General features: G+C 73.5%; 62 protein-coding genes (2 of these 62 running past the window's edge). 27 read left to right on the top strand and 35 right to left on the bottom strand.

Annotation, left to right across the window (positions count from 1 at the left end; translation table 11 throughout):
- From K1Y72_RS03615 to K1Y72_RS03600, 4 genes are all read right to left on the bottom strand, one after another.
- On the bottom strand, positions 1 to 161 hold the 5' end (the start) of the coding sequence (locus K1Y72_RS03615) for a hypothetical protein (protein WP_220163199.1). Its footprint begins 517 nt before the window's first position; the window shows 161 of its 678 coding nt (coding positions 1-161); it begins with the start codon at positions 159 to 161; the stop codon falls past the left edge of the window.
- A 59-nt stretch (positions 162 to 220) separates the two neighbouring features.
- Positions 221 to 2,050: an endonuclease/exonuclease/phosphatase family protein gene (locus K1Y72_RS03610; RefSeq protein WP_220163197.1), complete on the bottom strand. Its 1,830-nt coding sequence runs from the start codon at positions 2,048 to 2,050 to the stop codon at positions 221 to 223.
- 137 nt (positions 2,051 to 2,187) lie between these two features.
- Positions 2,188 to 2,373, bottom strand: coding sequence for a DUF397 domain-containing protein (locus tag K1Y72_RS03605; protein WP_220163195.1), 186 nt, complete (start codon positions 2,371 to 2,373; stop codon positions 2,188 to 2,190).
- Positions 2,358 to 3,164: a helix-turn-helix domain-containing protein gene (locus tag K1Y72_RS03600; RefSeq protein ID WP_220163194.1), complete on the bottom strand. Its 807-nt coding sequence runs from the start codon at positions 3,162 to 3,164 to the stop codon at positions 2,358 to 2,360. Before K1Y72_RS03600 ends, K1Y72_RS03605 begins: the two co-directional genes overlap by 16 nt.
- Positions 3,165 to 3,326: 162 nt before the next feature.
- Between K1Y72_RS03600 and K1Y72_RS03595 the strand changes: the two genes are divergently transcribed.
- A complete protein-coding gene (locus tag K1Y72_RS03595; RefSeq protein WP_220163192.1) occupies positions 3,327 to 3,692 on the top strand; it encodes an ATP-binding protein in 366 nt (121 codons plus the stop codon).
- 747 nt (positions 3,693 to 4,439) lie between these two features.
- Here K1Y72_RS03595 and K1Y72_RS03590 read toward each other — a convergent pair.
- From K1Y72_RS03590 to K1Y72_RS03575, 4 genes are all read right to left on the bottom strand, one after another.
- On the bottom strand, positions 4,440 to 5,165 hold the full coding sequence (locus tag K1Y72_RS03590; protein ID WP_220163190.1) for a hypothetical protein: 726 nt from the start codon (positions 5,163 to 5,165) through the stop codon (positions 4,440 to 4,442).
- 23 nt (positions 5,166 to 5,188) lie between these two features.
- Complete coding sequence (locus K1Y72_RS03585; RefSeq protein ID WP_220163188.1) at positions 5,189 to 5,932, bottom strand: hypothetical protein; 744 nt, start codon at positions 5,930 to 5,932, stop codon at positions 5,189 to 5,191.
- Positions 5,933 to 5,990: 58 nt separating this feature from the next.
- Positions 5,991 to 6,650 (bottom strand): hypothetical protein, encoded by a 660-nt coding sequence (locus K1Y72_RS03580; protein ID WP_220163186.1) that lies wholly within the window; start codon positions 6,648 to 6,650, stop codon positions 5,991 to 5,993.
- Between the two features lie 150 nt (positions 6,651 to 6,800).
- A complete protein-coding gene (locus K1Y72_RS03575; protein WP_220163184.1) occupies positions 6,801 to 7,133 on the bottom strand; it encodes a YnfA family protein in 333 nt (110 codons plus the stop codon).
- Positions 7,134 to 7,213: 80 nt separating this feature from the next.
- Between K1Y72_RS03575 and K1Y72_RS03570 the strand changes: the two genes are divergently transcribed.
- Positions 7,214 to 8,155 (top strand): zinc-binding dehydrogenase, encoded by a 942-nt coding sequence (locus K1Y72_RS03570; RefSeq protein WP_220163182.1) that lies wholly within the window; start codon positions 7,214 to 7,216, stop codon positions 8,153 to 8,155.
- Here K1Y72_RS03570 and K1Y72_RS03565 read toward each other — a convergent pair.
- On the bottom strand, positions 8,152 to 9,261 hold the full coding sequence (locus K1Y72_RS03565) for an alpha/beta hydrolase family protein (protein ID WP_220163180.1): 1,110 nt from the start codon (positions 9,259 to 9,261) through the stop codon (positions 8,152 to 8,154). The genes K1Y72_RS03570 and K1Y72_RS03565 overlap by 4 nt on opposite strands.
- 101 nt (positions 9,262 to 9,362) lie before the next feature.
- On the opposite strand from K1Y72_RS03565, the gene K1Y72_RS03560 reads away from it, so the two are divergent.
- Positions 9,363 to 11,240: a TNT domain-containing protein gene (locus K1Y72_RS03560; RefSeq protein ID WP_308286868.1), complete on the top strand. Its 1,878-nt coding sequence runs from the start codon at positions 9,363 to 9,365 to the stop codon at positions 11,238 to 11,240.
- A gap of 9 nt (positions 11,241 to 11,249) precedes the next feature.
- Here K1Y72_RS03560 and K1Y72_RS03555 read toward each other — a convergent pair whose 3' ends face one another.
- From K1Y72_RS03555 to K1Y72_RS03540, 4 genes are all read right to left on the bottom strand, one after another.
- Positions 11,250 to 11,957 (bottom strand): hypothetical protein, encoded by a 708-nt coding sequence (locus K1Y72_RS03555; RefSeq protein WP_220163178.1) that lies wholly within the window; start codon positions 11,955 to 11,957, stop codon positions 11,250 to 11,252.
- Positions 11,951 to 12,481 carry a hypothetical protein gene (locus tag K1Y72_RS03550; RefSeq protein WP_220163176.1) on the bottom strand — a complete coding sequence of 177 codons (531 nt, stop codon included), beginning with the start codon at positions 12,479 to 12,481 and terminating at the stop codon, positions 11,951 to 11,953. Before K1Y72_RS03550 ends, K1Y72_RS03555 begins: the two co-directional genes overlap by 7 nt.
- A gap of 85 nt (positions 12,482 to 12,566) precedes the next feature.
- The gene (locus K1Y72_RS03545) at positions 12,567 to 13,253 is read right to left on the bottom strand and encodes a hypothetical protein (RefSeq protein ID WP_220163174.1); all 687 of its coding nucleotides are present in this window, start codon (positions 13,251 to 13,253) and stop codon (positions 12,567 to 12,569) included.
- A gap of 125 nt (positions 13,254 to 13,378) precedes the next feature.
- On the bottom strand, positions 13,379 to 14,155 hold the full coding sequence (locus K1Y72_RS03540) for a class I SAM-dependent methyltransferase (protein ID WP_220163172.1): 777 nt from the start codon (positions 14,153 to 14,155) through the stop codon (positions 13,379 to 13,381).
- A gap of 119 nt (positions 14,156 to 14,274) precedes the next feature.
- On the opposite strand from K1Y72_RS03540, the gene K1Y72_RS03535 reads away from it, so the two are divergent.
- The 3 genes from K1Y72_RS03535 (at position 14,275) to K1Y72_RS03525 (ending at position 16,493) form a co-directional block, all read left to right on the top strand.
- Positions 14,275 to 14,631 (top strand): hypothetical protein, encoded by a 357-nt coding sequence (locus K1Y72_RS03535; protein WP_220163170.1) that lies wholly within the window; start codon positions 14,275 to 14,277, stop codon positions 14,629 to 14,631.
- Positions 14,632 to 14,689: 58 nt separating this feature from the next.
- Positions 14,690 to 15,562: a crotonase/enoyl-CoA hydratase family protein gene (locus tag K1Y72_RS03530; protein ID WP_220163168.1), complete on the top strand. Its 873-nt coding sequence runs from the start codon at positions 14,690 to 14,692 to the stop codon at positions 15,560 to 15,562.
- A gap of 223 nt (positions 15,563 to 15,785) precedes the next feature.
- Positions 15,786 to 16,493 (top strand): polysaccharide deacetylase family protein, encoded by a 708-nt coding sequence (locus tag K1Y72_RS03525; RefSeq protein ID WP_308286867.1) that lies wholly within the window; start codon positions 15,786 to 15,788, stop codon positions 16,491 to 16,493.
- Positions 16,494 to 16,509: 16 nt separating this feature from the next.
- Here the strand turns inward: K1Y72_RS03525 and K1Y72_RS03520 are convergent, their stop codons facing one another.
- The 3 genes from K1Y72_RS03520 to K1Y72_RS37710 all read right to left on the bottom strand — a co-directional run bounded on the left by K1Y72_RS03520 (position 16,510) and on the right by K1Y72_RS37710 (position 20,463).
- Positions 16,510 to 19,398 carry a YhgE/Pip domain-containing protein gene (locus K1Y72_RS03520; RefSeq protein ID WP_220163166.1) on the bottom strand — a complete coding sequence of 963 codons (2,889 nt, stop codon included), beginning with the start codon at positions 19,396 to 19,398 and terminating at the stop codon, positions 16,510 to 16,512.
- Positions 19,395 to 20,096, bottom strand: coding sequence for an ATP-binding cassette domain-containing protein (locus K1Y72_RS03515; RefSeq protein ID WP_220163164.1), 702 nt, complete (start codon positions 20,094 to 20,096; stop codon positions 19,395 to 19,397). Before K1Y72_RS03515 ends, K1Y72_RS03520 begins: the two co-directional genes overlap by 4 nt.
- A 118-nt stretch (positions 20,097 to 20,214) precedes the next feature.
- A complete protein-coding gene (locus K1Y72_RS37710) occupies positions 20,215 to 20,463 on the bottom strand; it encodes a putative acetyltransferase (protein ID WP_220163161.1) in 249 nt (82 codons plus the stop codon).
- Between the two features lie 89 nt (positions 20,464 to 20,552).
- On the opposite strand from K1Y72_RS37710, the gene fdxA reads away from it, so the two are divergent.
- The 3 genes from fdxA to K1Y72_RS03495 all read left to right on the top strand — a co-directional run bounded on the left by fdxA (position 20,553) and on the right by K1Y72_RS03495 (position 22,787).
- A complete protein-coding gene (fdxA, locus tag K1Y72_RS03505; protein ID WP_018655720.1) occupies positions 20,553 to 20,876 on the top strand; it encodes a ferredoxin in 324 nt (107 codons plus the stop codon).
- Positions 20,877 to 20,974: 98 nt separating this feature from the next.
- The gene (gene dapC / locus K1Y72_RS03500; RefSeq protein ID WP_220163159.1) at positions 20,975 to 22,063 is read left to right on the top strand and encodes a succinyldiaminopimelate transaminase; all 1,089 of its coding nucleotides are present in this window, start codon (positions 20,975 to 20,977) and stop codon (positions 22,061 to 22,063) included.
- Between the two features lie 7 nt (positions 22,064 to 22,070).
- Positions 22,071 to 22,787 (top strand): 3-keto-5-aminohexanoate cleavage protein, encoded by a 717-nt coding sequence (locus K1Y72_RS03495; RefSeq protein ID WP_220163157.1) that lies wholly within the window; start codon positions 22,071 to 22,073, stop codon positions 22,785 to 22,787.
- On the opposite strand, the gene K1Y72_RS03490 is transcribed toward K1Y72_RS03495, so the two are convergent.
- Positions 22,774 to 23,508, bottom strand: a complete 735-nt coding sequence (locus tag K1Y72_RS03490) for a MerR family transcriptional regulator (RefSeq protein ID WP_220163155.1) — start codon at positions 23,506 to 23,508, stop codon at positions 22,774 to 22,776. The genes K1Y72_RS03495 and K1Y72_RS03490 overlap by 14 nt on opposite strands.
- Positions 23,509 to 23,599: 91 nt before the next feature.
- On the opposite strand from K1Y72_RS03490, the gene K1Y72_RS03485 reads away from it, so the two are divergent.
- Positions 23,600 to 24,742, top strand: a complete 1,143-nt coding sequence (locus K1Y72_RS03485; RefSeq protein ID WP_220163153.1) for an acyl-CoA dehydrogenase family protein — start codon at positions 23,600 to 23,602, stop codon at positions 24,740 to 24,742.
- Positions 24,743 to 24,800: 58 nt separating this feature from the next.
- Here K1Y72_RS03485 and K1Y72_RS03480 read toward each other — a convergent pair whose 3' ends face one another.
- Positions 24,801 to 25,271, bottom strand: a complete 471-nt coding sequence (locus K1Y72_RS03480) for an ATP-binding protein (RefSeq protein ID WP_220163151.1) — start codon at positions 25,269 to 25,271, stop codon at positions 24,801 to 24,803.
- On the opposite strand from K1Y72_RS03480, the gene K1Y72_RS03475 reads away from it, so the two are divergent.
- The 3 genes from K1Y72_RS03475 to K1Y72_RS03465 all read left to right on the top strand — a co-directional run bounded on the left by K1Y72_RS03475 (position 25,251) and on the right by K1Y72_RS03465 (position 28,030).
- Entirely contained in the window at positions 25,251 to 25,619 is a 369-nt protein-coding gene (locus tag K1Y72_RS03475) for a hypothetical protein (RefSeq protein ID WP_220163149.1), read from the top strand. The two genes, K1Y72_RS03480 and K1Y72_RS03475, sit on opposite strands and share 21 nt — an antisense overlap.
- A gap of 555 nt (positions 25,620 to 26,174) precedes the next feature.
- The gene (locus K1Y72_RS03470; protein WP_220163147.1) at positions 26,175 to 27,044 is read left to right on the top strand and encodes an MBL fold metallo-hydrolase; all 870 of its coding nucleotides are present in this window, start codon (positions 26,175 to 26,177) and stop codon (positions 27,042 to 27,044) included.
- A gap of 131 nt (positions 27,045 to 27,175) precedes the next feature.
- On the top strand, positions 27,176 to 28,030 hold the full coding sequence (locus K1Y72_RS03465; RefSeq protein WP_220163145.1) for a GNAT family N-acetyltransferase: 855 nt from the start codon (positions 27,176 to 27,178) through the stop codon (positions 28,028 to 28,030).
- A gap of 134 nt (positions 28,031 to 28,164) precedes the next feature.
- Here K1Y72_RS03465 and K1Y72_RS03460 read toward each other — a convergent pair whose 3' ends face one another.
- Positions 28,165 to 28,683, bottom strand: coding sequence for a cupin domain-containing protein (locus tag K1Y72_RS03460; protein WP_220163143.1), 519 nt, complete (start codon positions 28,681 to 28,683; stop codon positions 28,165 to 28,167).
- An 18-nt stretch (positions 28,684 to 28,701) separates the two neighbouring features.
- Positions 28,702 to 29,646: an NADP-dependent oxidoreductase gene (locus K1Y72_RS03455; RefSeq protein WP_220163141.1), complete on the bottom strand. Its 945-nt coding sequence runs from the start codon at positions 29,644 to 29,646 to the stop codon at positions 28,702 to 28,704.
- Positions 29,647 to 29,783: 137 nt separating this feature from the next.
- Between K1Y72_RS03455 and K1Y72_RS03450 the strand changes: the two genes are divergently transcribed.
- Complete coding sequence (locus K1Y72_RS03450; protein WP_220163139.1) at positions 29,784 to 30,767, top strand: helix-turn-helix domain-containing protein; 984 nt, start codon at positions 29,784 to 29,786, stop codon at positions 30,765 to 30,767.
- Between the two features lie 20 nt (positions 30,768 to 30,787).
- Here the strand turns inward: K1Y72_RS03450 and K1Y72_RS03445 are convergent, their stop codons facing one another.
- The 5 genes from K1Y72_RS03445 to K1Y72_RS35895 are packed head-to-tail and all read right to left on the bottom strand — an operon-like array spanning position 30,788 to position 33,424.
- Positions 30,788 to 31,351, bottom strand: coding sequence for a PadR family transcriptional regulator (locus K1Y72_RS03445; RefSeq protein WP_220163137.1), 564 nt, complete (start codon positions 31,349 to 31,351; stop codon positions 30,788 to 30,790).
- 19 nt (positions 31,352 to 31,370) lie between these two features.
- Positions 31,371 to 32,537 carry a hypothetical protein gene (locus tag K1Y72_RS03440; RefSeq protein WP_220163135.1) on the bottom strand — a complete coding sequence of 389 codons (1,167 nt, stop codon included), beginning with the start codon at positions 32,535 to 32,537 and terminating at the stop codon, positions 31,371 to 31,373.
- Between the two features lie 49 nt (positions 32,538 to 32,586).
- On the bottom strand, positions 32,587 to 33,099 hold the full coding sequence (locus tag K1Y72_RS03435; protein WP_308286865.1) for a zinc-binding dehydrogenase: 513 nt from the start codon (positions 33,097 to 33,099) through the stop codon (positions 32,587 to 32,589).
- Complete coding sequence (locus tag K1Y72_RS37525) at positions 32,994 to 33,287, bottom strand: SpoIIE family protein phosphatase (RefSeq protein ID WP_372452833.1); 294 nt, start codon at positions 33,285 to 33,287, stop codon at positions 32,994 to 32,996. The genes K1Y72_RS03435 and K1Y72_RS37525 overlap by 106 nt, the downstream gene beginning before the upstream one ends.
- Complete coding sequence (locus K1Y72_RS35895; protein WP_258571867.1) at positions 33,182 to 33,424, bottom strand: hypothetical protein; 243 nt, start codon at positions 33,422 to 33,424, stop codon at positions 33,182 to 33,184. The genes K1Y72_RS37525 and K1Y72_RS35895 overlap by 106 nt, the downstream gene beginning before the upstream one ends.
- A 234-nt stretch (positions 33,425 to 33,658) precedes the next feature.
- Here K1Y72_RS35895 and trxA point away from each other — a divergent pair, with 234 nt between their 5' ends.
- Positions 33,659 to 34,024 carry a thioredoxin gene (trxA, locus tag K1Y72_RS03425; protein WP_220163129.1) on the top strand — a complete coding sequence of 122 codons (366 nt, stop codon included), beginning with the start codon at positions 33,659 to 33,661 and terminating at the stop codon, positions 34,022 to 34,024.
- A 9-nt stretch (positions 34,025 to 34,033) separates the two neighbouring features.
- Here the strand turns inward: trxA and K1Y72_RS03420 are convergent, their stop codons facing one another.
- The gene (locus K1Y72_RS03420) at positions 34,034 to 34,936 is read right to left on the bottom strand and encodes a hypothetical protein (protein WP_308286864.1); all 903 of its coding nucleotides are present in this window, start codon (positions 34,934 to 34,936) and stop codon (positions 34,034 to 34,036) included.
- Positions 34,937 to 34,980: 44 nt separating this feature from the next.
- On the opposite strand from K1Y72_RS03420, the gene K1Y72_RS03415 reads away from it, so the two are divergent.
- A complete protein-coding gene (locus K1Y72_RS03415) occupies positions 34,981 to 35,811 on the top strand; it encodes a 2,3,4,5-tetrahydropyridine-2,6-dicarboxylate N-succinyltransferase (protein ID WP_220163127.1) in 831 nt (276 codons plus the stop codon).
- 10 nt (positions 35,812 to 35,821) lie between these two features.
- On the top strand, positions 35,822 to 36,877 hold the full coding sequence (gene dapE, locus K1Y72_RS03410; protein WP_220163125.1) for a succinyl-diaminopimelate desuccinylase: 1,056 nt from the start codon (positions 35,822 to 35,824) through the stop codon (positions 36,875 to 36,877).
- Here the strand turns inward: dapE and K1Y72_RS03405 are convergent.
- The 3 genes from K1Y72_RS03405 to K1Y72_RS03395 all read right to left on the bottom strand — a co-directional run bounded on the left by K1Y72_RS03405 (position 36,837) and on the right by K1Y72_RS03395 (position 38,977).
- On the bottom strand, positions 36,837 to 37,697 hold the full coding sequence (locus K1Y72_RS03405; protein WP_220163124.1) for an alpha/beta fold hydrolase: 861 nt from the start codon (positions 37,695 to 37,697) through the stop codon (positions 36,837 to 36,839). The genes dapE and K1Y72_RS03405 overlap by 41 nt on opposite strands.
- Before the next feature lie 12 nt (positions 37,698 to 37,709).
- Entirely contained in the window at positions 37,710 to 38,735 is a 1,026-nt protein-coding gene (locus K1Y72_RS03400) for an aldose epimerase family protein (protein ID WP_220163122.1), read from the bottom strand.
- 92 nt (positions 38,736 to 38,827) lie between these two features.
- Positions 38,828 to 38,977: a hypothetical protein gene (locus K1Y72_RS03395; RefSeq protein ID WP_220163120.1), complete on the bottom strand. Its 150-nt coding sequence runs from the start codon at positions 38,975 to 38,977 to the stop codon at positions 38,828 to 38,830.
- Positions 38,978 to 39,152: 175 nt separating this feature from the next.
- Between K1Y72_RS03395 and K1Y72_RS03390 the strand changes: the two genes are divergently transcribed.
- Positions 39,153 to 40,478 carry a helix-turn-helix transcriptional regulator gene (locus K1Y72_RS03390; RefSeq protein WP_220163118.1) on the top strand — a complete coding sequence of 442 codons (1,326 nt, stop codon included), beginning with the start codon at positions 39,153 to 39,155 and terminating at the stop codon, positions 40,476 to 40,478.
- 17 nt (positions 40,479 to 40,495) lie between these two features.
- Here the strand turns inward: K1Y72_RS03390 and K1Y72_RS03385 are convergent, their stop codons facing one another.
- A complete protein-coding gene (locus tag K1Y72_RS03385) occupies positions 40,496 to 40,921 on the bottom strand; it encodes an ATP-binding protein (protein ID WP_220163115.1) in 426 nt (141 codons plus the stop codon).
- A 64-nt stretch (positions 40,922 to 40,985) separates the two neighbouring features.
- Here K1Y72_RS03385 and K1Y72_RS03380 point away from each other — a divergent pair, with 64 nt between their 5' ends.
- Both K1Y72_RS03380 and K1Y72_RS03375 read left to right on the top strand, forming a co-directional pair.
- Entirely contained in the window at positions 40,986 to 41,846 is an 861-nt protein-coding gene (locus K1Y72_RS03380) for a helix-turn-helix domain-containing protein (RefSeq protein ID WP_220163113.1), read from the top strand.
- A complete protein-coding gene (locus K1Y72_RS03375) occupies positions 41,830 to 42,018 on the top strand; it encodes a DUF397 domain-containing protein (RefSeq protein WP_220163111.1) in 189 nt (62 codons plus the stop codon). Before K1Y72_RS03380 ends, K1Y72_RS03375 begins: the two co-directional genes overlap by 17 nt.
- A gap of 192 nt (positions 42,019 to 42,210) precedes the next feature.
- On the opposite strand, the gene K1Y72_RS03370 is transcribed toward K1Y72_RS03375, so the two are convergent.
- Complete coding sequence (locus K1Y72_RS03370) at positions 42,211 to 43,446, bottom strand: epoxide hydrolase family protein (RefSeq protein WP_220163109.1); 1,236 nt, start codon at positions 43,444 to 43,446, stop codon at positions 42,211 to 42,213.
- Positions 43,447 to 43,668: 222 nt separating this feature from the next.
- On the opposite strand from K1Y72_RS03370, the gene K1Y72_RS03365 reads away from it, so the two are divergent.
- Complete coding sequence (locus K1Y72_RS03365; RefSeq protein ID WP_308286863.1) at positions 43,669 to 45,117, top strand: basic amino acid/polyamine antiporter; 1,449 nt, start codon at positions 43,669 to 43,671, stop codon at positions 45,115 to 45,117.
- Here K1Y72_RS03365 and K1Y72_RS03360 read toward each other — a convergent pair.
- Entirely contained in the window at positions 45,107 to 45,658 is a 552-nt protein-coding gene (locus K1Y72_RS03360; protein ID WP_220163108.1) for an RBBP9/YdeN family alpha/beta hydrolase, read from the bottom strand. The two genes, K1Y72_RS03365 and K1Y72_RS03360, sit on opposite strands and share 11 nt — an antisense overlap.
- A 122-nt stretch (positions 45,659 to 45,780) precedes the next feature.
- Here K1Y72_RS03360 and K1Y72_RS03355 point away from each other — a divergent pair, with 122 nt between their 5' ends.
- Together K1Y72_RS03355 and K1Y72_RS03350 are read left to right on the top strand one after the other, a co-directional pair.
- Entirely contained in the window at positions 45,781 to 46,236 is a 456-nt protein-coding gene (locus K1Y72_RS03355) for an Lrp/AsnC family transcriptional regulator (protein ID WP_220163107.1), read from the top strand.
- 59 nt (positions 46,237 to 46,295) lie between these two features.
- Positions 46,296 to 46,883, top strand: a complete 588-nt coding sequence (locus tag K1Y72_RS03350; RefSeq protein WP_220163106.1) for a MerR family transcriptional regulator — start codon at positions 46,296 to 46,298, stop codon at positions 46,881 to 46,883.
- A gap of 7 nt (positions 46,884 to 46,890) precedes the next feature.
- Here K1Y72_RS03350 and K1Y72_RS03345 read toward each other — a convergent pair whose 3' ends face one another.
- Positions 46,891 to 47,229, bottom strand: a complete 339-nt coding sequence (locus K1Y72_RS03345; RefSeq protein WP_220163105.1) for a VOC family protein — start codon at positions 47,227 to 47,229, stop codon at positions 46,891 to 46,893.
- A gap of 193 nt (positions 47,230 to 47,422) precedes the next feature.
- On the opposite strand from K1Y72_RS03345, the gene K1Y72_RS03340 reads away from it, so the two are divergent.
- On the top strand, positions 47,423 to 48,232 hold the full coding sequence (locus K1Y72_RS03340; protein WP_220163104.1) for an LOG family protein: 810 nt from the start codon (positions 47,423 to 47,425) through the stop codon (positions 48,230 to 48,232).
- 13 nt (positions 48,233 to 48,245) lie between these two features.
- On the opposite strand, the gene K1Y72_RS03335 is transcribed toward K1Y72_RS03340, so the two are convergent.
- Both K1Y72_RS03335 and K1Y72_RS03330 read right to left on the bottom strand, forming a co-directional pair.
- Positions 48,246 to 49,064 carry an SAM-dependent methyltransferase gene (locus tag K1Y72_RS03335; protein ID WP_308286862.1) on the bottom strand — a complete coding sequence of 273 codons (819 nt, stop codon included), beginning with the start codon at positions 49,062 to 49,064 and terminating at the stop codon, positions 48,246 to 48,248.
- A 95-nt stretch (positions 49,065 to 49,159) separates the two neighbouring features.
- Entirely contained in the window at positions 49,160 to 50,353 is a 1,194-nt protein-coding gene (locus K1Y72_RS03330) for a cytochrome P450 (RefSeq protein WP_220163103.1), read from the bottom strand.
- 159 nt (positions 50,354 to 50,512) lie between these two features.
- On the opposite strand from K1Y72_RS03330, the gene K1Y72_RS03325 reads away from it, so the two are divergent.
- The 3 genes from K1Y72_RS03325 to K1Y72_RS03315 all read left to right on the top strand — a co-directional run.
- Positions 50,513 to 51,331, top strand: coding sequence for an SAM-dependent methyltransferase (locus K1Y72_RS03325; protein WP_308286861.1), 819 nt, complete (start codon positions 50,513 to 50,515; stop codon positions 51,329 to 51,331).
- A gap of 73 nt (positions 51,332 to 51,404) precedes the next feature.
- The gene (locus tag K1Y72_RS03320) at positions 51,405 to 52,880 is read left to right on the top strand and encodes a glycosyltransferase family 39 protein (RefSeq protein ID WP_220163100.1); all 1,476 of its coding nucleotides are present in this window, start codon (positions 51,405 to 51,407) and stop codon (positions 52,878 to 52,880) included.
- Positions 52,881 to 52,924: 44 nt separating this feature from the next.
- Positions 52,925 to 53,263: the 5' portion of a TetR/AcrR family transcriptional regulator gene (locus tag K1Y72_RS03315; RefSeq protein WP_220163098.1), read on the top strand. Its footprint extends 288 nt past the window's final position; only the first 339 of its 627 coding nucleotides appear in the window; its start codon is at positions 52,925 to 52,927; its stop codon lies beyond the right edge, outside the window.

Below are 53,263 nucleotides of genomic sequence, written 5' to 3'. Positions count from 1 at the left end.
GTCCGCCGGCCCGCCTCCTCGGCCGTGACGGCCGCGGAGTCGTAGACGATGTGCGCGACGAGCGCGGCGCGGTCGGCCGCCCGGTCCGCCGCCCGCCCCTCGGGGGAGGCGCAGCCCGCGGCGGCGAGGACGGCGGCGACGATGACGGTCTTCCGGTGCATGGCGGCCATCCTGCGCGGCGCGCCGGGCCGCCGGCATCCGCTCGGATACTCAGATCGGCTCAGGGGCGCGGTACCAGCGTCACCGCGACCGGCCGGTGGTCGGACGCCCGCACGTCCGGGGCGACCGCGTCCCGCCCCGCCAGGCCGGGCGTGACGAGGACGTGGTCGATCTGCTGGACGGGCCGCGCCACCGCCGGGGAGGTGAACAGCGGCCGGGCCGGGGCGAGCGCGTCGGTGAGCCCGGCGCCGAGCAGCACCGTCCACGGCGGCTCGCCCGGCTGCAGGTTGAGGTCCCCGGCCAGCACCACCTGGCGGCCTCCCGCCGCGGCCTCCCGCACGATCCCGGCGAGCTGCCGGGCCTGCCCGAGATCGGACCAGCCATCCGGCGGCTGCGTGTGCGTGGCGACGACCGTGAGGATCCGGCCCTGCCAGACCAGGTCGACCGACAGCGCCTGCGCGCCCGTCGGGCCGCCCTTCACCAGCGGCGCGTTCCGCGACCGCACGACCGGCAGGTCCGTCAGCAGCGCGTCGCCCCACACCTCGTCCCCGGCGGGCGCCCACACCGCCCGCCGGAACCCGAGCCGCTCGCGGAGCAGCTCCAGGTTGTCGCGGGCGCCGTTCAGCAGCCACGCCCGGTCCACCTCGCTGAGCACGACGACGTGCGGGCGCAGGGCGCGCAGCGCGTCCGCCTGCGCCGCCACCGACATCGTCCCGTTCATGCCGTAGCCCATGCGGACGTTGTAGGCGGCGACGCGGAGACCGCCCGGCGCGGGCGTCCACCCCGGCGCGTCCCCGCGCCAGAGCGGCACCGCCGCGACCGCCGCGACCGTGACGAGCGCGGCCCCGGCCACGGCGGCGCCCGCCTTCACCTCCCGCGCACCGCGCCGCACGGGGACCAGCACCAGCAGCGCGGCGACGACCGGCACCCACCGGTTGGGGACGCCCAGGTCGTAGGCGGAGTAGTAGGCGAAGACCAGCAGCACGAACAGCAGCCATCCGCCCGCCATCGCCAGTCCGCGCCGACCCGGGCGGCCGTCGCCGGGCGCGCCCGCCGCCCAGCCGAGGCAGCCCGCGAGCGCGAGTTGCCCGACGACCTGCGCGGCGACCGTCCACGCGGGGGAGACCCCGTGGATCCCGTCCTCGGTCGCCCGCCCGAACGCGAACCCGAGCGCCGACAGCACCAGCAGCACGGCGGGCACCGCCGGATGCCGCGTCCAGAACCGGGGCCGCGCCGCGACCGCGACCGACAGGACCGCCGCCACCGCGACCCACCCCGCCCACACGCCGCTCGCCTGCGCGTGCGCGGCGTTCCCGGCGTACAGGCCCCACAGCAGCACGGCGGGACCGGCCGCCAGCCACATGCCCGGCCTCCCCGGTCCGGCGTCGGGCCGCGCCCGCACCGCCGCCACCAGGAACAGCGCCGCGTACGCCACGACCGGCACCCACGGCAGCCATCCGCCCCGCCACACCAGATCGACGCCCTCCAGCGCCGCGTGCACGGCCGTGGACGCCGCCAGCCCGCCGACGAACCCGACCATCGCGGGCGCCGCGGCGCCGTCCATGGCCGTCCCGACCAGCCACACGAGCCCGCCGAGCAGCCCGACACTCGCCGCGTAGAGCTGCAGATCGCCGCCGTCCGCCCCTTGCAGAACGAGCCGCGCCGCAACCAGCACCCCCGCACCCGCGAGCGCCGCCCACCGGGCCGGAACGGCGCGGGCGAGCGGCACCACCAGCAGCGGCACGACGAACCAGACCAGCGCGTAGGCGCCCATCTGCTCGGCGGGCGTCTCGCCGGCGCGGCCGAACAGGGTGATGAGCGAGGGCAGGAAGACGCGCAGCACGTCCGCCAGCACCACGACCCCGGCGAGCACATCGAACCGCAGCCGCATCCCGCATCCTCCCCGCACGCCGACGTGAAGGATTCTCACGTGTGTGAGCGGCGTCACGCAAGCCCCGGCCGGGCGGCGCCCACCCCGACGCGAACGGCCCGGCATCCCCACGGGAGCCGGGCCGTTCGCGCGAGACCTCAGGACGCCTTCACGGCCCTCACCAGGGACGCCAGCGACACCCGGTCCACCACCAGGTGACCGGCCTCGGGGGCCTTGCTGTCGCGGACCCCCACGGACACCCCGAGGTCCGCCAGCTCGACGCAGTCCGCACCGTCGTGGCCGGAGTGGCTCGACTTGCGCCACCCGATCAGCCGATCTTCCATCGTTCCTCCGCCGTCTGCCGGATGAGCGCCCCCGACATGTCCGCAGGAAGCGCGTACGTCGCCAACTCCGTGAACCGCTCGTTGAGCATCTCAAGATCAGACCGGCCGTCCAGGATCTGCCCGTGCGGTTCGGCCTCAGCGTACGCGACCTCCTCCCCGCCGGGAAGGCGCGCCAGGACGAAGGCGCCCAAGTGGCCAGGGTGGGGCGAACCGTCCGGAAGAACCTGGATCGCCACTCGGGAGGAGATGGAATCCGCGAGGTGCAGAAGCTGCGCGTACATGATCTCCGGCGAGCCGACCCGGTGCCACAGGATGTGCTCGGGAACCAGGTACACGATCCGAGGCGGTGTCTCCCGGGTCAGGACATCCCGCCGCCGCATACGGGCTTCGACCTTGCCCACGTCCCCGTACAACTGGGTTTCCGCATACTCGCGGATCTGGAACAGGCCCCAGACGGCGAGGGGCTGAAAGGCGCGAAGCAGCTCCGCTCGGCCTTCCCGCTGCGGCCACTGGACGAAGTGATCGGGGAAGGCGGGCGCCCGCCCGTCGAACAGCCCGACATGCAACCGGGTCAGCGCCCCACCCGTGCTGAGGGCGCCGTCCGTCAGTTCGGCGAACACCAGGTCGCAGCCCACGAGACCGCGCTCGATCTCGGAGATCGTGGACGCGCCGAACGGGATCATGTCGGCCAGACCTCGCAGGCTCAGCTCCGCGGCCTCCCGGTGGAACCTCACCTCGGATCCGAACAGGTGGCGGGGACCGGCGTTGGGAGTGAGCTTGTGCGGGAGCATCGGCGCCTCCGGGGGTGTGCGGGCCGTGTTCGGGATGTCTCTGCGCGCTGTCTGAACGATTCCGGGAGGAACTACAAAACGTTCCCGGACGACGACTCTGTGTCGTCAATCATCCCTCGAAAGCGCACTCTCGGCCAGAGGAGCAGCCGAAACGGAGGGGCCATGCACGCCGAGGTGATCGTGTCCAAGGTGGAAGAGCTGGCCGGGGCCCGCGCGGCGGCGGCCGTCTGGGCCGAGAAGGTCGGGGCCGACGCCGACCAGGTGAAGGTGATCGTCTCGGAGCTAGCCGGCAACGCTTTGATCCACACCAACAGCACGGCCGTCACCGTCCGCGCCTACGTCGCGGACCGGGGGCCGGTCCTGGAGGTGTGGGACGAGTCCGAGACACTCCCCGTGATCCACCGCTTCGACGACCCCGACGCCACGAGCGGCCGCGGCCTGGCCATGGTGCAGATCATCGCCCGCACCCTGAGCTGGCGCCCGGTATCAACCGGCGGCAAATGCGTCACCGCCGTCCTCCGCGCCTAACAGCACCGCCCAGCGACAACAACCAACGAACGAGCCCCACCCCTGAACAGGCGAGGCACGCGCGGCACGCCCCCACCCCGCTCGCCAACGACCTGCCCGCAGCGCCGCAGCCCCCTCGACAGCCTCCACGAAGGCCCACAACACCGCCACGGGCGGCCCCGCGTTTAACCGGTAAGGCACCACGCCCCACGCCCGCCTAGTCCACCTGAGCGGCCCGGCCAAACCGGCCTACGCCCGCGCCCTGCCGTCCCTCACACCCCTGATCGCCGACGCCTGCCCCTGAACGCCACCCTCGGCCTGCCCAACACCCTCCTGACGGACATCGCCAAAGGCCACCACGACCTCCCCGTCCCCACCGTCCGCGCCGGACACCTCTGCGAAAAGGAGCTCGCCCTCGTCGCGTCCCCAGCCTGAACCAGCACCGACCCGCAGCAGGCACTCCTGATCGCCTACGCCGACGACCTGCCGACCGTCCGCCGCCACTGGCCCCCGTCGGCACCCGCCTGCCCCGCCGCCGTCATCCCCGACCCACAGGGCATCCACATCGCCGTCCTACCCCGCTATCTCCGCGCCGGGAGCCTCACTGCGCGCCGACCCCGAACACCCACCCCTCAACACGCTCTACCTGGCCCTCCGCCCAGACCCCAGCCCGAGGCAGCCATTATCGTCTACACCCGCCTACTAACAGCAGCCCAAAACCTAGTGATCCACCCGATCAGTTTGATCACGGTCGGCGCGTTGTATTGTTTATCCAATTTTCTGAAGTTGCTTCTCCAAAAGTTCACCAGCTTTCTTTTCGATATCGCTTCCAGATTCCTTCGCAGGTCTTCGGGCCGCGTATACGCTATGGATGATGAGATTTCCATTGATGACGTAATCGTACGCTAGGTGGTAGACGTTGAACTTGGTGGATGAAGGTGGCAGGGTTTGTTTTTCCGTTCCGCTGATGTGCCGCCACCCGTGAATCGTGTTACTGCTTGATGTCCATGTATCGTCATGCGGGAGGAGTGAATACTTCTCCTTGTATTTCTTGGCCGGGATATGCTTCTTCGGGGGGCATTTTTCGACTTTTTCTTGGATGCTGGAAAACGCCTTCGTTGCCGATTCGGCGTCTTTGAAGCGTGCAATGAGTTGTATGTACTGAACCTGACCGCTCCCCTTGTCCGGGTTAACGAACTGGCGGGTCAATATATCCGGCGACCCTGGCAACTTCAGGCCGGAAAGCGAGCACAGGGCAACCTGCTGCTCTTTGAAGGGATCGAGAGCGACGCCGATTTCCTTGACGTCCGACTTTATCTCTTTCGCTTTTATTAGGCCAGTTTTTATTTGCTGTACTGTGTAGGCGGGGGGAGGGGGTGGTGGGGACTGGGGCACGGACGGAGAAGGTGAAGGGCTTGAGGTGGTTTTCTTGTCGGCGCCACAGCCGGCGAGGGAGATGGTAATAATCAGGCAGGCTGCGAATGGCTTCTTCAATTCTCTGACCCCGTGTCTCGTTTTTAATTTCCGTTGTTGGTCTGGATCTCGCTCACCACCAGAGGGGTCTGTGCGGATATCGCGGTGAGATCGTCCAGTACTCCTCCAGCCGCATCACAGTCGGCCCCCTGGCATGTCCAAGACACCGCCCAGGTGATGGACGCGGTGATCTTGTACGTACCGCTCGGTTCCTTTGCAGACGAGCGTTTATAAACGTATGAGCAGCCTCCGGACTTACTGCCGCCACTGTTGCAGGTGATGCTGGTCTCTCCAAGTTGCCAGAGAACCGATTTTGGCGTCGCCACTGCTTGGACCGTTTGTGCGCCGACTGTTATGGGCGGTGTTTCGACTTGGACAAAGCCATCAACCCATAGCGAGGTCCTGAGGCGCACGTAGGTCTTTCCTTGTGGAGACGTATGCACCTGAGGGAGGGGAAGCTGAGCCGATGAGCGGGCTTGCATGGCTAGGTCGATCGTTGCCGGCGCCGCCGGAGCAGGGGGAGGATCGTCCTGGTTGAGAATGGGAAGAAGCGCACCATTTGAACCGTCCAGAGTTCCGGTGCCACCACCGCCGCCGCCGGATCCGCCACCTGTGCCGCCGCCTCCGCCGGAAGTCGAACCGCCGCCACTTTCCACGGAGCAGTTCAGGGCGGCACATGGAGCCGCGTTCGCAGAAAATGTAAAGAGGGCTGGAATCAGCACGATCGAAGCTACGGCAGCGGATCGCCTGACAATGGAAGGCATGGTGCGGCGGAGCGTGGAATGCATAGGGACGGTTCCTTTTCTGTGTACCGTCGATAAGGTGGCGCGGGGTGTTGAATAGGGCTCAACATTTTTTGTCTCTGATGGCATCGGAGACTTTCCAAACACCCGCTGTGTAACGGACGGCCGCCCTATAGGCGAAGGAAGTTCCAGGACCGCCGCCGGTGCGTTTGCCTGTTTTCGCCGAGTAGCGGTAACTGGCAAGTGTGCGTAGGCAATCGGAGATGAAAACCGAGTCTCCGGTCTTGTTGCGGGCGTAGACACGGGGGTTGGAGACGTTCGTGAAGCGCCAGATCTCGCCCTTGGTCTTGGTGCGCTGGACGTCCTTGGTGACCTTGGTCAGCAGGGGGTCCATGGCGACGGCGTCGAGGCCCGTGGGGTCGTTGCGTTCGTAGACCTTCTGGTACATCGACTGGTAGGCGCGGTAGGCGTCCAGGACGGCCTTGTTGACCTGGGCGACGGGGGCCGTCGGGGGGACGGCGGCGGTCGTTCGGGTCGGGGCGTTGGTCATGGCACTGTCGGGGGAGGGGGCCGGGGCGGCGGAGGCGTCCTGGTTCACGGTGCCGCTCGGGCTGAAGGCGCCGCCGGAGGGGTGCTGGGAGCCGCAGGCGGCCGCGGTGAGGGCGGCGGGGGCCAGGACCAGGACGGTGCAGAGCAGGGCCGTTCGCGGGCTCGTGCGTCCTCCGTCAGTGCGGGGACGTACCGGCCGGACGCGCATCGCCATCCCTGATTCGTTCAGTCGACAACGGGGCTGAGCACGCGCGAAAGCTTACAGAGAGGGGTGTTGTGAGAAAAGACATTCGTTGCGGAAAGGTTTCCACCGGTACGGCCCGGTGATCGCTGGCGGTTTGCGGGGTTCTGGGAGCAGCGCAGGTCAGCCGCGGGGTGCGTACATGATGACGGCGACGCCGGCGAGGCAGACGGCGGCGCCCGCGAGGTCGAAACGGTCGGGCCGGTAGCCGTCGGCGACCATGGCCCAGACGAGGGAGCCGGCGACGAACACGCCGCCGTAGGCCGCCAGGATGCGGCCGAAGTGGGCGTCGGGCTGGAGGGTCGCGACGAAGCCGTACAGGCCGAGCGCGACGACGCCGGCGCCCGCCCAGGCGGCGCCGCGGTGCTCGCGGACGCCCTGCCAGACGAGCCAGGCGCCGCCGATCTCGGCGACGGCGGCGAGGGCGAACAGCAGCAGGGAGCGGGCGACGGTCATGGCGTGCGACGTTAGCGGACGGGTTGACCTCCAGCGGGCTTGAGGTTGCAGGCTCGTCCGCAGGTGAAGGGAGGCGCGGCGTGCGTGCTGTGTGGTTGAGGGAGTTCGGCGGCCCCGAGGTGCTGCGCGTCGGGGACGCGCCCGATCCGGTGCCCGGGGACGGGCAGGTGCTGGTGGAGGTCGCTTACGCGAACATCACGTTCGTGGAGACGCAGTTCCGGTCGGGCAGGCCGGGCCCGTTCAAGGCCGAGCTGCCCATCATCCCCGGCAACGGCGTCGGCGGGACGGTGGTGCAGGGGGACGCCGCGCTGTTGGGCAGGCGCGTCATCAGCGCGACGGGCGGTTCCGGCGGTTACGCCGAGCTCGCCGCCGTGGACGCCGCCGGTCTGTTCGAGGTGCCGGACGGGATGGCGCTGGACGACGCCGTGGCGCTGCTCGCCGACGGGCGGACCGCGACGATGATGCTGCGGGCCGCCGAGGTCGCCGCGGGGGAGCGGGTGCTCGTCGAGGCGGCGGCGGGCGGGGTCGGGTCGCTGCTCGTGCAGCTCGCCAAGGGGCGCGGCGCGCACGTCGTGGCGGCGGCCGGAGGCGGCCGCAAGCTGGACGTGGCGCGCGGTCTCGGCGCGGACGAGGTGGTCGACTACCGCGAGGACGGGTGGGCGGAGAAGGTCGGGCTCGTGGACGTGGTGTTCGACGGTGTCGGCGGCGAGGTGGGCCGGGCCGCCTTCGGGCGGCTGCGCGGCGGCGGCCGGATGGTCTCCTACGGCCTCGCGTCCGGTCAGTGGGCGGGCATTGACGAGGCGGAGGCCGAGGGACGCGGCGTCCGGCTGGTGTCCGCGCGGCCGACGTCGCAGCTCGTCAGGGACGCGACCGAGAGCGTGCTCGCCGAAGCCGCCGCCGGGCGCGTCCGGCCCGTCATCGGCCAGCGTTTCCCTCTGGAGCGCGCCGCCGACGCGCATGCCGCGATCGAGCGGCGCGCCACCATCGGCAAGACGCTGCTGGAGGTAAGGCCCGAGGGTTAGGCGGGCGCGACGCGGCTGAGGAAGGACGCGAGGGCCCGCTCGTATACGGCCGGGTCCACGTTCCACGCCTCGGTGTGGTCGGCGCGTGCCGCGAGGTGCGTGACGAGGCCGGCGGGCGCGCGCCGCGCGAATTCCAGGGCGGGCCGGTTGTCGACCGTTCCGTCCTCGGTGGCGGTGTACAGCAGCACCGGCACCTTCAGCGAGGACGCGTAGCGCGTCTGGTCCCACTCGCGCAGCGAGATGCCGATGCGCCATTCCAGCGTCCGTTCGGCGACCGCGGTGACGAAGGACGGCAGGCCGCGCGCGGCGGCCTGCTTGTCCAGCGTCGCGTCCCAGTCCATGACCGGCGAGTCCAGGACGACGCCGCGCACCAGGGACGGTTCGGCGCGCAGCGTCCGCAGCGCCATCGCCCCGCCCATCGACCACCCGTACAGGACGACGCCGGTCGCCCCGTGCGCACGCGCGTACGCGACGGCCGCGCGGACGTCGTGCCATTCGGTGTCGCCGAGGTGGTTCTTGCCATCGGGGGAGGCGGGCGCGCCCTCGTCGTTGCGGTAGGCGATCGACAGCATCGGCAGGCCCGCCGCGTGCACGGTCCGCATGGCCCGCATCGTCTCGGCCTTGTCGGCGTTGTGGCCGTGGACGGCGACGACCCAGGTGCGTCCGGCGGCGGGCAGGTACCAGGCGGGCATGGCCCCGTTCTCGGTCGGATACGTCACGGCCGTGTACGAGAGCCCGAGCGCGTCCGGCCCGGAGCCGGACCACACCCAGTGGTCGATGGTCGCCCGCGTGCCCGGGGCCGGCGGCGTCCCCGACGCGACGGCGCGGGTGACGGAATCGCGCGCGGTCGCGGTGACGGCGCCGAGCACCGCGTGCCCGCCCGGCCACGACAGGCCCCAGGTGCCCGGACGCGCGGTGGTCGCGGTCCGCGGGAGGGTGACGGTGCCCGGCGCGGACGCCCGCACGGTGAGGTCGTAGTCGGAGGTGTGCGACACCTCGGTGGCGACGCCGGAGAAGTACCAGCCGATCCCCGCCGTCGCCGAGACCGCCAGGAGCACGGCGGCGAGGGCGCTGAAAAGGGCGAGACGCCGGGTCCGGGTGCTCATGCACCGACGCTAGAGGACGGCGCGGCGTGGTGGGGACGCGCGGCGGGCCGGAGCGCGGCGCGTCCCGGATACGCTGCGAAGCGGCGCGAGGGGAGGCGTGCGTGGCGGGACAGGACCGGATCGCCGAGCTGGAGGAGCGGATCGTCGGGCTGGTGCGGGAGAACGGCCCGCCCGGCTGGCGGCGCCTCGCGCTGCGCTGCCTGGCGACGGTCGCCGAGTCCAGGCTCGCGCTGACCGCGCTCACCGACGACGACCGCATCATCACCGCCGACACGCCGCCCGGCGGCCTCGCCGAGCTGCTCGGCGACCTGCGGCGCGCCCAGTACATCTCCGAGCAGGGCACCTGGTTCTCGGCGACGTTCCTGGTCGAGCACGGCACCGCGCAGCCCTACTACAACTACGACGTCGACCCGCTCTGGGATCCGCCGCCGTCGCCCGACGTGTGGACGCGCGACCAGATCGTGCTGCCCCGCGACGGCGCGCACGTCCCCGAGTGGCTGCGCGAGCGCCAGGCGGGCCGCGAGCCGTCCTACCCCGGGGAGGGCGTGGACGAGGGCGCCGAGCCCCTCGACGCCGCGCAGCAGATGGAGGTGCTGACGCACCGGCTGCCGCTGCTGGCCGCCGACCAGGCGCCGCCGCTCTGGCGCAAGATCGTCGGCTTCTACCAGGCGTGCGGCGGCCACGTGGAGTTCCCGCCGCCGCTCGCCTACCTCGCCGACGGCGGCACCGTCGACTGGACGCCGCCGCCCGCCTTCGGGCTGCTGCTGGACCGGCTGCGCGCCGCGCAGGGCGGCGCCTGGTCGCGGATGGACTTCGAGATCCTCTACGACGAGGGCGCGGTGCGCTGCCGCGCGTCCTACACCCGCGACGCCGGGCCGCCCTGGAACCGGCCGCCGGTCGCCGCCGACGTGCGGCGCGAGCTGGAGCGCTTCCCGCGCCCGGACCCGCCGGAGTGGATGGCGGCGATCCTGCGCCGCGCCGACGGCACCGCCGAGGGTCCCGCGCCCGCCGGGCCCGCGCCGCGCGCCGAGGGCGTCCGGCGGGCGCGCGTGTTCGACCACGTCGGCCCGGACGGCGACGACCCGTCGGTGACGCGGCCCGCCGTCCCCGACGAGGAGGTCCGCAAAGTCCTGGACTACCTGTGGAGCGCGCCGGTCGTCCTCGTCGCCCGCTCCACCGGCCCCGACCAGATGGACCCGGGGCGCGGCGACCTGGTGCCGCTCACCGTCCGCACGGACGGCCGCTGGACGTGGACGGGCGCGGTCGCCTACTACCTCGCCGAGCACGGCGTGCCGCCCGAACCCGACCTGGTGGAGCACATCCGCGCGAACGGCCACACCGTCCCGGAGGTGTCCGAGGAGGCGATGGCCGCCGCGATCGCCGCCGCCACCGGCCGTGCCGAGCCGCCGCGCCTCCGCACCGACTGGCCGGCCCGCGCCGTGCAGCGCCTCGCCGACCTCGGCGTGGACGAGGCCGCCTACAGCGTCGGCGCGACCGCGGACGGCGCCTGGTGCCTGGTCGCCGAGGACGGCCGCTGGGCGGTGTTCAAGCAGGCGGGCGGGGAGCGGTTCAAGGAGGTCGTCTTCGACGCCCCCGACGACGCCGCCGCGCACCTCGTCGGCCGCTGCCTGCTGACGCCCGCGCGGCGCCGCCTCATCGCGCCGCTGGCGGGCGAGCCGCCCGCGACGCTGTTCCGGGGCGCCCGCGAGGTGGAGGTGCCCGTCGGGACGGTCGTGGACCGCCACGGCGAGCCCGACGGGAACGTCGCCTACGCCGAGCACACGCCGTTCGAGCGGAGGTCGCTGCCGCCCGAGTGGAAGGACCGGCCCCGCCGGGCGTACCGGCTGCGGCGGCCCGTCCGCGCGGTCACCGGGACGGCCGTGCCGTGGTTCGGGCAGCCGGGCGGCGGCGTCGCCTACATTTTCGCCCGCTCGTTCAACGAGCTGCTGCACGACGGGTCGGTCGTCGAGACGGGCTGACGGCGCGCCTCAGCCGCCGTCGGCGGTGGTCTGTATCTCGGCGACCGACAGCGGCACCCGTCCGGTGGCTCCGAGCGGGCCGAGGTCGCCGCCGGGGGAGTCACACGCGCCCGTGCACGTCCAGCGCACCGAGTAGTAGACGGTCGCCGTGACGGTGTAGGGCCGCGCCGAGGCGCGCTGGTACGCGTGCGCGCACGAGGACACCACCCCGCGCGCGTAGGGCGTCCCGGGACCGTCGCAGGTGAGGGTGGTCTCGCCCAGGTCCCACTGGACGCGCTGCGGGCGGCCGGTCATCGTGACCCGCTGCCCGTCCACCGCCACGGACGCGCGCCGCTCTCCCCAGGCCGCCCCCTCGATCCACAGGTAGGTGGGCAGCCGCACGAAAGTGCGCCGGGCCGGGCTCGTGCGCGGGCGCGGGGGAGGCAGGTAGAAGGCGTCCCGGGCCATCTGGACGACGTCGGCGGTCGGCGTGCGCGGCGCCTCCGGCAGCGTGATGCAGTGGTCGGCGCCGCCGGTCGGCCCGCACATCGGCACGACCTCGATCTGCGGCACCGCGTCCGCGCGCGCTTGGCCGCCGCTGCCGGGGGCGGGCGCGGCCGCCTGATGGTGGCCGGGCGACGACGCGCCGACGCTGCACAGCCAGCCGTTCGTCCGCGTGCATCCGGCGTCGACCGGGACGGCGAGCGCGGCGGCGGCGGTGAGCAGGACGGTCAGCATCGCGGGTCCTCCGGGTAGGTGACGAGCGCGACCTTCCAAGCGCCCTTCGCCCGCACCAGCCGCGCGTACAGCAGGTAGCGGCCCGCCTTCGGCGCGCGTCCCACGCGGGCGCCGGTGGCGGCGCGGTACGTCCACAGCCCCGACGTCGTCACGCAGTCCACCACGTCGGCGGACGCGGCCCGCGCTGCGCGAAGCTGCGGGTGCGGCACCGAGTGCCCGCGCTGCACCACGCCCGCGCGGCGGTTGGCCCGCAGCGCCGTCAGCAGCCGCGCGGCCGCCGCGCCCGTCGCGGCCTGCCGGACCCGCCCGGCGTCGCCGGTCGCCAGGCTGTACTCGAACACCTCGTGGAAGCGGCGGTAGGCGTCCAGGACGGGCGTGCCGTCCGCCGCCGCACTACCGCGGACGGTGGCGGCGGCCCCGTTCGTCCCGGACGGCTGCAGCGCGCCCGAGGCCGGGGGCGGCAGCGAGCAGCCCGCCGCGAACAAGAGCGCCGCTGCGGGCGGCGCGGTCCTGCGCAACGCCATCGGTCCTCCTGGGGGGTCGCCAGGCACGGTAGCGACGGCGCGGCGGCCCGCAGGCCAGGACGGCGGAACGTCCCGATCCGCCCGCTCAGGCGCGGCCGATGGCGGCGACCAGGTCGAGGCCGAGCAGCAGGTCGACGTGCACGACCGTCTCCAGCTTGGCGCCCGGCGGCACCTCCGGGTCGGCGGCGAGCCGGTCCAGCACCGCCAGCACGCCCGGGGTGTCGAGGTCGTCGGCGAACGCCGCCTCGGCCTCGTCCACATAGCCGCGGTCCAGGGGACGGCCCGGCTGCGTCGCCCACTCCGCGACGGACCCGCGCAGCCGCTCCAAGCGCTCCACCGCCGCGATGAGACCGGCGGAGGTCAGCGTGAACGGCGTCCCGTAGGGGACCTCCAGCAGCGCGAGCCGCACGCCGAGCGGATCGAGGCTGGCGTTCGCCATGAGCGCGTACCAGCCGGCCTCCTCGGCCACCGGCGCGACCTCGACCGCGCGCCCGTCCCCGCCGCCTCCCGTCACCACCGCCAGGTCGCCGGCCGGCGCGTCCTCCACCGCGAACGGGCGGATGCCGTAGTCGCTCCAGTCCTGGTCGTGCACGGCGAACTCCGGCGCCGCGGTCACCCGGACCTGGCGCCTGCCGCGCCCGGCGACCCGCGCGAGCACGTCGGCGACGACCAGCGCCCGCAACGTCACCGGCCCGGGCAGCCCGACCCGCAGCACCCGCCCCGCGGGCAGTTCGGCGGCCTGTCCAGAGCGAGAATCGACCAGTCGCAGCATGCCCGCCACCCTAATTCCCCACCCCATGACCACCTGGTCGCTCCGCGTTGACTTGCGGCGTGTTGCGCTTTTGGAGCGCTCCAGAAGCGCAACACGCCGCAAGTCGACGAGTGGTGACCGGGCGGTCAGTAGACGCTGCTGCTGCCGTCGGCCTTGCGGACGGCGGCGAAGCGGAGGCGGACGTAGTCGGCGACCCAGCCCGACTCGCGGCGCAGGGCCGGGGCGGCGAGGTCGTTGACGCGTTGCAGCAGCGGCTCGACCAGTTCGGGCGGGACCTCGGCGAGCGCGCCGGGGGCGTAGACGCGGATCCAGTCGGCGGCGCCGTTCGGGCCCTCCACCATCCGCGACGGCCGCTCGGCGTGCTCCAGGAGGCGGACGGTGAAGCCGCCCTCCTCCAGCCGGCCCGCGTACTCGGCGGGGCTCGGGAAGTACCAGGGCAGCTCGGGTTCGGACAGGCCGAACACCCGCCAGGCCGTCTGCATCGCCACGATGAGCTCGGCGCAGTTGCCCTCGCCGCCGAGCTCGCCGACGAACCGGCCGCCGGGGCGCAGCGACTCGTGGACGCGCGCGATCACGGCGTCGGGGTCGCGGGTCATCCAGTGCAGCGCCGCGTTGGAGGCGACCGCGTCGAAGGACTCGCTGGTGGTGAAGCAGTGCGCGTCGTCGATGGCGAACGACAGCTCCGGATGCAGCGCCTTCGCCTGCGCGATCATCTCCGGCGATCCGTCGATGCCGAGCACCGCCGCGCCGCGCTCGGCGATCTCCGCGGCGAACGCGCCGGTGCCGCAGCCCAGATCGATGATCTTCTCGCCGGGCTGCGGGTCGAGCAGGTCGACCAGCGGCGCGCCGTGCGCGGAGACGTACCCGAACGCGGTGTCGTACGTCGTCACGGCCCAATGCACGGTCGTAATTTATCTGGATAACCCCGGTGATGGTGTGCGGAGGGGTCCATCCGCCGTCCGGGGCCCGCCGCGGCCCCGCCCGGCGAGGGCCGGCGCGCGGTCCCGGTACGGTCGTGGCCATGAGCGAGGGTGGCGGCGCGCGCGCCGAGGTCAGGATCGTCGGAACCGAGCGGCCGGACGGCCTGGAGCTGCGCACTCTCGGCCTCGCCGCCCGCGGCCTGCCCGAGCTGCGCACCACCGGCCTGCCGCCCTATCTCGGCCAGGGCTGGGCGCGGGTGCTTGGCCTCGTCGCGCAGCGGATGGCCGCGTCCGGCCTGGCGGGCCCCGCCGAGGTCGAGGTGGGCGAGGGGGTGGCGGTGCTGCTCGCCGCCGACCGCGGCGGCCTCGCCGTGCTGCCGCCCGCCGGGCGGGCCCGCGACGTCCAGCGCTGGCGCCGCGACCTGGTGGAGCGGCTGTTCCCCGAGGCCCGCGCCTGACCGGTCCCGGCCGCTGCCTAGAATCCCGTTCTACGCCATCTGCCGCGGAGGGACGCCCATGTCGTACACCGAGATCGAGTACGCGGTCCGGGACGGGATCGCCACGATCACGCTGAACCGGCCGCAGCGCATGAACGCCTACACCTGGGTGATGCGCGGGGAGATGCTGGACGCGTTCGAGCGGGTGGACGCCGACGACGACGTGCGCGCCGTCGTGGTGACCGGCGCCGGCCGGGCGTTCTGCGCGGGCGCCGACCTGGAGGGCGGCGGCGACACCTTCAACAAGGACAAGTCGCAGGACATGTTCGCGGGCGAGGGCGACGTCCTGGAGGACGGCACCCCGCGCGACGGCGGCGGCACCGTCGCGCTCCGCATCGCGCGCTGCCTGAAGCCGGTCATCGGCGCGTTCAACGGCGCCGCCGTCGGCGTCGGCGCGACCGTGACGCTGCCGATGGACATCCGCATCGCCAGCGAGAAGGCCCGCTTCGGGTTCGTGTTCGCGCGCCGCGGCATCGTCACCGAGGCCGCCTCGTCGTGGTTCCTGCCGCGCATCGTCGGGATCTCGCAGGCGATGGAGTGGGCCGCGACGGGCCGCGTCTTCGACGCCGCCGAGGCGCTCCGCGGCGGCCTGGTGTCGCGCGTCGTCGCGCCGGGCGAGCTGCTGCCCGCCGCCTACGCGATCGGCCGCGAGATCGCCGACAACACCTCGGCGGTGTCGGTCGCCGCGATCCGCCGCCTCATGTGGTCGGGCCTGTCGTCGACGACGCCGTGGGACGCGCACGCCGCCGACTCGCGCCTCATGGCCGCCTTCGGCGCCGCGCCCGACGCCGCCGAGGGCATCGCCTCCTTCCTGGAGAAGCGGGCCGCCGCCTTCCCGATGAAGGTGAGCTCGGACCTGCCGGAGCAGGTACCGGACTGGCCGCTGCGCTGACGCGCGCGCCACGCGCCGCTTGCCCCCGGAAGACCCTGGTTTTCCGGGGGTTTTGCGCTTCCCGGGACGCCGCCGCCCGATCGCAGGGAATTGATCATTTAGGGCGTGTGGCACCGACCGCGCCGGGTACGAGCCCTCTTAGCGACACTTTCGGGGGTAAGTGGTGCGAAGCGCATACATGGTGGCGCTCGGTGCGGTTGTCCTGGCAGCCGGATGCGGGCAGGTGACGGCCGAGCGGGCGGGGCAGGCGCAGCAGGCGGCGGTGGCGAAGCGGCGGGCGGACACGCCGACGCCCACACCGACGCCGAGCCCGCCGCCGCCGCGCGACATCGACTGCGCGAAGGTGAAGTGCCTCGCGCTCACCTTCGACGACGGTCCCGGCGAGTACACCGAGCGGCTGCTGAAGACGCTCCAGGACGAGGGCGTGCGCGCCACGTTCTTCATGCTCGGCGAGAACGTCCACCACTACCGCGACCTCGTGCGGCGCATGGCGCTGGACGGGCAGGAGCTCGCCAACCACAGCTGGTCGCACCCGCAGCTCACCGGGCTGACCAGCAGCGCGGTCCGCTCCCAGGTGCGGCGCACCCAGAACGCGATCAAGGAGGCGGCGGGCGTCACGCCGGCGCTGTTCCGGCCGCCCTACGGCGCCACCGACAAGCGCGTCGGCAAGGCCGTCGGGATGCCCGAGATCGTGTGGAGCGTCGACACCCTGGACTGGCGCTACCGCAGCGTCTCGCGCGCCCGGCGCGTCGGGGTGAAGGAGCCCAAGCGCAACGGCGTGGTGCTGTTCCACGACATCCACGAGTCGACCGTGGACGCGATGCCCGCCGTGGTGGACGGCCTCAAGCGGCGCGGGTTCACCCTGGTCACGGTGTCGGAGCTGTACCGGGGCACGCCGCTGAAGGCCGGCCGCCTCTACCCGAAGTGGTGAGCGGCCGGCCCGCGCCCTACAGCTCCAGCTCGGGCTTCAGCCGGCTCATCGTCCAGCGCCGCTGCAGCCGGACGACGAGGACCAGCAGGGCGAGCGCGACCGCCAGGTAGCCGGCGAGGACGGTGAGGTCGCGGAGGACGATCGACCGCTCGCCGCCCGAGATGACCGCGCGCATCGGCTCCACGAAGTAGGTCATCGGGACGACGTCGTGGATCGCCCGGAACGGCATCGGCAGCGTCTGCACCGGGTAGAGGCCGCCGCACGAGACGAGCTGCAGGATCAGCAGGAACAGCGCGAGGGAGTCGCCGACCGCGCCGAACGCCAGGCGCAGGACGTGCACGATCGCGCTGAAGGTGGCGAGGCCGAGCGCCATGACGCCGAGCGTCCCGGCCGTCGTGACCGGATCCAGGCCGAGCCCGAACTGCAGGGCCAGGAACAGCACCAGCGCGGCGACCAGGCCCATGAACAGCACCGGCAGCCACGCCGCGAACGCGACCGTCGCCGCGCCCGCCGGGCCGGCGAGGAGGCGCCCCGACACCGGCCGCAGCAGCAGGAACGCGACGATCCCGAACACCCACAGCGCGATCGCGATGAAGAACGGGGCGAGGCCGCGCCCGTAGTTGCCGGCGGGGTGCAGGTTCGAGGTGGACACGTTCACCGGGTTCGCGAAGCCCGCCGCCGCGTCCGTCCCGTAGGAGGGGACCTGCTTCTCGGCGGACTCCAGGCCGTCGGCGAGCTTCTGCGACCCCGACAGGAGCTGCGCGTTGCCGGTGTCGAGCTCCTCGGCGCCCGCCGCCAGCTTGGCATTGCCCGCGTCGAGCTCCTTCGCGCCGTTCAGCAGTGTGGTGTTGCCCGCGTCGAGCCGGTGGGCGCCCGCCGCCAGCTTGCCGCTGCCGGCGTCGAGCTGCCGGGCACCGGCGAGCAGCTTGACGTTGCCCGCGTCGAGCTGCTGGGCACCGCTGAGGAGCTTGCCGCTCCCGGTGTCGAGCTGCCGGGCACCGGCGAGCAGCTTGGTGTTGCCGGCGTCGAGCTGGTGGGCACCGGAAGCCAGCCTGCCGCCGCCCGCGTCGAGCTGCTGCGCGCCCGCGAGGAGCCGGGCGTTGCCGGCGTCCAGCGACCGGGCACCCGTCAGCAGCTTCCCGGTGCCCGCGTGCAGGGCCGCGCCGGCCTTCTGCGCGGTGGCGAGGTTCGCGTCCAGCTCGGCGGCACCGGACGCGACCCGCGCGCCGCCCCGGTCCAGCGCGGCGAGCCCGGACGCGGCGCCCGCCAGCTTCGCCTGGAGCGCCGGGACGTCCTTCTTGAGGGCGACGGCGTCCGCCGCGACGCGGTGCGCGGTGGCGTCCACCCCGGCGGCCAGCCGGGCGATCTCGCGGGCGTCCCGGGTCAGCCGGTCGGCGATCCTCAGGATCTCCTGGAAGACGGGGTCGGCGCGCAGCTCGGGATGCCGGTCCGCGAGCCGGTTCAGGCGGCTGACCAGGGCGTGGTCCACCTGCTCGGCGAGCGCGAGGGTGCCGCGGTAGGCGGGCACGTCGGCGACGGCGGGGTAGGCGGCGGCGAGGTCGCGCAGCCGGTCGGCGACGGTGCCGTCCAGGTCGCGCAGGGAGGTCTGGAGGCGCTGGTACTGGACGCTGCGGCGGATCTCGGGGCGGTCGGCGGGCAGCCCGTTCAGCCACGCGTCGATCTGGCCGGTGATGCGGGCGATGCGGGCGGACACCGACGCCGCGAGCGAGCTCAGCCGCGCCGCGTCCCCGGTGGCGTCCACGGCGGTGTCGGCGAGGCCGGGCAGCGCCTCGGCCGCCCGTGTCGCGACCGGGCCCGCCTCGGTGTTCAGTGCGTGCAGGCTCGTCGCCAGCTCGGCCGCGCCGGGCGCCAGCTCGCCGCTGCCCGCCTTCAACCGCGTGAGGCCGTCGGCGAGCTGCGCGGTGCCCTGGTCGGCGGTGCCGAGGCCGCCCGCGAGCTGCGACGAGCCCGACTTGGCGGCGGTGAGAGCGGTGACGAGCGCGCCCGTGCCGGTCTCGGCCGCGTCCAGGCCGTCGGCGAGCTGCGCGGAACCGCTCTTGGCGCTGGTGAGGCCCGTGACGAGGGCGCCGGTGCCGGACTTGGCGGTGCCGAGGGCCGTCACGAGCTGCCCGGAACCGTCCTTGGCCTGGCCGAGGCCGGTGACGAGCGCGCCGGTGCCCGTCCGGGCGGTGTCCAGGCCGCTCGCTAGCTGTGCCGAGCCGTCCTTGGCCTGACCGAGACCGGTGACGAGCGCGCCCGTGCCGGTCTTCGCGGTCTGGAGGCCGTCGGCGAGCTGGGCGGAGCCGTCCTTGGCCTGCGCGATGCCGTCGTGCAGCTCGGCGGCGCCGTTCGCGGCGTCGCCGAGCCCGTCGCGCAGCTCCCCGAGCTTGCCGAACGCGGCCTGGAAGTAGGCGGTGACCGCCGCCGCCGACACCTTCCGCTCCAGCTCCGACTTGATCGTGTCGGCCATGATGCCGACCAGGTAGTTGTTGGCGTCGTCCAGCTCGATCATCATGGCGGCCTTCTGCGGCGTGCCGTTCGCGCCGCTCGCCAGCCTGGCGCTGAAGTCGGGCGGCACCGAGATCGTGGCCAGGTAGCGGCCCGCCTTCAGCCCGTCGCGGGCGTCGGCCGCGCCGGTGAAGCGCCAGTCCAGGATGCGGTCCTTCTTCAGCTCGGCGACGAAGTCGGCGCCCGCCTGGACGCGGCGGCCGTCCACGGTCACCGGCCGGTCCGCGTCCACGACCGCCACCGGCACCCGGTCGATCTTGGAGTAGGGGTCCCAGTTCGACCACAGGTAGATCCCGCCGTACAGCAGCGGCACGACGGCGAGGAAGGCCAGCCCGGCCCGCTGGAGCGGCGTCCGGAACCGGCGGAGCTCGTAGGCGGCGAGCCGGAGCGCCCTCACGCGCCCTCCCCGAGCCGGACGAGGACGTCGGCGGACCCCTCGGCGGGCGCGGCGTCGGCGGCCGACGCGACCACCGCCGCGTCGCTGGAGCGCGCGACCCGCGCGGCGGTCTCCCAGAGGGCGCGCTGCGCGGCGAGGCCGGCGCCGTCGTCCAGGTCGTCGAGGACGATGAGCCGCGGCGACTCCAGCAGCGCGAGGCCGAGCGCGAGGCGGGTGCCCTCGGCGGACCCGATGTCGCCGACGAGCGCCCGGTCCCCGGCCGACAGCCCGACGAGCGCCCGCACGTCCTCGAAGGCGTCGGCGCGGAGGCCCTTCACCGTCAGGGTGCGCTCGCGGACGTGGTCGCCGACGGTGAGGTCGGGGTCGAGGACGGCCGCGCCGCCCGCCCGCGCGACCGCCGCCGCGCGCCGCACCTCGCGCTCGTCGCCCGGCAGCTCGCGCCCGCACACCCGCAGCTCCCCGGCGGACGGGCGCATCCGGCCCGCCAGCGCCAGCAGCAGCGAGGTGCGGCCGCTGCCGCCCGGACCGGCGACCGCGACGACGTCCCCGGCGAGCGCGCGCAGCGCCACCCCGGAGAAGATCCAGCCGCGGCGGGTGCGGACGCCGAGGCCATCGGCGTCCACCACCGGCTCCGGATGCTCGTGCTCGGCGGCTCCGGCGTCCTGGGGGCCGGGGCGGGGCACTGCCGTTTCGCTCACCAGAACACGCTGGGGCGTAACGGGCGCGTCCCGGCGGCGGCGCTCACCCGGGAGCCGCACTCATCGCCAAGCTTTTGCCGGGCGTTAGCGCGGCCCGGCGGACGCGTCCCCGCGCAGGTCAGGGACGGGGACGGCGGCGCGGCGGGGCCGGCGGGACGACCTTGGCGGCGACCATCGACGCCTCCTCGACCTCGGCGAGATCGCCCGTCCGGCGGCGCACCCGCAGCACCGACCCGGACCAGGATTCGAGGACTCCCACCACGTCGCTGTACTCTCCCGTTGGCAGACGGCGGCGCAGCGAGATCCGCTGGCCCACGTCCGCCGCACTGATCGAGACGACCAGCCTCGCGGCGATGCGGCCCGGCATCCTAAGGACCCCCGTGTCGAATCGATGGAAGCGTGACGGCCATACTATTCACAGCGAGCTTGCGGTGAGCCGGGAGAGGAGTCACTAAGGTGACCTACGTCATTGCGCAGCCCTGCGTGGACCTGCTCGACAAGGCATGTATCGAGGAGTGCCCGGTCGACTGCATCTACGAGGGCAAGCGCCAGCTCTACATCCACCCCGACGAGTGCGTCGACTGCGGTGCGTGCGAGCCGGTGTGCCCGGTGGAGGCCATCTACTACGAGGACGACGTCCCCGAGCAGTGGAAGGACTTCTACAAGGTCAACGTGGAGTTCTTCGACGACCTCGGCTCGCCGGGCGGCGCCTCCAAGGTCGGCAAGATCGACAAGGACCACCCGATCGTCGCCGCGCTGCCCCCGCAGACGCAGGACTGACGCCCGGAGACACCCCGGACAGGCCGTGGCCGCCCGCTCGCCGGGCCGGCCGCGGCCTTTCGGATCCACCGCCCTTTCCACCGTGCGAGGAGGCCGGCGTGCGCGCGCTGCCCGATTTCCCCTGGGACCGTCTACAGCCCTACCGCGACCGGGCCGCCGCCCACCCCGGCGGCGTGGTGGACCTGTCGATCGGCACGCCCGTCGACCCGACGCCCGAGCCGATCCGCGCCGCCCTCGCCGCGGCCGCCGACGCGCACGGCTACCCCGCCACCTACGGCACGCCCGCGCTGCGCGAGTCCGTCGCGGGCTGGCTCGCCCGCCGCCACGGCGTCGCGGGCGCCGACCCCGGCGCCGTCCTGCCCGTCATCGGCACCAAGGAGCTCGTCGCCTGGCTGCCGACGCTCCTCGGCCTCGGCGCGGGCGACAAGGTCGTCTTCCCCGAGCTGGCCTACCCGACCTACGACGTCGGCGCCCGTCTCGCCGGCGCCGAGTCCGTCGCCACCGACGGCCTGCTCGCCCTCGGGCCCGTGGCGCCGAAGCTGGTGTGGGTGAACTCGCCGTCCAACCCGACCGGCAAGGTGCTGCCCGCCGAGCACCTGCGCAAGGTCGTGTCCTGGGCGCGCGAGCGCGGCGCGGTCGTCGCGAGCGACGAGTGCTACCTGGACTTCGGCTGGGATCCCGCGCACGAGCCGGTCTCGGTCCTGCACCCCGACGTCTGCGGCGGCTCGCACGAGGGCCTGCTCGCCGTCAACTCGCTGTCCAAGCGCTCCAACCTCGCCGGGTACCGGGCCGGGATCGTCACCGGCGACCCCGTCCTGGTGAAGCGGCTGCTGGAGATCCGCAAGCACGCCGGGATGATCGTCCCGGCGCCGGTGCAGGCCGCCATGATCGCCGCGTTCGACGACGAGACGCACGTCGACGCCCAGCGCGCGCGCTACGCCGCCCGCCGCGCGACGCTGCGCGAGGCGTTCGAGCGGCACGGGTTCCGCATCGACCACTCCGAGGCGTCGCTGTACCTGTGGGCGACGCGCGGCGAGTCGTGCTGGGACACCGTCGGGCACCTGGCCGACCTCGGCATCATCGTCGGCCCCGGCGACTTCTACGGCCCGGCGGGGGCGCGGCACGTCCGCATCGCCTTCACCGCCACCGACGAGCGCGTGGCCGAGGGCGCCGCCCGGCTGGGATGATCACGGCATGCTGCAAGCCTGCCCGAACGGCGCCCGCACCCGGGCCGAGTGCGCGCACCTGCCGGTGACTCCCGCCGAGCTGGCGGCGGCGGCCCGTGACGCGGTCGCCGCCGGTGCCACCGACCTGCACGTCCACCCCAAGGACGCCGGGGGAGCCGACTCCCTGGCGCCCGCCGACGTCGCCGCCGCCGTCACGGCCGTGCGGGCGGCCGTCCCGGGCGTCCCCGTGGGCGTGACGACAGGTGCGTGGGCGGTGCCCGACCCCGCGCGGCGCGCCGCGCTCGTCCGCGCCTGGACGGTGCTGCCCGACCACGCCTCGGTCAACTGGCACGAGGACGGCGCGGACGCCGTCGCGGACGCGCTGCTGGAGCGCGGCGTCGGCATCGAGGCCGGGATCTTCTCCGGGACGGGTGCCGCCGCCCGCTTCCTCGCCTGGCCGGGCGCGGGCCGCGTCCTGCGCGTGCTCGCCGAGGTCACCGACACCGACCCGGCGACGGCGCCGGACACGGCCGCCGCGCTTCTGGACGCGCTCGCGGGCGCGGCCCGTCCCGTCCTGCTGCACGGCGAGGACGGCGGCGCCTGGCCCGTCCTGCGCCTGGCCGCCGCGCGGGGCCTGGACACCCGGATCGGCCTGGAGGACGTCCTCGCCCTGCCGGACGGGACGGCGGCGGACGGCAACGCCGCGCTCGTCCGCGCCGCCCGTCAGATCCTCAGCGCCCGCTGACGGCGTCCGCCGCGCCGTCCTGGCGGGGGACCGAGCGGCGGATCGCCTCGTCGACCGCGCGCTGGAACGCCGTCACCAGCGACTGGATCATCAGCGGCTTCAGCTTGCCGGTGAGCTCCAGCAGCCGCTCGCGCTCCTCGGGCGGGCGGCCGCGCTCGCGGTAGGGGCGCACGACGGTGTCCTGGAACGCCCGCTGGAGCTCCTCGGCGAGCGCGCTCGTGTGCCGCGCGACGGCCTCGTGGCTCGCCACGAGCGTCTCCAGCGGCATCGGCAGGTCGGCCATCTCGGCGCTCACCCCGAGCAGCGCCGGGCTGAGCACGCGGATCCGGTCGCCGTCGACCTCCAGGACGCCGAGCGCGGCGAGGCGGGCCAGCACGACGTCGTCCAGGTGGCGGCCGGCGCGGCGGTCCAGCTCGTGCCGGTCCATGTCCTCGGTCCGCTCGGGCGCCCACGGCGACAGCAGGGCGCGCTGGAGCGCGAGGTCCTCCGGTTGCGCGTCGAGCGGGATGCGTTCGAGGTGCTGCTCGATCGCGCTCAGCGTCAGGCCGAGGGCCTGGAGCTCGCGGACGAGTTCGAGGCGCGCGAGGTGCTCGTCCCCGTACAGCCCGGTCCGGCCGCGCAGCCGCGGCGGCGGCAGCAGGCCGCGCCCCGCGTAGTAGCGCACGGTGCGGACGGTGACGCCCGCCCGCGCGGCCAGCTCGTCCACCGTGAGCTCGGTCATGCGCGGCTCCCTGGGGTGATGTATGTGACAGTCCTAGTGTTACATTTATCTTGTATCAGCACGCACTTACCGCCTTGAGGAGCCCCACCGCATGGCACGAGCGATCTTCACCGAGGAGCACGAGGAATTCCGCGACATGGTGCGGTCCTTCATCGAGAAGGAGATCGCGCCGTACCACGCGCAGTGGGAGAAGGACGGCATCGTCTCCCGCCAGGTGTGGGAGGCGGCCGGCCGGCAGGGCCTGCTCGGCATCGAGATGCCCGAGGAGTACGGGGGCGGCGGCAACACCGACTACCGGTACTACGCGGTCTTCAACGAGGAGCTCGCCAAGGCGTCCGCGAGCGGCCCCGGCTTCGCCGTCCACAACGACGTCTGCGGCGGTTACCTGCTCGGGCTGCTGAACGACGAGCAGAAGGCGCGCTGGCTGCCCGGCTACTGCTCGGGCGAGCTGATCGCCGCCATCGCGATGACCGAGCCGGCCGCCGGGTCGGACCTGCAGGGCATCAAGTCGACCGCGATCCTCGACGGCGACGACTACGTCCTCAACGGGTCCAAGACCTTCATCACCAACGGCATCCTGTCCGACATCGTCATCGTCGCCGCCAAGACCGATCCGTCGGCGGGCGCCCGCGGCGTCAGCCTGCTCGTCGTCGAGCGCGGCATGGAGGGCTTCTCCCGCGGCCGCAACCTCGACAAGGTCGGCATGCACGCCCAGGACACCGCCGAGCTGTTCTTCGACGCGGTCCGCGTCCCGAAGGCCAACCTGCTCGGCGAGGAGGGCATGGGCTTCATCTACCTCATGCAGAACCTCGCCCGCGAGCGCCTCTGCATCGCGGTGTCGGCCGTCGCGGGCGCCCAGTCGGCGTTCGAGCAGACGCTGGAGTACGCCAAGACCCGCGAGGCGTTCGGCCGCCCGATCGGCAAGTTCCAGCACAACCGCTTCACCCTCGCCGAGATCAAGACCGAGATCACCGTGTCCCGGGCCTTCCTCGACCAGTGCATCGACAAGGAGAGCCGCGGCGAGCTCGACGCCGAGGAGGCGTCGATGGTCAAGTACTGGACCACCGAGATGCTGAAGACGGTCGTCGACCGCTGCGTTCAGCTCCACGGCGGCTACGGCTACATGAACGAGTACCCGATCGCCAAGGCCTACCAGGACGTCCGCATCCAGACCATCTTCGGCGGCACCACCGAGATCATGAAAGAGATCATCGGCCGCGGCCTCGGCATCTGACCCGCGCCGCACCCGCACGGAGGCCCGCCACCCCCCCCGGGCGGCGGGCCTCTCCGCGTCACACGGCCGCCGGGTCGCGCTCGGCGTTCAGCACGCACCACACCGACTTCCCGCCGCCCCGCAGCGGACGCCACCCGAGCTCGCGGGTCGTGAGCCGCACCAGGAACAGCCCGCGCCCGCCCTCGGTCGTCGGATCCTCACCCAGGATCAGCGGGGGCCGATCGCTCGAGTCGAGCACTTCCAGCACGGCACCGCCCGTGACGTCGAGAAAGGCGCGCACCTCGATCGCCCCGCCGGAGATGTCCCCGTGCCGCAGCGCATTGGTGATCAGCTCGCTGGCGACCATTTCCGCCGCGTCACCGGCGTCCGCCGGAAATCCGTGATCATAAACCCAGTCCCCGACCCACCGGCGACCGATCTTCACTTCTTCCGGACTACAGTCGATCTTAATGATCGCCCGGCCGTTCATGCTCGGCGGCGGCGCCCCCATCTTGATCGTTTCCCGGCTGTGAACCAGTACCACCGGCATGGTGGCCAGCAGTCCGTGGGTCGGTCCGCCGACATGCGCCCGTTCTTCCCGCTGCCCGGGCGGCCGGGCGGGAGTAATGTATTAGCGTATGGAATATATCGTCGTTTGAATGGTCATCGATCGATGCTCCTCCGTTTGTTGCCCTTTATGGCCCTGGGTGTCGCCCTGCTGGTCTGCGCCTATTTATGGTGGGCGAAGATCGAGGGTCATATCGAAGATTCCGCTGACGATTTCATGGTGAATCAATTCGATGTTCCGCGCGCGGCGAGGCGTGTGAGATGGCAGGGAGCGGCATTTTTCGCGGTTGTCGGCGTGGGAACTCTGATCTGGGTGGTCTGTTCGCTGTAAGCCGGGGCCGATGAGAAGCTCGACCTTCCGGGCGGTGACCGCCTGGTCGCTTGTGGGGCGGGGCGGTGAGTCGCCTGCCGGGCTCGCCATTGTCGGGCGATCCTGATGAGCGGTCCGACCGCTGTGGGCGCGGGCGGTCGTCGGCCTTGGCGGTGAAGGCGGTGTTCGCGGCGTGGTGGTCGGAAAGGTGGGCGGTGGGCGCCGTCCGTCCTGGTCCCCGGGTCGGTCAGGGTGGCGTGCTCGCCCGGCCGGCGCTCTGGCGGGCCCTTCGGCAGGGAGTCGGCGAACAGTCGCGGGGGCTCAACCGGGCGAGCTCGTCGTCGGGACCGGCGAGTGCCCCTGCGCTGGAGAGGCACCTGCCGCATCGGTCGGACGCTCCGTCCCGTTCGCCGCAGGTCGGCCGCCGTTCCGCCCCGTTGGGGGCGCCGCTTCGCGCGTTGGCCGTTGCCGGGTCCGAGCTCGGCGCGCCGCAGGTGATCGGCGGGCCGGGTGGGGCGCTCTAGGATGTGCCGGTCCGTCCTGGTGGGGGCGGGTCTGTGGAGCCTGGAGGCCGGTGTGGCGACGACGGTGACATTGACGGGGACGGGGGTGCCCTACCCCGACGCGGCGCGGGCCGGGGCCGGGACGCTGGTGCGGTACGGCGACACGGTCCTCCAGTTCGACGCCGGACGGGCGACGGCCATGCGGCTCGCCGCCGCCGACGTCGTGCCCGCCGCGCTCAGCGCCGTGTTCGTCACGCACGTGCACAGCGACCACGTCGCGGGCCTCGCGGACCTCGCGCTGACCCGCTGGGTGCAGCAGGGGCTCTTCCCGTCCGGGCCGCTGCCCGTCGTCTGCCCGCAGGGCGACGCCGAGGGGTTCGTCGCGGAGATGCTGCGCCCCTACGCCGCCGACATCGCGGTGCGCCGCGAGCACGCCGGGCACGGCGGCGACCCACGGGTGGACGTCGCCGCGTTCGCGCCGGGCGGGCGGCCCGCCGAAGTGTGGCGGAGCGCGGACGGCGAGGTCGCGGTCGAGGCCGTGGCGGTCCACCACGAGCCGGTGAAGGACGCCGTCGCCTACCGGGTGCGGACGCCGGACGCGACGGTCGTCGTGTCGGGGGACACCCGGGTGTGCGCCGAGGTCGAGGAGTTGAGCCGCGGCGCCGACCTGCTGGTTCACGAGGCGTGCCGGGCGACGGCGCTCGGGCCGGCGGTCGCCGGGACGTTCCTGGAGACGATCTTCGCCTACCACGCCGACACCGTCGCGCTCGGCGCGATGGCCGAGCGGGCGGGCGTCCCGCATCTCGCGCTGACCCACCTCATCCCCGCGCCCGCCGACGAAGCGCAGGAGCGCGAGTTCGCCGACGACGTGCGCTCCGGCGGCTACACCGGGACGATCAGCGTCGGCCGCGACCTGATGTCCTTCACCCTGCCCGCGGCGTAGCGGTCGGAGGGGCGGAGGCCCGCTTGGACGCTGACCGTGGCCCGGGGCGGTTATCGGGGTGCGGGCGCCCGGCGCGGACCCTACCTTCGTCCCTGCGGTCCCGTCGGGCCGTCCGAGCCGAAGGAGTCTCGATGGACCACCGTGCCGTTCGTTCGCCGCTGTTCTGCGATGTCGCTCTTGCCGAGCGCGTTGAGCGCGCCGAGGTCGAGCTCATCGCGGCGTCCGCTGAGGCCGCGCGAAGCCGCAGGGGAGTGGCCGAGGGCTTCACGATCCCTGTTGCGGGCGGGGTCGCGAGCTTCATCGAGGCGGATTCGCCGTTGAACAAGGTCGCCGGGCTCGGTTTTGCCGGGTCGCCGTCCGCTGCGGAGCTCGATGAGGTCGAGCATGCCTTTGCCGCTCGCGGCGCCGCCGTTCAGGCCGAGATCGCCACGCTCGCCGATCCCGCGCTCGGCGGTCTGCTGGCGGATCGCGGCTACCGGCTCGTCGGGTTCGAGAGCGTTCTTGGGCTGGCGCTCGGCGACTACGAGGCCGGACCTGCCCCGGACGGGGTCGAGGTCCGGCCGAGCGGCGACGGCGAGTTCGACGCCTGGCTGGACGTCGTCGCCGGTGCGGTTCTGCATCCCGACGTGCAGGGGGTTCCGGCGCACGAGGACTTTCCGCGCGACGTCCTCGTGAGCGCGATGCGCGACATGGCGGGGGCCGGTGTACGGCGCTTCGCCGCGCTGCGCGGCGCCACCCTTGCGGGCGGTGCCAGCATGCGCACCGCCGGGGGCGTGGCGCAGCTCACCGGCGCCGCGACCACCCCCGAGCACCGCCGCCACGGCGTGCAGACGGCGCTGCTCGCGGCCCGGCTCGCCGACGCCGCCGCGTCCGGCTGCGACATCGCCGTCGTCACCACGCAGCCCGGTTCCCGGTCGCAACAGAACGTGCAGCGCCAGGGGTTCGACCTGCTCTACACCCGCGCCGTGCTCGTGAAGGAGAGCTGACCCCGCCGGGCCCCTCATCGTGCTGACGATGAGGCCGATGCGGGTGAAGCAGTCGAGCGCGCCGAACAGCCCGTACCAGGGGCCTGCGGTGGTGATGCCGAAGACGGACAGCGGCACCGGCCCGGCGTCGCGGGCTACAGGAACTCGCTCCGGTAGGTCGGGGCCAGCTCGGCCGCGCGGCGGCGGCGCTCGGCGAGCTCGTCCGCCGACAGCCGCGGCGGCGGCGCGTCCTTGCCCGCGACGACGTCGCCGATGCGCAGGAAGTACTCGTCCTGGCCGGCCGGGGTGCACATGCACAGCATGCGGGCCGGTGCGCCCGAGACGTTGCGGAAGTTGTGCGGCGCGTTGGCCGGGATGTTGATCGTGGACCCGGCCCGCACGGTGCGCTTCTCGCCGCGGAAGGTGAACTCGATCTCGCCTTCGAGGAGGGTGAACATCTCCTCGAAGTCGTGCCGGTGCGGCGGCGGGCCGCCGCCATCGGGGACGTGCATGTCGATCAGGCAGTACCGGCCGGCGGTCTGCGCGCCGGTGATCAGCATGGCGTAGGTGTCGCCCACCAGCGAGACGTACGTCGTGCCGGGGTCGTCCGGGTCGGCCACGGTCAGCGAGCGGGACGGGTCGTCGTCGGGGATCATCGCGGTCCTCTTCCTCAAGAACGGCAGGGCAGCGGGTCAGGCGCCGGGCGCGACGACGACCTTGCCGCTGGGCAGCGCGCCCGCGGCGGCGTCGGCGTGCAGGGCCGGCAGCTCGGCCAGCGGCACCCGCCGGGCGACCTCGACGCGCAGCTCGCCCTTGTCGACCAGCTCCACCAGGTGCGACAACTGCTCCGCGTCGCTGCGGACGAACAGGTCGACGCCGCGCACGCCGCGCTCCTCGTCGGAGGGCGCGGGCGCCCACACGGTGGTGTTCACCAGGACCCCGCCGGGGCGGATCAGGCCGAGCAGCTCGGCGAGCCGTCCCGGCTCGGGCGGCGCGAGGTTGAGCACGGCGTCGACCGGCTCGTTCAGCGCCGCGACGACGTCGGCGGCCGTGTGGTCGACGACCTCCTGCGCGCCCGCCGCCGCGACGCGGCCGGCGCTGCGCGGGCCCGCCGTGGCGATCACGTGGGCGCCGGCCCGCGCGGCGAGCTGCACGGCGTAGCCGCCGACCGCCCCGCCCGCGCCGTTGATCAGCACGCGCTGCCCGGCGGTCAGCCCGGCGTGCTCGAACAGCGCCTGCCAGGCGGTCAGCCCCACCAGCGGCAGCGCGGCCGCGTCGGGCAGCGCCACGCTCGCGGGCGCCGGCGTCAGGGCCTCGGCGGGCGCCACGACGTACTCCGCGGCCGCCCCGTCGCCCGTCATCGGCAGGAAGCCGATGACCTGGTCGCCGACCTGGACGCCGGTCGCGCCCTCGCCGAGCGCGTCGACCGTGCCGGCGACGTCGATGCCGGGCGTGTGCGGCAGCGCCACCGGGATCGGCCCCTGCATGAAGCCGGCGCGGATGCTGGCGTCGACCGGGTTGAAGGACGTCGCCGCGACGCGGATCCGCACCTGCCCGGCCCCGGGGACCGGCTGCTCGACGTCCTCGTAGCGCAGGACATCGGGATCGCCGTACTCATGGAAACGCACTGCCTTCATGGTTCTCCCCGCTCTCGTCCGGCAGGCCGTTCGGGACTGCCGCGCGATCGAGTCTAGGAACGGTCCATCGCCTGGAACGTGTACTTTTGCGACAGTGGACGGTACGGCGGCGACACCTTCACGGGGACGGGGGTCACATGTCGAGCAGGCCGCGTTTCCTCGGTCCGGGCGGCCGGATGGGCACGTTCACCGTCGACGCCGGATCCACCGGCACCGGCCGGCGGACGTGGGAGCCGTTCATCGACACCTGGAACGACCGCATGGGGGACCTGTACCCCCTGCCGGAGTTCAGCGCCTCCACCGTCGAGGGCTTCCGGGGGACGATGCGCTCGGTGGCCCTGCAGGACACCGCCGTCAACGAGCTCTGGGCGTCCTCGCCCGTGAGCACCCGGGCCGTCGGCGCCCACGAGCACGACCAGGTCAGGCTGTACGTCGGGCTGCGCGGCGCGGTGACCCTGCGGGACCCGCACGATCAGGGCGGTGACGCCCGCGTCTCGGCCGGCACCTACTTCCTGCACCACTGCACGGTGGAGAACCACTTCCACACCACGCCCGTGATCGGCACCCGCATCTTCATCTTCCCCGGCGACGCCCTGCGCGCCCTGGTCGCCGGCCGGCCGCGCGCCGGCCGGGCGACCTCGCCCGCGGCGCAGATCCTCATGGCGCACACCAGCACGGTGCAGCAGGTCGTGGGCGGTCTGAGCCCGGCCGGCGCGCAGGCGTCCCGCAACGCCCTGCTCGAACTGGTCAAGGGGCTGCTCCTCGACGCCTTCGACGACCGCGAGCCCGCCTTCACCCCCGCACTGGCGCAAGCGGCCCGGAACCTGGCCGACACCAGGCTCACCGACGCCGAGCTGTCACCGGCCGCGATCGCCGCGCACCTGCACGTCTCGGTCCGCACCCTGCAGCGCGCCTTCGCGGAGACGGACGAGCCGCTCAGCGCCTACATCCGCCGCCGGCGCCTGGAAGAGGCGGCCGCGGCGCTCCTCGCCCCCGGCTCGCGGCTCAGCGTCACCGAAGCGGCAGCGCGCTGGCAGTTCACCGACAGCAGCCACTTCATCCGCTCGTTCAAGAAGCACTACCACGCGACACCGGCCCAGTTCGCGCGCCGACCGGCCTGAGCGCTCCGGCGGCGTAGCGGTCAGGGGGCCGCGGCGCGGCGGTGGGCCAGGACGGCGAGGGCGCGGCGGCCCCAGCGGATGTTCTCCTCCTCGAAGGAGAGGCCGCGCAGCAGCGTCAGGTAGGGGCCGATGCGCTCGGCGGAGGCGAGGAACTCCTCCTCGGTGCGGCCGGCGAGCAGGCGGGCGCGCAGCCGCTCGAAGCGGGCGACCTTCGCCTCCGCCCAGCCGATCCGCTCGGTGATCGCCGCCGCGACCGCGTCCAGATCGCCGGCGTCGGCGGCCTGCACCTTCACCATCAGCTCGTCGCGGATCGCGCCCGGCCGGGGCGCGGCGGCCGTGAAGGCGCGCAGGGCGGCGCGGCCGGCGTCGGTGAGGGAGAACAGCCGCTTGTTGGGGCGCCGCTCCTGCTCGACGACGCGCGCCGACACCAGGCCGTCGGCCTCCATGCGCTCCAGCTCGCGGTAGAGCTGCTGCGGCGTCGCCATCCAGAAGTTGGCGACCGAGGCGTCGAAGCCCTTGGCGAGGTCGTAGCCGGACGCCTCGCCGTCCAGCAGGGCGGCCATCACCGCGTTGCGCAGCGCCATGCCGCCACGATAGCCGCCGTCAGCGGCGCAGCGTCGAGCCGCTCAGGCGGGGCTTCCCGGCACCGAGGAAGAAGATCCCCGGGTAGCCGGCGGTCTCGAACCGGGCGCTCGGGTTGTGCAGCAGCCGGGACCGGTCGAGGGCGAGCGTCCCGGTCCGGTCGTTGCTGACGAAGAAGATCGCGCCACCGCCCTCGGCGGCCCGGTTGCCCTGCACGACGGTCCCGGCGAGCCGGATCGCGAAGCGGTTGCCGTCGGCGTAGATCGCGCCGCCGCTGCCGCCGCCCGGCGTGCCGCCGCGCGCGGGGTTGGCGCCCCGGCCGATCGCGCGGTTGCCGGTGAACAGGGAGTTCAGCACCGTCCAGGAGGTGCCGATGCCGCTGAGGGCGCCCCCGTTGGAGCAGACGCCGCCGCTGAACGTGCTGCTCGTGACGTAGACGGGCCGCCCGCCCGACTGGTCGAGGACGCGCAGCGCGGCGCCGCCGAGATCGGGGCCGGTCGCGTCGCACCGGTTGCCGGTGAAGCGGGCATTGACGACGAGGAGCCGCCCGCCGCGCACGAACACCGCGCCGCCACCGCCGCCCTCGGCCTTCTGCCCGGTCGAGTTCCCGTTGGCGAACCCGATGTTCTGCAGGACGAGCCGCGGCGTCGGCTGGTCGTTGCAGTGCGACGTCGTCCACCCCTGCTTCTGGTCGCAGGTGTTCATGTAGAGGATGCGGCGTTTCCCCGCGCCGCTGAGAGTCACGAGCCCGCCGCCGTCGAGGACGACGCGACTGCTGCGGTTCACCACCTTCGCCGTCGCCGCCATGGTGATGGTGACGGGCCGCGGACCGCAGTCGAAGGTGACGACGCCGCCCTTCGCGACGGCCGCGACGACGGCCGCCGACGTGCAGCCCTTCGGCGAGCCCTTGCCGATGACGGTCGTCGCGTGCCGGGTGTCGACCGCCCGCGCCTCGGCCGGGACGGACGCGCCGCCCGCCGGGTTGCCCGCCCGGAACGGCTTGGCCTTCGGCTTCGGCTTCGCCTTCTTCTTCTTGGCGGACGCCGACGGCGAGGCGCTCGGCGCCGCCGATGCCGGGAACGCGCTGGGCGTGCCCTCGGCGGCCACCCGCTTGGGGTGCGCGCCCCCGCCGCAGGCGCCGAGCGCCACGCATCCCGCCACCGCCACGACCGCCACGGACCATCGCATCCGCCGACCATAGCGGTTCATAACGCCCCGGAACGGCGCATCGTTCAGCTCACCGGACGGTGAGGACCGTCTTGCCGGGACGCCGCCGACGTCCCGCCTGGTAAGCGCGGCGCCCAAGAGTCAGCGGGAGTGTCTCGGCGACGATCGGGCGGAGCCGCCCGTCGTCCACCAGCGCCGCGATCTGCTCCAGCGCGGCGGCGTCGGGACGGACGGTGAACGCCTCCGCCGACACCCCGTGCTCGTGCGCACGCGCGCGGTCGGGCGGCGAGGCCAGCGCGACGAGCCGCCCGCCGGGCCGCAGCACCCCGTACGCGCGGTCCTGCACGTCGCCGCCGACGATGTCGAGGACGACGTCCACACCCGCCGCCGTCCGCGCGAACGGCTCCGCGAGGTCGACGAACCGGTCGGCGCCGGGGCGGCGCAGGAACGGCGCGTGCCGGGCCGCGCCCGCGGCGGTCACCCGGGCGCCGAGCAGCCGCGCGAGCTGCACGGCGTGCGCGCCGGCGCCGCCCGCCGCGCCCCCGCCACCGTCAGCAGCGGCGGGTGCCCGGCCTGCGCCCACGTCAGCTCGCCGGTCGCGGGCCGGTAGCGGGCGAGCAGCGCGCTCGCGGTGAGGCCCGCCGGGTTCCGGCAGGCCAGCTCGTTCAGCCGCCCGAGGACGGACCCGGGCGGCCGCCCGAGCCGCGCCCCATGACGTCGCCGACGGCGAGCACGACGTCGCCGCGCGGCAGCACCGCCGCCAGGTACCAGTCGCCGCCGAGCCCGAGCGCCGACCCGGCACCGCGCAGGCGGACCCCGACGTCGAGCCCGCGCTCCCCGCCGAGCAGGGCGCGGTGCGCTCCGGCGGGACGGGCGGCGGCCGGGCGGGCGGTGGGCGGTGCTGTCATCTGGACCCCTCCGATCGGGACGATCGCGATCTTCACCGACGGTAGGAGCCGGACCCCGGGCCGCACATGAGGGAAACGACTGCACCGTCCCACTCGGCCGGCCGCACCGCCGGAGCCCCGCCCCCACGCGGCTGAGTCGAACGACCCGAGCCCGCCGACCCCGCCCGAGCAGGGGAATCAGCGGGCCGCCCGCGCTGTTGACGATGCCCGTAGGGACCTTCGAGAGGAGAGAGCATGGGCACCGTGGACCTGACCAAGGACACCTTCGAGCGCACGCTCGCCGACAACGACATCGTCCTGCTGGACTTCTGGGCCGCCTGGTGCGGGCCGTGCCGCGCGTTCGCGCCCGTCTACGACACCGTCTCCGAGGCCAACCCCGACGTCGTCTTCGCCAAGGTCGACACCGAGGCCGAGCAGGAGCTCGCCGCCGCGTTCGACATCCGCTCCATCCCGACCCTGATGGTCGTGCGCGAGGGCGTCGTCCTGTACGCCGAGCCCGGCGCGCTGCCGCAGGACTCCCTGGAGTCGCTGGTGAAGCAGGTCAAGGAGCTGGACATGGACGAGGTGCGCCGCCAGGTCGCGGCGAACAACGCCGCCTGACGCACCCCCCTAGTGGACGGCGACGCGGTCGCCGGGGGCGCCGCCGTCCTTCGTCCACCCGTCGTGGCCCGCCTCGGCCCGCCACTTCTTCCCGGCGAACCGCACCTCGCTGAGGCCGTAGACCTGCGCGTGCGTGACCATCCACGACGCGACGGCCCAGCCGACCCGCGTCGACGTCACCATCACGTGCTCCACGGACGCGTCGCCCTGCGGCGGGTCCACCTGGAGGCGGCTGCCGAACGCGCGCCGCATCTCGCGGACCGCCGCGGCGCGGCGCGGCGCCGTCTCCCGGGACGGCGGGTACCAGCAGCGCGCCGCGGCCGCCTCGCGGCCGGTGAACGCGCGGGCCAGCACCTTGCCGTCCGGCTCGTGCTGGGCGTAGGCGGTGCCGTCGGCGCTGCGCTGCACCCGCTGCGCGGCGTCGTGCAGGTCGCGGTCCAGGTAGTCCTTCACCTTGACCAGCGCGTCGAAGAACTTGCTGGTGCTCTGCACCGGGTCGCGCAGCTTGTCGGGACTGCCCCAGCCCTGCGACGGGCGCTGCTGGAACATGCCGACCGAGTCGCGGTCGCCGCCCGGCAGGTTGCGGATGTGCGACTCCTGGATCGCGGTCGCGTAGGCGATCACCGCGGCCCGCTCGGGCAGCTGCTTGCGGTAGGCGACCGCCGCGATCGTCGCGGCGTTCGCGCCCTGGTCCAGGTCCAGCGGCATCTTGCCCTGCGCCGTCCGCACCTCGCAGCCCGAACCGTGCAGGTAGGGCCGCACCTTCAGCCAGCCCGCGTAGCCGCCCGCGCCGAGCGCGAGCACCAGGACGAGACCGGCGGCGGGCCAGCGCCACCGGCGGAGGCGGCGGCCGCCGCCACCGCTCCGCGTCTCCTCGCCGGACCCCTCGTCCGGCTTCGCCGAAGCTGCCACGCGACGACCGTACCGGCAGATGGCCACCACTAAGCTCGGGGTCCATGAGCGAGACGCCCGCCAGCCCGCTTCCGGACGCCCTCGACGACCTCTGGGAGGCCCGCGCCGCGCTCACCCCGGACGACGCCGAGGCGCGCGCCGTCGTCGTCTCCGCCATCGACCGCATCGACGCCGGCGAGGCCCGCGCCGCGTGGATCGACCCCGCCACCGACCGCGTCGTCGTGGACGAGCGGGTCAAGCGGGCCATCCTGCTCGGCTTCAAGGTCCTCGGCATGGTCCGCGGGCAGGTCGGCGACTTCCGCCACCACGACCGCATCCCGCTGAAGACCCGCCTGGACGGCGTGCGCGTCGTGCCCGGCGCCATCGCCCGCTGGGGCGCCTACCTCGCGCCCGGCGTCGTCCTCATGCCGTCCTTCACCAACATCGGCGCCCACGTCGACGCCGGGACCATGGTCGACACGTGGGCGACCGTCGGGTCCTGCGCCCAGATCGGCCGCGGCGTCCACCTGTCCGGCGGCGTCGGGATCGGCGGCGTGCTGGAGCCGCCGTCGGCGGTGCCCGTCGTCATCGAGGACGAGGTGCTCGTCGGCAGCCGCTCCATGATCGTCGAGGGGGCGCGGGTCGGGCGCGGCGCCGTCCTCGGCGCCGGCACCAACCTGTCGGCGTCCATGCCCGTCATCGACGTGGAGACGGGCGAGGAGATCGCCCGCGGGCACGTCCCGCCCTGGTGCGTCGCCGTCAGCGGCACCCGCCCGAGGGAGTTCGCCGGCGGCACGTTCGGGCTGCCCGCCGTCCTCGTGCTGCGCCGCCTTGAGCCGGGCCGCCGCCACGACAAGGCCGAGCTGAACGAGATCCTGCGCGGGCACGCCCTCTAAACTGGTGGCCATGCGACTCGACCTGCACGCGGACGTGGTGGACCTGACGGCGGCCCTGGTCGACATCGAGTCCGTCAGCGGCGACGAGGCCGCCATCACCGGCGCCGTCGAGGACGCCCTGCGCGCCCTGCCGCACCTGGACGTCGTCCGCGACGGCAACTGCGTCGTCGCCCGCACCGGCCTCGGCCGCGCCGAGCGCGTCGTCCTCGCCGGGCACCTCGACACCGTCCCGCTGAACGGCAACCTGCCGTCCCGCCGCGACGGCTCGCGGCTCTACGGGTGCGGCACCTCCGACATGAAGGCCGGCGTCGCCGTCCAGCTCGCGCTCGCCGCGTCGATCGCCGAACCGTCGCGCGACGTGTCCTACATCTTCTACGACTGCGAGGAGGTCGACGCCGACCGCAACGGCCTCAACCGCCTCGCCGCCGAGCGCCCCGACCTGCTCGCGGGCGACTTCGCCGTCCTCATGGAACCGACCGGCGGCCTCATCGAGGGCGGCTGCCAGGGCACCATGCGCATCGAGGTCGCCGTCACCGGCGAGCGCGCGCACAGCGCCCGCGCCTGGATGGGCTCCAACGCGATCCACTCCGCCGGCGCCGTCCTCGACGTCCTGCGCGCCTACGAACCGAAGCTGCCGGTCGTGGACGGCCTGGAGTACCACGAGGGCCTGAACGCGGTGTTCATCAGCGGCGGCGTCGCCGGCAACGTCATCCCCGACGCCTGCACCGTCACGATCAACTACCGGTACGCGCCCGACAAGTCCGAGGCGGACGCCGAGGCGTACCTGCGGTCCCTGTTCCCGGATCACGCCGTGACGGTCGTGGACTCCTCGCCCGGCGCGCGCCCCGGCATGGACCACCCCGCCGCCGTCGCGTTCGTCGGGGCGACCGGCGCCGAGGTCCGCGCCAAGCTCGGCTGGACCGACGTCGCGCGCTTCTCCGCGCTCGGCGTCCCCGCCGTCAACTACGGGCCGGGCGAGCCGACCCTCGCCCACACCAAGGGCGAGTACGTCGAGACGCCGCTGATCACCGAGGCGCTGGAGCGCCTGACGGCCTGGCTGTCCTGAGCAGCCCCGCCACCTGGTCGATGATCCGCGCCATGCGCGGCAGCGACTGCCAGAAGGAGTGGTGGCCGGGCGTGCGGACGACGTGCGCCGGCACTCGCGCGGTCTCCAGGGCGCGGGTGAGCTTCGGCAGGTCCTTCCGCTTGGACAGGTAGCTGTCGTCGCCCTGCACGATGACGACCCGGCGCAGGCGCGCGGCGGCGTCCAGCGCGTCGGGCACGAGGCGCTGCTTGCGGAGGGCGTTGGCGAGGAGCGCGAGGTCGTCCACGCGGCGGTTGGCGGGGTCGCCGGGACGCTCCACGGCGCCTTCGACGGCCCGCGTCTCGGCGAGGTAGCCGGGCATGTGCCGGTCCTCGAACCGGGTGGCGGCGTAGAGGCCGGGCATCGTCCAGGGGCGCAGCGCGACGGGCTCGAACAGCACCAGCGCTTCCAGCGGGTTCTGCGCGACGGCCGCCATGGCGGTGCCGACGGACGTGCCCATCGAGTAGCCGATGATCCCGGACTCCTCGCCCGCGACCGTCCGCGCCGCCGCCAGCATGCGGGCGGCCAGCGGCCGGAAGTCCCCGCGCAGCAGGGCGCGGCGCTCGGCCCGCCCCAGGCGCGTCGGCGCGCACCCGAAACCGGGGGTGTCGACGACGACGAGGCGGGCTTCGAGGCGCCGGGCCATCAGCGCGAACCGCTGCATCTCGAAGGCGTCGGCGCAGGCGTGGAAGCCCTGGGCGACGACGAACACCTTTCCGTCGTCACTGTTCCGGCCGTCCACATCGGTGACGGTCACCCCGTCCACGTGCAGGGTCCGCCACGTCAGCGCATGATCGAGCACGGTGCCGCCTTCTCAGACCGGAGGGAAGCGGAACACCGTCGAGGACGCGTACGTCCCGCCGGGCCGCAGGACCGTGGACGGGAACTCCGGCCGGTTGGGGGAGTCGGGGAAGTGCTGCGGCTCCAGGCAGAACCCGGACCGCCGCCGGTGCGGGCGCCCGGACGGGCCCTTGGTGGAGCCGTCGAGGAAGTTGCCGGAGTAGAACTGCACGGCCGGGGCGTCGGTCGTCATCTCCATCGTGCGGCCGCTGCCGGGATGCGTCACGGTGACGGCGCCGTCGTCCAGCACGTAGCAATGGTCGTAGCCGCCCGCCGCCATCAGGTCGGGGTGCGGCTCGTCGATGCGCACGCCGATGGCCTGCGGGGCGGTGAAGTCGAACGGCGTCCCGACGACGGGGGCGAGCTCACCGGTGGGGATGAGGTCGGCGTCCGTCGGGAGGTAGCGGGCGGCGTCCATGTGCAGGACGTGCCCGAGGACGTCCTCGTCCTGGCCGCCGCTGAGGTCGAAGTAGCCGTGATGGGTGAGGTTGACGACGGTGGGCGCGTCGCTTGCGGCCTCCAGGTCGATCCGCAGCGCGTCGCCGGACAGCGCGTACGTCACATGGACCTCGACGGCGCCGGGGTAGCCCTCCTCCCCGTCCGGGCTGAGGTAAGTGAGGGTGAGCGAATCGTCAGTGGCCTCCGCGACCTCCCACACCTTCTTGTCGAACCCCTCCCGCCCCCCGTGCAGGCTCGCCGCCGGCTCGTTGCGGTGCAGCCGGTACTCCCGCCCGTCCAGCTCGAACCGCCCGCCCGCGATGCGGTTGGCGTACCGGCCGACCGTCGCCCCGAAGTAGGAGGACCCGGCGACGTACTCGTCCAACGTCCCGTACCCGAGCACGACGTCGACGCTCTCCCCGTCCGCCCCGGGCACCTCGAGCGACTGCACCGCGGCCCCGTACGTCAACACCCGCACCCGCAGCCCGGCCGCGTTCTCCAACGTGAACCGCCGCACGACCTCCCCCGACCCCAGCCGCCCGAACTCCTCGCCCACCGCCATGCCCGCCTCCACCGACCCACCGCCCCGACCGCCCGATGTTATAGCCGCCATCACGTCCCTTTCGCACGGTTCGGCTGCCTCCTAGGGCGACGTCAGGGGGCCTTCGTGTCGTCGGGCGCGTCCGCGTCGGGGACGCGTTGGGGACGGCCGGCGGGGAGATGCCCGTGCTCGGCCGGAGGCGGCGCGGCGTCCTCGTCGTCGGGGCCGCTGAACGCTCCCGATGGTTTCCTGCCGGCGGTCATGGGCTCTCCCTGTACTCAGCGATGTGTCTCACCAGGAGAACCGGCGGTCGGCCCGGGACGCGGCTGCGGTGCAGTATCCGCACGGATGTGCGGATACTGCACACTTCCCTGGGCGGGGGCGTGCCGGGCCCGTAGCGTGGTGACGGGATTCTCCGCCGCGTCCGGGGAGGCGCAGATGAACCGTCCCGACCCCTTCTGGACGTCGGCGCCGGTGCAGGCCGCGGTACGCGCCGGCGATTTCGGGCGGGCGGTGCGGCTGGCCCGCGAGAGGCAGGGGCGGACGCAGGCGGAGCTCGCCGCGGCGGCCGGGTACTCGCGGTCGACGGTGAGCCGGGTGGAGACCGGCGCCCACGCCACTCTGGATCTAGGACGGCTGCGGGCGGTGGCCGACGTGCTCGACATGCCCGAGGACGTCTTCGGGGCCTTGTTCGGGCTGGAGATCCGGTCCACGGTTACGGTGGTCTCACAGGAGGCCGCCGTGCCGGGGGGAGACGATCCGATGCGCCGTCGCACGCTGCTGACCGCGGGGCTGACCGTGGGCGGGCTGGTGGTGCCCGCCGGCCTGCTCTCCCGCCTGGACGAAACGTTGCTGCTCATGCCCGATCTCGACGGACCGGCGTCGCCGCGGCTGGTCGCCGCGCGCCTGGCGGCGGCGCGTGCGCGATGGGACCAGGGGGCCGTGCCCGAGCTGCTGGTGGAGCTGCCGGATCTGCTCGCGCTCGCGCACCGCACGGCCGACGAGCGCGGCGGTCCCGAGGACCTCGCGGCGGCGGCCGGCGCCTACGACCTGGCGGCCGAGACGCTCGACAAGGTCGGCGCCGCCGCGCCATCGCAGCTGGCCGCCGACCGGGCGGTGGGATTCGCCGAGCGGTCCGGCGACGCGGTCGCCGCCGCCTGGGCGGCCCGCGCCCGGTGCGTGGTGCTGCGCCACCAGGGACGCACCCCGCTCGCGCAGCGGATCATGCTGCGGGCGGCGGCGCAGGTCGAGCGGACCGGCCTGCGCACCGGGGCCGAGCGCGGCGCGTACGCGCAGATGCTCGCGACCTGCGCCTACACCGCCGCCCAGGACGGCAAGGGCGACGACGCGGTCGCCCTGCTGGACGAGGCCGCGCAGGCGGCACGGGGGCTGCCTGCCGTGGCGCTGGCCGGGCGGCGGACCCCCATTTCCGCGGCGCAGGTCCGGTTGTACCTGGTCGGCGTGCAGTGGGCGCTCGGCGATGCCGGCGCGGCATTGGCGGCCGCGCGCCCGCTGCGCGCATCGATGTTCAGCACGCCCGAGCGGCGGGCGCGGATGCACACCGACACCGCACGGGCGCTGGTGCTCGGCGGCCGCCATGAGGCGGCCGTCACCCACCTGCTCGCGGCGCACCGGCACGCCCCCGCAGAGGTCAACGGCCGCTCGGCGATCCGACGCGAGGCCACCCGGCTGGTCCGCGACCACCGCGGCGTCGCCGGCGCCCGCGAACTCGCGGGCGTCCTGGGCGACGTCCGCTCCGTTTAACCGGGCCGCCGCCGACGTCAGGCCGACATCAAGGCCCAGACGACCTTGCCCTGAGCAGTGGCCGAGGGACGGACGCCGCACTCCTTGGCGTACGCGGCGATGATGGCGAGGCCGCGGCCGTTCTCGGCGGTGTCCGAGGCCGGACGAGCCTCGGGGCGGGCGGGCGAGGGATCCCAGCACTCCAGCAGCGGCGCGCCGTTGTGCAGCGCGCAGCGCAGGCGGATCCGACGGCCGCGCGCGGCGGCGACGGCGTTGGTGACGATCTCGCTCATCACGAGCATGGCGTCCTGCACGTCGCACCGGCCGATCTCCCAGTGGGTCAGGGAGTAGCGCACGAGCTCGCGCGCCAGTACCACCGACGAGGGCTCGGCGAGCAGATTCATGCGGATCTCGGCGGAGATCGCGGCCGGCTGAGCTGCGGGAGCGTGGTCGTGAGCGTTCATGATGTGCCGCCCTGGGAAGTCGGTGAACTTGCCACCACTTTCCGTAGGCGTCCCATAACCTGGCGTGTATCTGGAAACATCCGAGACACCAGTGGGCGGCATGAGTGCCAGGGAAATGATCGATCCGAAGGCGTCGATGTGGTCCTGGATGGCCTTCGATCTGTGGTTTTACCGTACTCAACGGGGGCTTTCGCTGGCGCAGGTCGGCCTGATCGTCAAAGCGACGCGCGGCACTGTATCCAACTGGGAGGCGGGCAGGCTCAAGCCCAAGCAAGACCAGTTGAAACTCCTCGACTCCGCCTGGAGCACGGGAGGCCACTTCGAGCGCCTGGCGTGGTACGCCCGAACGGGACACGAGCCTGATTGGTTCCGCCAGTTCCTCCAGTACGAAGAGGCCGCGTCGGAGATCAGGGCTTATCACGGCAAGACGGTCCCCGTACTGCTGCAGACCGCGGGTTACTCCCAGGCGCTGCTATGGGCGGCGGGTCGCAACCGCGAGGTGGAGGCGGAGAGCAGGGCCCGCGCGAAACGGCAGAAGATCCTTCAGCGGGAGGACGGGCCCTACCTGTGGATTCTGCTTGATCAGGAAGTGCTGGAGCTGCCCGTCGGCGGTCCGCAGGTCATGCGTGAGCAGCTCCGGCAGATGATCGATGTGATGAAGAATCCCCGCTTCTCCGTTCGGGTCGTCACGCGTGAGACCGGGCCCCATCCCGGTCATGACGGTTCCTTTCAGCTCTATCGTGTCGGCGATCGCCGGGTGGCCTACGCGGCTGCGCAGATCGGTGGGCGGCTGATCGAGGACACTGCCGAAGTCTCGACTTTGGGGATACGGTTCGATCAAATCGGGGCGCTGGCTCTGTCGCGTGACGCCTCGATCGAGCTGATCCAGAGCGCGGTGAGGAAATTCGATGATCAATTGGCGTAAGAGTTCCCACAGCGGCGGCTTGAACGATGACGCCTGTGTGGAGTTGGCGGATCTCGCCTCTGGTGTGGGAGTCCGGGATTCCAGGAATCCTGCCGGTCCGCGCCTGGAGTTCGACCGGGCGATCTTCGACCGCCTCCTGCGGGCTGTGAAGCGCGGCGATCTCGCTTCTTGACCGGCTGGGTATCGGGCGGGGTCGGCCGGCGGTGTGGTGATCCACCCGGCCCGCCCGATGGGCACCACCGTCCATGACCGCCTGGTCATCGGATGTTGAGATGCGGCGTGTTGGGCATTTCCAAGATCGAAAGTGCGCAACACGCCGCATCTCAACGAGTGGTGACCGGGTGGTCATCGCCATCCTGAGGGCTCAGGGTCTGCGGGTGTGGAAGGTGCGGCGGAGGTCGGTGATCCAGGCGTCGGGGTTCTCCCAGGGGATGAAGTGGCCGCCGTGGTCGTGGGCGTTGACGTTGACGTGGTTGAACCAGGTGGCCTGCGGGCCGGACTCGAACGCCTGGACGCGGTCGGCGGCGGTGTGGATGCCGGGCGGGTTCTCGTAGGTGACGAAGGTGAGGCCGACCGGGGCCTGCACGACCGGGGTGCGGTCGTGGGCGGGGGTCCAGGGGTGGCGGTTGGCGTTGGCGTAGTAGCGCATCGAGGTGGCGATGGAGTTGTTCGCCCAGTAGATCGTGGCGTGGGTGAGCAGGTCGTCCCTGCTGAACACGGACTCGACGTCGCCGCCGTTGTCGCTCCAGGCGTTCCAGCGCTCCAGCAGCCAGGCGAGCAGCCCGGCGGGCGAGTCGCTCAGCCCGTGCGCCAGGGTGGCGCCGTCGAGCGTGTGCACGGCGAGGTGGGACGCCGAGCGGTGGTCCAGCTCGATGATGCGGGCGCGGACGTCGGCGGGCTGGTCGTCGGTGAGGGGCCGGTTGCGGGCGAGGTCCCAGGCGCGGGGGCCGTTGAAGAAGTCGAGCGGCAGGCCGGAGCCGATGTGGACGCCGTACAGCTCGTCGGCGTACTTGTGGCCGAGCTGGCTGGAGACGATCCCGCCGATGTCGCAGCCCCCGGCGGCGTATTTCGCGTATCCCAGCGTCTCGGTCATCAGGGTGTGCCAGAGGTCGGCGACCTTCCAGAAGTTGACGTCCGGGAAGCCGGTGAGCGGGCCGGGGAAGCCGAAGCCGGGCAGGGACGGCACGATGACGTCGAACGCGTCGGCGGGGTCGCCGCCGAAGGCGGCCGGGTCGGCGAGCGGGCCGATCACCTTCGACCAGTGCCAGAACGTCCACGGCCAGCCGTGGGTGAGGATCAGCGGGATCGGGCGGGAGCCGCGGCCCGGCTCGCGCATGAAGTGCACCGGGACGCCGGCGACGCTCACCCGGTAGTGCTCGTGGGCGTTGATGGCGGCCTCGGCCTTGCGCCAGTCGTAGCCGTCCCGCCAGTAGGCGACCAGCCCGTTCAAGTAGCCGGCCGGGACGCCGTAGGACCAGTCCTCGTTCCCCTCGTCCAGCGGCGGGCGGGTCAGTGCGAGCCGGGCGCGCAGGTCGTCGAGGACCGCGTCGGGCACATGGATCGGCGTGGGTTCCAGAGGGAAGGCGGGAGAGGAGGTCAAAGCGTTCCTTACGGGGGAAGCGGGCCGTAGACGACATGCTGCCCACGGCCTTTCGCCTCGGCAAGCGGGAAGGGCCGGCTTCGGGCCGGGACCGCTGCGGCCGACGTCCGGTTTCAATGGGGGGTCATCGGGGTTAATTCGTTGGCCAATTCGGTGGGGGCGGCGTTTTCGGGGGTGCGGCGGTGGAAGGTCTCCGGAAATGCTGGAGCGGGGATCGTGGTGGTGACGGTGGAAGAGGCCGGGCGGGGCGCGTCGGCCAAGAGGTTCGCGTTGCCGGCTCTGACGGCCATGGTCGTGGGGTCGATGGTCGGGGCGGGCGTGTTCTCGCTGCCGCGCAACTTCGCGCAGGCCACGGGGGTCTTCGGGGCGATCGTCGCCTGGGCGATCGCCGGGTTCGGCATGCTCATGCTGGCGTTCGTGTTCCAGATCCTCGCCGTGCGGAAACCCGAACTGGACGCGGGTGTTTACGCCTATGCGAAAGCCGGATTCGGGGAGTTTCCGGGGTTCTTCTCGGCTTTCGGGTATTGGGCGAGCGCGTGTGTCGGCAATGTGTCTTATTGGGTGCTGGTCAAGTCGACGCTGGCGCCGCTCTTCCCCGCGCTCGGGACGGGCGACACGGTGGTCGCCGTGGCGGCCTCCACGGTCGGGGTCTGGGCGTTCGCGCTGCTGATCCTGCGCGGGGTGCAGCAGGCCGCGGCCGTCAACAAGATCGTCACGGTGGCCAAGCTCGTCCCGATCGTGATGTTCCTGGTCGTCGTGCTGGTGTCGCTCGACGCCGGGGTGTTCGCGGCGAACTTCTGGGGCGGGGAGCGCTCGCTGTCGTCGATCGCCGGGCAGGTCCGGGCGACGATGCTGGTGACGGTGTTCGTGTTCCTCGGCGTGGAGGGCGCGAGCGTCTACTCGCGCTACGCCCGGCGCCGCGCGGACGTGGGGCGGGCGACGGTCCTCGGGTTCGTCAGCGTCCTCGCGCTGTTCGCCTCCGTCACGCTGCTGTCGTACGGGACGCTGCCCCGGTCGGACCTCGCCGATCTGCACCAGCCGTCGATGGGCGGCGTCCTGGAGTCGGTGGTCGGCTCGTGGGGCAGGGCGTTCATCGGGGCGGGCCTGGTGGTCTCCGTGCTCGGGGCGTACCTGGCGTGGACGCTGATGGCCGCCGAGGTGCTGTTCGTCAGCGCCGAGGACCGGGACATGCCGCGCTTCCTGCGCCGCCAGAACGGCGCCGGGGCGCCGTCGGCCGCGCTGGTCCTCACCAGCGCCCTCACCACCGCCGTCCTGGTGACGACCCTCTTCTCCGACGACGCCCTCACCTTCACGCTGGAGTTCTGCAGCTCCCTGTCGCTCGTCCCCTACCTCCTCACCGCCGCTTACGCCCTCAAGCTCGCGGTGACGGGCGAGACGTACGCGGACGATCCGGGCGCGCCGCGCCGCCGTCACCTGCTGACGGCCGGCGCGGCGGTCGTCTACACCGTGTTCCTGCTGTGGGCGGCGGGGCTGAGCTACCTGCTGCTGTCGTGCATCGTCTACGCGCTGGGGACGATCCTGTTCGCGATGACCAGGCGGGAGAACGGCCGGCGGGTCTTCGCCCGCTCGGAGCTCGCGCTGTTCGCGGTGGTGGTGGCGGGCGGCGTGCTCGGCGTCGCCGGTCTCGCGGCCGGATGGATCACTCTCTGACGCCGAGCAGGTCCAGCAGTTCGCGGCCCTGCGGCCAGGCGCCGAGGCCGCTGGCGGAGTTGAGGTGGCCGCGGGCGCCGACGAGGCGCAGGCGGGCGCCCCACCGCGCGGCGAGGTCGGCGGCCTTCTCCGGGGTGCAGTACGGGTCGTCGGTGCTGGCCACCACCAGGACGCGGCAGGGGAGCGGCTCGGCGGCGAGGTCGACGAAGGTCGCGGCCTCCTCGCGGGGGAACGCCGTGCTGTCCGAGTCGGGCGGCGCGACCAGGAAGGCGCCGTCCACCTGCGCGGACGGGTTCCTCGCCAGCCAGGCGGCCGTCGCCCAGCAGCCCAGGCTGTGCGCGACGAGGACGACGCGTCCGCCCTGCCCGGCGGCCTTGTCGTAGGCCGTCTGGACGGCGGCGACCCAGTCGTCGAGGTCGGGCGCGGACCAGGAGGCGGGGGCGATCCGCACCGCCGCGGCGCCCCACTCCCGCTCCCACGACACCTGCCAGTGCCGCTCGTCGGAACCGCCGATCCCCGGGACCATGACGTACCCGCCCATACCCACCACCGTTCCGCTCGCCGCCCCCAGCGATCATGGAGGCGTCCGTCCGGGATTCTCGCCGAGGCGCCCGGACGGCGGCGGCGGCGCAAGCGATCTCAACGCGGACGGGGCGGACGACGATGGAATCACTCGACGGGATCGACCGGGAGATCCTCCTCCTGCTGCAATCCGAGGGCCGGCTGTCCGGCGCGGAGGTGGGGCGCCGCGTCGGGCTCTCGCAGCCCGCGGCGGCGGCGCGCATCCAGCGCCTGGAGCGGAGCGGCGTCATCACCGGCTACCGGGCCACGGTCGACCCGGTGGCGCTCGGCCTGAACATCCACGCCGTCATCCGCCTCCGCACCACCCACGCCCGCCTCGCGCAGGCCCTGGACCACGCCGCCCGCACCCCCGAGATCGTGTCGGTGCTGCGCGTCACCGGCGAGGACTGCCTCGTCCTCGAAGCCCGCTGCCCCCAGGCCGGCCGCCTGGAGGAGATCGTGGACGCCCTCGCCCGGCACGGCCCGGTCGTCACGTCCCTGGTGCTCCGCTCCTACCCGCCGAAGCCCCTGCCCGACGATCCCTCGCGCGGGGCTTGAACCTGACGCGGCGTCATGTTCTAGCGTCGGGCGCGTACCCACCGGGAGAGGGGGAGGGCATGCCGCACGACGACGGGACGTGGCGGATCGGCGAGCTGGCGCGCGCGACCGGGCTCACCGTCCGGACGCTGCACCACTACGACCGGCTCGGCCTGCTGTCGCCGCGAGCGCGGACCGCGGGCGGGCACCGCTGCTACAGCGGCGCCGACGTCCGGCGCCTGCACCACATCGTCGCGCTGCGCGGCCTGGGCCTCCCGCTGGAGGAGATCGGGACGCTCCTGGACGGCGAGCCCGACCCCGCCGGCCTGCTCCGCCGCCAGCTCGACGCCGTCGAGGAGCGCATCCGGCAGGCCGCCGACCTGCGGGCACGGCTCCTGGACGTGCTGGACGGCCTGGACCGCGACGCCGAACCCTCCGCCCGGCAACTCCTGCACCTCATCGAGGAGACCGTCATGATGAACGAGCCGATGACCCCCGAACAGTTCGCGCGGCTCCAGGAGACGCGCGAGCGGCAGATGCGCGACCTCAGCGAGGAGGACCGCGCCGCGCTCGACCGGAAGCGCCGGGACGCCTGGGACGCGCTGACCCCGCAGGAGCAGGAGCGAATGGCCGAGCGCCGCCGCCGCATGCTCCCGGCCGGCGGGTAGCGGCCCGTCAGAGGTGGCTCAGGATGTTGAGGATCCGGCCGTTCGGGTCGCGGACGAAGAAGCGGCGGACGCCCCACTCCTCGTCCTGCAACGGGTGGACGATCTCCGCGCCGGCCGCCCGCAGCGTCGCGTGGACCGCGTCCACGTCGTCGACCTCGATGCTGAGGTCGGGGACGGCGGGCGCGGTCCGGTCGGCGGTGACGAAACCGAGCTGGCCGCCGGGCGAGGCGAGCGCCACGACCCAGCCGTGGTCCATGACCTCCTCGAAGCCGAGCAGCCCGTAGAAGTCGCGGTTCTCCCGCAGGGCCTCGGTCTGCACGTTGGGCACGATCCGGCGGACGGTCATCGACGGCTCCGAAAGGGACGGGGACGGTACGTGGACGGCGCCCATCCTGGCCTTCGGGACACGCCCGCGTCTTGAACGGACGGGAGATCCCCGCGACGGGCGCGACCTCTTCGCCTGACGGGAGGGCGGCGCGCCGCCGAACTCCCTGCGAAATGGGACGTTGCCCCGGCGGCACCGGGGCTACGGTGATCCCATGACTGACGACGCCGCCCGGACGCACCGCCAAGGCCCCGCCACCCTGCGCGGGCTCGCCCTGCCCAAGACGACGACCGACCAACGGCTGCTGGACAACCGCGGCCCGGCCGACTGGGTGCACGCCGACCCGTGGCGGGTGCTGCGCATCCAGGCCGAGTTCGTCGAGGGCTTCGGGCTGCTCGCCGAGATCCCGCAGGCCGTCAGCGTCTTCGGCAGCGCCCGCACCAAGCCGGGCACGGCCGAGTACGACCTCGCCGTCGACATCGGCGCCCGGCTGCACGAGGCCGGGTACGCCGTCATCACCGGCGGCGGTCCGGGGATCATGGAGGCGGCCAACAAGGGCGCCGACGAGGCGGGCGGCCTGTCGGTCGGCCTCGGCATCGAGCTGCCGTTCGAGCAGCGGCTGAACGACCACATCGACATCGGGCTGGAGTTCCGTTACTTCTTCGTCCGCAAGACGATGTTCGTCAAGTACAGCCAGGCGTTCATCGTGCTGCCCGGCGGGTTCGGGACGCTGGACGAGCTGTTCGAGGCCGTCACGCTGGTGCAGACCCGCAAGATCACCCGGTTCCCGATCGTGCTGGTCGGCACGGCGTTCTGGGGCGGCCTGCTGGACTGGATCAAGGACGTCATGCTCACCTCCGGCAAGATCGCCGAGGCGGACCTGGACCTGCTGCACCTCACCGACGACCCCGACGAGGCCGTCCGCCACGTCGTGGAGGCCCACCAGAAGGAGGCCGCCCGCCGCCTCGCCGAGGAGGAGGCCGCCGTCGAGGCGACCGCCGAGGGCGCCGGCACCGGCGGCTGACGGGCGGGGGGCGTCAGGGCTTGAGGGCGACGCCGGCGTACATCCAGTGGCGGTCGTCGAGGTCCACCGGGCGGTCGGGGTGCCAGTGCTCGGTGCGGGTGACGCCGGGCTCGACGAGGTCCAGGCCGGTGAAGAAGCCCTCGACCTCCGCCCGGGTACGGGTGGCGAACGGGATGCCCTGGGCGCGGTAGGCGTCGGCGCCCGCGCCGACCGTCGGGTCGGTCTCGTCCGGGTCGGGCGCCATCGTGATCGTCAGGGCGCTGCCCGGGGGGAGCGGGTCCAGCAGGGCGCGGACGTACGAGCGGGCCTCGGCCAGATCGGGCACGAAGTGCAGGACGGCGATGAGGGTGAGCGCGACCGGCCGCGCCAGGTCCAGGGTCGCGCGCAGCTCGGCGGACTCCAGGATGGACGCCGGGTCGCGCAGGTCGGCGTCCAGGTAGGCGGTGCGGCCCTCGGGGGCGCTGGTGAGCAGCGCCCGCGCGTGGGCGAGGACGATCGGGTCGTTGTCGACGTACAGGACGCGCGTCTCCGGCGCGATCTCCTGCGCCGCCTCGTGCAGGTTCGGCGACGTCGGCAGGCCGGTGCCGACGTCGAGGAACTGCCGGATGCCGTGCCCGCGCACCAGGTGCCGCGCCATCCGCACCATGAAGTCGCGGTTGGAGCGGGTGTAGCGCGGCAGCGTGGGGATGTGCCGCACCACCTCGTCGGCCGCGGCCCGGTCGGCCTCGAAGTTGTCCTTGCCGCCCAGCAGGTAGTCGTAGATCCGCGCGGGGTGCGGGACGTCGCTGCGCAGGTCGACGTCCCGCTCCGTGGTGTCGCCGCCGTCGGTCACGGTGCCGGTCCCTCCGGGTCGCTCGCCGCCCTGACAAAGGAGATCATATCCGTCAGGGGCGCGGTTCCCGCCAGGGATGCGCGGACCGGGAAGGGTCAGCGGCGGGCCGTGATGCGGGTGGGGAGCGACTCGAAGCCGCGGTCGTTGGTGGAGTGGACGCGCTTGGCGGCGGCCTCGTCGATCTCGTAGTCGGCGACGACGGCGGTGAGCTCCTGGAAGGCGACGCGGGCCTCCAGGCGGCCGAGGTTGGCGCCCAGGCAGTGGTGGCGCCCGCCGCCGAAGGCGAGCGAGGCGGAGGTGTCGCGGTCGAGGTCGAAGCGGTCGGCGGCGGGGAACACGCGCTCGTCGCGGTTCCCGGAGCCGACCGCCAGCAGCACCCGCCCGCCCGCGGGGATGGTGACGCCGTGCAGCTCGACGTCCTCGGTGGCGGTGCGGGCGACGGTCTGCGACGGCGGGTCGTAGCGCAGCGTCTCGTTCACCCAGTCGTCGATGCGCCCGCCGAGCGCGGCGGCCCGCTGGTCGGGGTGCTTCCAGGCGGCGTGCCAGGCATTGCCGAGCAGCAGCATCGTCGTCTCGATGCCCGCGCCGACCAGCAGGATCAGCACCCCGACGATCTCTTCGGGGGTGAGCCGGTCCTCGCCCTCGGCCGCGTCCAGCAGCCCCGACAGCAGGTCGTCGGTGCGCGACTTGGAGCGCGCGATCGTGAGCTCGGTGTAGTAGCCGACGAGCGCGCCGATCGCCTGGAGCGCCTCGGGCGGCAGGTCGGTGACGGGGCCGGTGGCCGCCTCGTCCCGGTACATGATCGCCATGCCGAGGTCGCGGACCAGGGCGCGGTCGCCCTCGGGCACCCCGACGAGCTCGGAGATGACGTCGGTGGGGAAGCGGGCGGCGAAGTCGCCCATGAGGTCGAAGGACTCGCCGTCCAGGGCGGGCGCCAGGTGGCCGAGGGCGAGCTCGCGCAGCCGCGGCTCCAGGGCCTGCACGCGGCGCTGGGTGAAGGCGCGCGAGACCAGCGAGCGCATCCGGGTGTGCTTGGGCGGGTCCATCGCCACGAAGGAGAAGAACCGCTCGGCCTGCGGCCCCCAGAACGCCGGCTCGATGCGCAGGCCGTTGCGGCTGGAGAACCGGGCGGTGTCGCGCAGGGCGTCGGCGATGTCGGCGTGCCGGGACAGCACCCAGATGTCGTCGGCGTCGTTGCGGTAGACGGGCGCCTCCTCGCGCAGCCGCGCGTACACCGGGTACGGGTCGTCCTGGACGCCGAAGTCGTACGGGCTGTACAGCAGGTCCACGGATACGCCTTCCCTCGGTCACGCTTGACGCCGCCGGGCACGATCATGGCCTGAAACACGCTCACGTTCCACCGGTTCTGTCCACAAAGGCCGGTGGTTCCGGGCAAAATGGGGCCGCGTGTCCGCGGGGACATGCTTCCCTCCCGCTCCGAGGTGTTCGTGGACTCTCCGACCGTGCCGTCCGGGATCGACCCGACGAAGGCCCATCCGGCCCGCCGCTACAATTACTGGCTCGGCGGTAAGGACAACTACGCCGCCGACCGCGCGTCCGCCGACCTCGTCGCGTCCGGGTTCCCGACGGTGCGGACCGCCGCGCTGGAGAACCGGGCGTTCATGCGGCGCGCAGTGACCTACCTGGCCCGCGAGCGGGGCGTCGACCAGTTCCTCGACATCGGCACCGGGCTGCCGTCGGCGGGCAACGTGCACGAGATCGCCCAGTCGATCATCCCGTCGGCGCGGGTGGTGTACGTCGACAACGACCCGATCGTGCTGGTGCACGCCCGTGCCCTGCTGACGAGCTCGTCGCAGGGCGCGACCGCCTACCTGGACGCGGACCTGCGCGATCCCCGCAAGATCCTGGACCATCGCGACCTCGCCCGCACGCTCGACCTGGACCGGCCGGTCGCGCTGATGCTGATCGCCGTCACGCACTTCCTCGTGGACGAGGACGACCCCGCCGGCATCGTCGCCACGCTGGTGGACGCGCTGCCCTCGGGCAGCTTCGTCGTCATGACGAACGCCACCGGCGACTACCTCACCCCCGAGCGGTACGCCGAGAACGTCGAGGTCAACAAGCGCAGCGGGGTGCCGTTCCGGCTGCGCAGCGCCGCCGAGTTCGCCGCTCTGCTCGGCGATCTGGAGCCGCTGCCGCCGGGCATCTGCTCGGTGGTGGAGTGGCGCCCCGACCTGGAGGAGCGCGCCGTCCTGCCGACGGTCGAGGAGGTCTCGATGCACTGCGCGGTCGCGCGGGTGCCCTGACCCGCGGGCAAAATTCGGGTGCGGATCGGGCGGGGCGGGGTTGGCGGCCCCGCCGTTGATCAATGCTGGGCGTATGAGCGAAGGGGTGGGCGCGTCCCGCGTGCCGGGCCGGCCGGGGGGCGGGCGGGCCGCCGTCGCCGTCCCGCCGGCCCTGCTCGCGCTGCTGCTCGGGGCGTGGGCGACGGGGCGGCCCGCGCTGTGGACCGACGAGTTCGTCACGATCGACCTCGCGCGCCGCCCGGTCGCCCGGATCTGGGCGACGCTCGGCGGCGTGGACGCCGTCCACGGCCTGTACTACCTGCTCATGCACGTCTGGGTGCAGGTGGCGGGGACGAGCGCGACGGCGGTGCGGCTGCCGTCGGTGCTGGGGGTGGCCGCAGCGGCGGCGGGGACGGCGCTGCTGGGCCGGGCGCTCGCCGGACGCGCCGCCGGCCTGGCCGCCGGGATCGCCTACGCGCTGATCCCGGTGACGGGCCAGTACGCGCTGGAGGCCCGCTCCTACGCGCTGGTGTCGGCGGCCGCAGTCCTCGCCACGCTCGCCCTGGTGCGGGCGCTGGGACGGCGGCCCCGGTTCGCGCCGTACGCGCTGTACGCGGCGGCGGTGGCGCTCCTCGGCGCGCTGCACCTGTTCGCGCTGCTGCTCGTCCCGGCGCACCTGGTGACGGTGCTCGCGCTGCGGCCGGGACGGCGCGCGGTCCTGGCGTGGACGGCGGCGGCCGCAGCGGCCGGGGCCGCGCTCGCCCCGCTGGTGTGGACGGCGGCCGGGCAGCAGGGGGCCGTCTCCTGGATCCCGCCCGCCGACGCCCGGCACCTGTGGCTGGCGGTGCTCGGCATCACCGGCAGCCTCGCCGCGACCGTCCTCCTCGCCGCGCTCTGCGTGTGGGGCCTCGCGCGGTCGGGCGCGCCGCGCCTGGCGGCCGTCGCGGTGCCGTGGCTGGCCGTCCCGCCGGTGGCCCTGCTCGCGCTGTCGCAGGCGGAACCGTTCTTCGTGGCCCGCTACGTGCTGTTCTGCGTGCCGGCGCTGGCGCTGCTGCTCGGCGCGGGCGCGGTGGCGCGGCCCCGGCCCGTCGCCGTCCCGGTCGCGGCGGCGCTGCTGGTCCTGGCGGCGGCGGCGCAGCCGGGGCTGCGGCGCAGCGACGCCAAGTGGCACGACTTCACCCCGGTGGTGCGGGCGCTGGCGGCCGGGGCGCGGCCGGGCGACGCATTCGTCGTCGCGCCGGCGGTCGTGCGCGGGCTGGCGGCGGCCCACCCCGCTGCCTTCACGGGGCTGGTGGACGCGGCGCTCGCCGTCCCGGCCGCCGACCGCGACGCGCTGTACGCCCGCGAGGTCGGCCCCCGCGAGCTGGCGCGGCGGCTGCGCGGCGCCCCCCGGGTGTGGCTGATCCGGCGGGTCGACAGCGGGCGCGGCGCGGCGGCCGTCCTCCGCGCCCGCCTCGCCGCGCTGCGCCGGGCTGGGTTCACCGAGCGCGCCGGGAGCTGGCGGGGCAAGCGGACGCGCCTGCTGCTCTACGTCCGCCCCGGCTCCGCCGCCCGCCCGCCGGCGCGCTGACCGGACCGCGCGGCGGGGGCGGGCGTCCGTGGGAGAATCCGGGCATGGGTGATACGGCGATCCTGTCGCGGGAGGCGCAGGTGCGCGGGCAGATCCTGGACGCCGCGGCCGCGTGCCTGGTGGACGGCGGCTTCGGGTCCGGGCGGCTGATGTCGGCGATCGCGCGCCGCGCCGGGATGTCGCGGCCGACCCTGTACCGCTACTACGACGGGTTCGACGCGGTGCGCGACGCGCTCATCCAGCGCGAGGTGGCGCGGCTGCTGGAGCTGCTCGCGCCGATGGTCGACCGGATCCGGTGGACGGCCGAGTACATGACCGAGCTCATGACGTTCGTCGTCGACTTCGCGCGCTCGCACCCGCTGCTCGTCGCGGCGGTCCGCGAC

Source organism: Actinomadura parmotrematis, from assembly GCF_019458805.1.
Lineage (GTDB): Bacteria > Actinomycetota > Actinomycetes > Streptosporangiales > Streptosporangiaceae > Spirillospora > Spirillospora parmotrematis.
Note: the sequence above shows the minus strand (reverse complement) of the source record. Positions and strands in the feature narration are given on the sequence as shown.

Bases quoted from the DNA above. Each gene is read 5' to 3' on its own strand.
- K1Y72_RS03610 (WP_220163197.1), bottom strand. From the start codon at position 2,050: ATGCGGCTGCGGTTCGATGTGCTCGCCGGGGTCGTGGTGCTGGCGGAC.
- K1Y72_RS03605 (WP_220163195.1), bottom strand. From the start codon at position 2,373: ATGGAAGATCGGCTGATCGGGTGGCGCAAGTCGAGCCACTCCGGCCAC.
- K1Y72_RS03600 (WP_220163194.1), bottom strand. From the start codon at position 3,164: ATGCTCCCGCACAAGCTCACTCCCAACGCCGGTCCCCGCCACCTGTTC.
- K1Y72_RS03595 (WP_220163192.1), top strand. From the start codon at position 3,327: ATGCACGCCGAGGTGATCGTGTCCAAGGTGGAAGAGCTGGCCGGGGCC.
- K1Y72_RS03585 (WP_220163188.1), bottom strand. From the start codon at position 5,932: ATGCATTCCACGCTCCGCCGCACCATGCCTTCCATTGTCAGGCGATCC.
- K1Y72_RS03580 (WP_220163186.1), bottom strand. From the start codon at position 6,650: ATGGCGATGCGCGTCCGGCCGGTACGTCCCCGCACTGACGGAGGACGC.
- K1Y72_RS03575 (WP_220163184.1), bottom strand. From the start codon at position 7,133: ATGACCGTCGCCCGCTCCCTGCTGCTGTTCGCCCTCGCCGCCGTCGCC.
- K1Y72_RS03565 (WP_220163180.1), bottom strand. From the start codon at position 9,261: ATGAGCACCCGGACCCGGCGTCTCGCCCTTTTCAGCGCCCTCGCCGCC.
- K1Y72_RS03555 (WP_220163178.1), bottom strand. From the start codon at position 11,957: ATGCTGACCGTCCTGCTCACCGCCGCCGCCGCGCTCGCCGTCCCGGTC.
- K1Y72_RS03550 (WP_220163176.1), bottom strand. From the start codon at position 12,481: ATGGCGTTGCGCAGGACCGCGCCGCCCGCAGCGGCGCTCTTGTTCGCG.
- K1Y72_RS03545 (WP_220163174.1), bottom strand. From the start codon at position 13,253: ATGCTGCGACTGGTCGATTCTCGCTCTGGACAGGCCGCCGAACTGCCC.
- K1Y72_RS03535 (WP_220163170.1), top strand. From the start codon at position 14,275: ATGAGCGAGGGTGGCGGCGCGCGCGCCGAGGTCAGGATCGTCGGAACC.
- K1Y72_RS03530 (WP_220163168.1), top strand. From the start codon at position 14,690: ATGTCGTACACCGAGATCGAGTACGCGGTCCGGGACGGGATCGCCACG.
- K1Y72_RS37710 (WP_220163161.1), bottom strand. From the start codon at position 20,463: ATGCCGGGCCGCATCGCCGCGAGGCTGGTCGTCTCGATCAGTGCGGCG.
- K1Y72_RS03495 (WP_220163157.1), top strand. From the start codon at position 22,071: ATGCTGCAAGCCTGCCCGAACGGCGCCCGCACCCGGGCCGAGTGCGCG.
- K1Y72_RS03490 (WP_220163155.1), bottom strand. From the start codon at position 23,508: ATGACCGAGCTCACGGTGGACGAGCTGGCCGCGCGGGCGGGCGTCACC.
- K1Y72_RS03485 (WP_220163153.1), top strand. From the start codon at position 23,600: ATGGCACGAGCGATCTTCACCGAGGAGCACGAGGAATTCCGCGACATG.
- K1Y72_RS03480 (WP_220163151.1), bottom strand. From the start codon at position 25,271: ATGCCGGTGGTACTGGTTCACAGCCGGGAAACGATCAAGATGGGGGCG.
- K1Y72_RS03465 (WP_220163145.1), top strand. From the start codon at position 27,176: ATGGACCACCGTGCCGTTCGTTCGCCGCTGTTCTGCGATGTCGCTCTT.
- K1Y72_RS03455 (WP_220163141.1), bottom strand. From the start codon at position 29,646: ATGAAGGCAGTGCGTTTCCATGAGTACGGCGATCCCGATGTCCTGCGC.
- K1Y72_RS03450 (WP_220163139.1), top strand. From the start codon at position 29,784: ATGTCGAGCAGGCCGCGTTTCCTCGGTCCGGGCGGCCGGATGGGCACG.
- K1Y72_RS03445 (WP_220163137.1), bottom strand. From the start codon at position 31,351: ATGGCGCTGCGCAACGCGGTGATGGCCGCCCTGCTGGACGGCGAGGCG.
- K1Y72_RS03440 (WP_220163135.1), bottom strand. From the start codon at position 32,537: ATGCGATGGTCCGTGGCGGTCGTGGCGGTGGCGGGATGCGTGGCGCTC.
- K1Y72_RS35895 (WP_258571867.1), bottom strand. From the start codon at position 33,424: ATGACAGCACCGCCCACCGCCCGCCCGGCCGCCGCCCGTCCCGCCGGA.
- trxA (WP_220163129.1), top strand. From the start codon at position 33,659: ATGGGCACCGTGGACCTGACCAAGGACACCTTCGAGCGCACGCTCGCC.
- K1Y72_RS03415 (WP_220163127.1), top strand. From the start codon at position 34,981: ATGAGCGAGACGCCCGCCAGCCCGCTTCCGGACGCCCTCGACGACCTC.
- dapE (WP_220163125.1), top strand. From the start codon at position 35,822: ATGCGACTCGACCTGCACGCGGACGTGGTGGACCTGACGGCGGCCCTG.
- K1Y72_RS03400 (WP_220163122.1), bottom strand. From the start codon at position 38,735: ATGGCGGTGGGCGAGGAGTTCGGGCGGCTGGGGTCGGGGGAGGTCGTG.
- K1Y72_RS03395 (WP_220163120.1), bottom strand. From the start codon at position 38,977: ATGACCGCCGGCAGGAAACCATCGGGAGCGTTCAGCGGCCCCGACGAC.
- K1Y72_RS03390 (WP_220163118.1), top strand. From the start codon at position 39,153: ATGAACCGTCCCGACCCCTTCTGGACGTCGGCGCCGGTGCAGGCCGCG.
- K1Y72_RS03385 (WP_220163115.1), bottom strand. From the start codon at position 40,921: ATGAACGCTCACGACCACGCTCCCGCAGCTCAGCCGGCCGCGATCTCC.
- K1Y72_RS03375 (WP_220163111.1), top strand. From the start codon at position 41,830: ATGATCAATTGGCGTAAGAGTTCCCACAGCGGCGGCTTGAACGATGAC.
- K1Y72_RS03360 (WP_220163108.1), bottom strand. From the start codon at position 45,658: ATGGGCGGGTACGTCATGGTCCCGGGGATCGGCGGTTCCGACGAGCGG.
- K1Y72_RS03355 (WP_220163107.1), top strand. From the start codon at position 45,781: ATGGAATCACTCGACGGGATCGACCGGGAGATCCTCCTCCTGCTGCAA.
- K1Y72_RS03350 (WP_220163106.1), top strand. From the start codon at position 46,296: ATGCCGCACGACGACGGGACGTGGCGGATCGGCGAGCTGGCGCGCGCG.
- K1Y72_RS03345 (WP_220163105.1), bottom strand. From the start codon at position 47,229: ATGACCGTCCGCCGGATCGTGCCCAACGTGCAGACCGAGGCCCTGCGG.
- K1Y72_RS03340 (WP_220163104.1), top strand. From the start codon at position 47,423: ATGACTGACGACGCCGCCCGGACGCACCGCCAAGGCCCCGCCACCCTG.
- K1Y72_RS03320 (WP_220163100.1), top strand. From the start codon at position 51,405: ATGAGCGAAGGGGTGGGCGCGTCCCGCGTGCCGGGCCGGCCGGGGGGC.